The 56,918-nt window shown below is 61.5% G+C and carries 52 protein-coding genes (1 of these 52 running past the window's edge); 19 read left to right on the top strand and 33 right to left on the bottom strand.

What is annotated here, in order from left to right:
* The 3 genes from pyrH to rpsB all read right to left on the bottom strand — a co-directional run.
* A protein-coding gene (gene pyrH, locus PSFL_RS05150; RefSeq protein WP_003172271.1) for a UMP kinase crosses the window boundary here: on the bottom strand, nt 1–680 show its 5' portion. 64 nt of this gene lie to the left of the window's left edge; only the first 680 of its 744 coding nucleotides appear in the window; its start codon is at nt 678–680; the stop codon falls past the left edge of the window.
* A 211-nt stretch (nt 681–891) separates the two neighbouring features.
* Entirely contained in the window at nt 892–1,755 is an 864-nt protein-coding gene (tsf, locus tag PSFL_RS05145; RefSeq protein WP_003172264.1) for a translation elongation factor Ts, read from the bottom strand.
* A 193-nt stretch (nt 1,756–1,948) separates the two neighbouring features.
* Complete coding sequence (gene rpsB, locus PSFL_RS05140) at nt 1,949–2,689, bottom strand: 30S ribosomal protein S2 (RefSeq protein WP_029297291.1); 741 nt, start codon at nt 2,687–2,689, stop codon at nt 1,949–1,951.
* A 386-nt stretch (nt 2,690–3,075) separates the two neighbouring features.
* Between rpsB and map the strand changes: the two genes are divergently transcribed.
* The 3 genes from map to dapC all read left to right on the top strand — a co-directional run bounded on the left by map (nt 3,076) and on the right by dapC (nt 7,974).
* Nucleotides 3,076–3,858, top strand: coding sequence for a type I methionyl aminopeptidase (map, locus tag PSFL_RS05135; RefSeq protein WP_032858167.1), 783 nt, complete (start codon nt 3,076–3,078; stop codon nt 3,856–3,858).
* A gap of 67 nt (nt 3,859–3,925) precedes the next feature.
* Nucleotides 3,926–6,628, top strand: coding sequence for a [protein-PII] uridylyltransferase (locus PSFL_RS05130; protein ID WP_115127527.1), 2,703 nt, complete (start codon nt 3,926–3,928; stop codon nt 6,626–6,628).
* 146 nt (nt 6,629–6,774) lie between these two features.
* Entirely contained in the window at nt 6,775–7,974 is a 1,200-nt protein-coding gene (gene dapC, locus PSFL_RS05125) for a succinyldiaminopimelate transaminase (RefSeq protein ID WP_170059939.1), read from the top strand.
* Nucleotides 7,975–8,054: 80 nt separating this feature from the next.
* Here the strand turns inward: dapC and PSFL_RS05120 are convergent, their stop codons facing one another.
* The gene (locus PSFL_RS05120) at nt 8,055–9,698 is read right to left on the bottom strand and encodes a Na+/H+ antiporter (protein WP_057439913.1); all 1,644 of its coding nucleotides are present in this window, start codon (nt 9,696–9,698) and stop codon (nt 8,055–8,057) included.
* A gap of 264 nt (nt 9,699–9,962) precedes the next feature.
* On the opposite strand from PSFL_RS05120, the gene PSFL_RS05115 reads away from it, so the two are divergent.
* From PSFL_RS05115 to PSFL_RS05100, 4 genes are all read left to right on the top strand, one after another.
* Nucleotides 9,963–10,271, top strand: coding sequence for an arsenate reductase (locus tag PSFL_RS05115; RefSeq protein ID WP_232545463.1), 309 nt, complete (start codon nt 9,963–9,965; stop codon nt 10,269–10,271).
* Between the two features lie 32 nt (nt 10,272–10,303).
* Nucleotides 10,304–11,338, top strand: coding sequence for a 2,3,4,5-tetrahydropyridine-2,6-dicarboxylate N-succinyltransferase (dapD, locus tag PSFL_RS05110; RefSeq protein WP_057439915.1), 1,035 nt, complete (start codon nt 10,304–10,306; stop codon nt 11,336–11,338).
* Between the two features lie 69 nt (nt 11,339–11,407).
* Nucleotides 11,408–12,613 (top strand): aminotransferase class V-fold PLP-dependent enzyme, encoded by a 1,206-nt coding sequence (locus PSFL_RS05105; protein WP_057439916.1) that lies wholly within the window; start codon nt 11,408–11,410, stop codon nt 12,611–12,613.
* Entirely contained in the window at nt 12,610–13,023 is a 414-nt protein-coding gene (locus PSFL_RS05100; protein ID WP_397469782.1) for a SufE family protein, read from the top strand. The genes PSFL_RS05105 and PSFL_RS05100 overlap by 4 nt, the downstream gene beginning before the upstream one ends.
* Nucleotides 13,024–13,078: 55 nt before the next feature.
* Here the strand turns inward: PSFL_RS05100 and tcdA are convergent, their stop codons facing one another.
* On the bottom strand, nt 13,079–13,888 hold the full coding sequence (gene tcdA / locus PSFL_RS05095; protein ID WP_057441812.1) for a tRNA cyclic N6-threonylcarbamoyladenosine(37) synthase TcdA: 810 nt from the start codon (nt 13,886–13,888) through the stop codon (nt 13,079–13,081).
* 219 nt (nt 13,889–14,107) lie between these two features.
* On the opposite strand from tcdA, the gene PSFL_RS05090 reads away from it, so the two are divergent.
* The 4 genes from PSFL_RS05090 to PSFL_RS05075 all read left to right on the top strand — a co-directional run bounded on the left by PSFL_RS05090 (nt 14,108) and on the right by PSFL_RS05075 (nt 19,345).
* A complete protein-coding gene (locus tag PSFL_RS05090) occupies nt 14,108–16,699 on the top strand; it encodes a glycosyltransferase (RefSeq protein ID WP_057958688.1) in 2,592 nt (863 codons plus the stop codon).
* A 234-nt stretch (nt 16,700–16,933) separates the two neighbouring features.
* Complete coding sequence (gene dapE, locus PSFL_RS05085) at nt 16,934–18,085, top strand: succinyl-diaminopimelate desuccinylase (RefSeq protein WP_200656644.1); 1,152 nt, start codon at nt 16,934–16,936, stop codon at nt 18,083–18,085.
* On the top strand, nt 18,085–18,894 hold the full coding sequence (locus PSFL_RS05080; protein WP_057441753.1) for a putative RNA methyltransferase: 810 nt from the start codon (nt 18,085–18,087) through the stop codon (nt 18,892–18,894). The genes dapE and PSFL_RS05080 overlap by 1 nt, the downstream gene beginning before the upstream one ends.
* A 73-nt stretch (nt 18,895–18,967) precedes the next feature.
* Nucleotides 18,968–19,345: a hypothetical protein gene (locus tag PSFL_RS05075; protein ID WP_057445111.1), complete on the top strand. Its 378-nt coding sequence runs from the start codon at nt 18,968–18,970 to the stop codon at nt 19,343–19,345.
* Nucleotides 19,346–19,488: 143 nt separating this feature from the next.
* Here PSFL_RS05075 and PSFL_RS05070 read toward each other — a convergent pair whose 3' ends face one another.
* Nucleotides 19,489–19,698, bottom strand: a complete 210-nt coding sequence (locus PSFL_RS05070; RefSeq protein ID WP_057441757.1) for a cold-shock protein — start codon at nt 19,696–19,698, stop codon at nt 19,489–19,491.
* Nucleotides 19,699–19,877: 179 nt separating this feature from the next.
* Here PSFL_RS05070 and plsB point away from each other — a divergent pair, with 179 nt between their 5' ends.
* From plsB to PSFL_RS05055, 3 genes are read left to right on the top strand one after another with little or no spacing between them, the layout of a single operon-like run.
* The gene (gene plsB / locus PSFL_RS05065; RefSeq protein ID WP_120731793.1) at nt 19,878–22,382 is read left to right on the top strand and encodes a glycerol-3-phosphate 1-O-acyltransferase PlsB; all 2,505 of its coding nucleotides are present in this window, start codon (nt 19,878–19,880) and stop codon (nt 22,380–22,382) included.
* Nucleotides 22,383–22,433: 51 nt separating this feature from the next.
* A complete protein-coding gene (locus tag PSFL_RS05060) occupies nt 22,434–22,835 on the top strand; it encodes a YbaY family lipoprotein (RefSeq protein WP_397469781.1) in 402 nt (133 codons plus the stop codon).
* 25 nt (nt 22,836–22,860) lie between these two features.
* Nucleotides 22,861–23,547: a DUF4197 domain-containing protein gene (locus tag PSFL_RS05055; protein ID WP_057441761.1), complete on the top strand. Its 687-nt coding sequence runs from the start codon at nt 22,861–22,863 to the stop codon at nt 23,545–23,547.
* Nucleotides 23,548–23,630: 83 nt separating this feature from the next.
* On the opposite strand, the gene PSFL_RS05050 is transcribed toward PSFL_RS05055, so the two are convergent.
* From PSFL_RS05050 to PSFL_RS05040, 3 genes are all read right to left on the bottom strand, one after another.
* Nucleotides 23,631–23,810, bottom strand: coding sequence for a hypothetical protein (locus tag PSFL_RS05050; RefSeq protein WP_115127516.1), 180 nt, complete (start codon nt 23,808–23,810; stop codon nt 23,631–23,633).
* A gap of 138 nt (nt 23,811–23,948) precedes the next feature.
* Nucleotides 23,949–27,014, bottom strand: a complete 3,066-nt coding sequence (locus PSFL_RS05045) for an efflux RND transporter permease subunit (RefSeq protein ID WP_397469780.1) — start codon at nt 27,012–27,014, stop codon at nt 23,949–23,951.
* 6 nt (nt 27,015–27,020) lie between these two features.
* On the bottom strand, nt 27,021–28,124 hold the full coding sequence (locus PSFL_RS05040; protein WP_057958680.1) for an efflux RND transporter periplasmic adaptor subunit: 1,104 nt from the start codon (nt 28,122–28,124) through the stop codon (nt 27,021–27,023).
* A gap of 92 nt (nt 28,125–28,216) precedes the next feature.
* Between PSFL_RS05040 and PSFL_RS05035 the strand changes: the two genes are divergently transcribed.
* Nucleotides 28,217–28,852 carry a TetR/AcrR family transcriptional regulator gene (locus tag PSFL_RS05035; protein WP_057958679.1) on the top strand — a complete coding sequence of 212 codons (636 nt, stop codon included), beginning with the start codon at nt 28,217–28,219 and terminating at the stop codon, nt 28,850–28,852.
* Here PSFL_RS05035 and PSFL_RS05030 read toward each other — a convergent pair.
* A complete protein-coding gene (locus PSFL_RS05030) occupies nt 28,830–29,624 on the bottom strand; it encodes a class I SAM-dependent methyltransferase (protein ID WP_057958678.1) in 795 nt (264 codons plus the stop codon). The two genes, PSFL_RS05035 and PSFL_RS05030, sit on opposite strands and share 23 nt — an antisense overlap.
* Before the next feature lie 95 nt (nt 29,625–29,719).
* On the opposite strand from PSFL_RS05030, the gene PSFL_RS05025 reads away from it, so the two are divergent.
* Nucleotides 29,720–30,340, top strand: a complete 621-nt coding sequence (locus PSFL_RS05025; protein ID WP_057958677.1) for a hypothetical protein — start codon at nt 29,720–29,722, stop codon at nt 30,338–30,340.
* A gap of 3 nt (nt 30,341–30,343) precedes the next feature.
* On the opposite strand, the gene PSFL_RS05020 is transcribed toward PSFL_RS05025, so the two are convergent.
* The 7 genes from PSFL_RS05020 to ppc all read right to left on the bottom strand — a co-directional run bounded on the left by PSFL_RS05020 (nt 30,344) and on the right by ppc (nt 37,632).
* Nucleotides 30,344–31,042, bottom strand: coding sequence for an extensin family protein (locus PSFL_RS05020; protein WP_120731787.1), 699 nt, complete (start codon nt 31,040–31,042; stop codon nt 30,344–30,346).
* 3 nt (nt 31,043–31,045) lie between these two features.
* Nucleotides 31,046–31,873, bottom strand: a complete 828-nt coding sequence (locus PSFL_RS05015; protein ID WP_057441771.1) for an oxaloacetate decarboxylase — start codon at nt 31,871–31,873, stop codon at nt 31,046–31,048.
* 25 nt (nt 31,874–31,898) lie between these two features.
* Complete coding sequence (locus PSFL_RS05010; protein ID WP_057441772.1) at nt 31,899–32,759, bottom strand: DUF72 domain-containing protein; 861 nt, start codon at nt 32,757–32,759, stop codon at nt 31,899–31,901.
* On the bottom strand, nt 32,759–33,079 hold the full coding sequence (locus tag PSFL_RS05005) for a hypothetical protein (RefSeq protein ID WP_057441774.1): 321 nt from the start codon (nt 33,077–33,079) through the stop codon (nt 32,759–32,761). The genes PSFL_RS05010 and PSFL_RS05005 overlap by 1 nt, the downstream gene beginning before the upstream one ends.
* A 192-nt stretch (nt 33,080–33,271) precedes the next feature.
* The gene (gene tsaB / locus PSFL_RS05000) at nt 33,272–33,955 is read right to left on the bottom strand and encodes a tRNA (adenosine(37)-N6)-threonylcarbamoyltransferase complex dimerization subunit type 1 TsaB (RefSeq protein WP_057958675.1); all 684 of its coding nucleotides are present in this window, start codon (nt 33,953–33,955) and stop codon (nt 33,272–33,274) included.
* Between the two features lie 90 nt (nt 33,956–34,045).
* On the bottom strand, nt 34,046–34,693 hold the full coding sequence (adk, locus tag PSFL_RS04995) for an adenylate kinase (protein ID WP_057441778.1): 648 nt from the start codon (nt 34,691–34,693) through the stop codon (nt 34,046–34,048).
* Between the two features lie 293 nt (nt 34,694–34,986).
* The gene (gene ppc, locus PSFL_RS04990) at nt 34,987–37,632 is read right to left on the bottom strand and encodes a phosphoenolpyruvate carboxylase (protein WP_057441780.1); all 2,646 of its coding nucleotides are present in this window, start codon (nt 37,630–37,632) and stop codon (nt 34,987–34,989) included.
* 184 nt (nt 37,633–37,816) lie between these two features.
* Here ppc and PSFL_RS04985 point away from each other — a divergent pair, with 184 nt between their 5' ends.
* From PSFL_RS04985 to PSFL_RS04975, 3 genes are all read left to right on the top strand, one after another.
* On the top strand, nt 37,817–38,161 hold the full coding sequence (locus PSFL_RS04985; protein WP_057441782.1) for a hypothetical protein: 345 nt from the start codon (nt 37,817–37,819) through the stop codon (nt 38,159–38,161).
* Between the two features lie 292 nt (nt 38,162–38,453).
* Nucleotides 38,454–38,879, top strand: coding sequence for a DUF4398 domain-containing protein (locus PSFL_RS04980; protein ID WP_057441784.1), 426 nt, complete (start codon nt 38,454–38,456; stop codon nt 38,877–38,879).
* Between the two features lie 54 nt (nt 38,880–38,933).
* Nucleotides 38,934–39,716, top strand: a complete 783-nt coding sequence (locus tag PSFL_RS04975) for an OmpA family protein (protein WP_198849041.1) — start codon at nt 38,934–38,936, stop codon at nt 39,714–39,716.
* A gap of 85 nt (nt 39,717–39,801) precedes the next feature.
* Here the strand turns inward: PSFL_RS04975 and PSFL_RS04970 are convergent, their stop codons facing one another.
* The 16 genes from PSFL_RS04970 to PSFL_RS04895 all read right to left on the bottom strand — a co-directional run bounded on the left by PSFL_RS04970 (nt 39,802) and on the right by PSFL_RS04895 (nt 56,478).
* Entirely contained in the window at nt 39,802–40,116 is a 315-nt protein-coding gene (locus PSFL_RS04970) for a hypothetical protein (protein WP_057445117.1), read from the bottom strand.
* Between the two features lie 97 nt (nt 40,117–40,213).
* Nucleotides 40,214–40,540, bottom strand: a complete 327-nt coding sequence (locus PSFL_RS04965; protein ID WP_057441790.1) for a hypothetical protein — start codon at nt 40,538–40,540, stop codon at nt 40,214–40,216.
* A complete protein-coding gene (locus tag PSFL_RS04960; RefSeq protein WP_273872660.1) occupies nt 40,537–41,451 on the bottom strand; it encodes an alpha/beta hydrolase in 915 nt (304 codons plus the stop codon). The genes PSFL_RS04965 and PSFL_RS04960 overlap by 4 nt, the downstream gene beginning before the upstream one ends.
* A gap of 143 nt (nt 41,452–41,594) precedes the next feature.
* Nucleotides 41,595–42,872, bottom strand: coding sequence for a flavohemoglobin expression-modulating QEGLA motif protein (locus PSFL_RS04955; RefSeq protein ID WP_397469779.1), 1,278 nt, complete (start codon nt 42,870–42,872; stop codon nt 41,595–41,597).
* Nucleotides 42,873–42,893: 21 nt separating this feature from the next.
* Entirely contained in the window at nt 42,894–43,442 is a 549-nt protein-coding gene (locus tag PSFL_RS04950; RefSeq protein WP_397469778.1) for a hypothetical protein, read from the bottom strand.
* Between the two features lie 43 nt (nt 43,443–43,485).
* On the bottom strand, nt 43,486–44,202 hold the full coding sequence (locus PSFL_RS04945) for a TetR/AcrR family transcriptional regulator (protein WP_081044192.1): 717 nt from the start codon (nt 44,200–44,202) through the stop codon (nt 43,486–43,488).
* A gap of 109 nt (nt 44,203–44,311) precedes the next feature.
* The gene (gene lysS / locus PSFL_RS04940; RefSeq protein ID WP_057441798.1) at nt 44,312–45,811 is read right to left on the bottom strand and encodes a lysine--tRNA ligase; all 1,500 of its coding nucleotides are present in this window, start codon (nt 45,809–45,811) and stop codon (nt 44,312–44,314) included.
* Between the two features lie 83 nt (nt 45,812–45,894).
* Nucleotides 45,895–46,990 (bottom strand): peptide chain release factor 2 gene (gene prfB / locus PSFL_RS04935; RefSeq protein WP_115127508.1). Its coding sequence is split into 2 segments (ribosomal slippage): nt 45,895–46,917 and nt 46,919–46,990, totalling 1,095 coding nucleotides; the frame shifts between segments, so codons are not numbered across the junction.
* 169 nt (nt 46,991–47,159) lie between these two features.
* Complete coding sequence (locus PSFL_RS04930) at nt 47,160–48,161, bottom strand: diguanylate cyclase (RefSeq protein WP_057441800.1); 1,002 nt, start codon at nt 48,159–48,161, stop codon at nt 47,160–47,162.
* A 51-nt stretch (nt 48,162–48,212) separates the two neighbouring features.
* Nucleotides 48,213–49,223 carry a chemotaxis response regulator protein-glutamate methylesterase gene (locus PSFL_RS04925; RefSeq protein ID WP_057441802.1) on the bottom strand — a complete coding sequence of 337 codons (1,011 nt, stop codon included), beginning with the start codon at nt 49,221–49,223 and terminating at the stop codon, nt 48,213–48,215.
* Complete coding sequence (locus PSFL_RS04920; protein WP_200656641.1) at nt 49,220–51,517, bottom strand: hybrid sensor histidine kinase/response regulator; 2,298 nt, start codon at nt 51,515–51,517, stop codon at nt 49,220–49,222. Before PSFL_RS04920 ends, PSFL_RS04925 begins: the two co-directional genes overlap by 4 nt.
* Nucleotides 51,514–52,212 carry a chemotaxis protein CheW gene (locus tag PSFL_RS04915; protein ID WP_397469777.1) on the bottom strand — a complete coding sequence of 233 codons (699 nt, stop codon included), beginning with the start codon at nt 52,210–52,212 and terminating at the stop codon, nt 51,514–51,516. Before PSFL_RS04915 ends, PSFL_RS04920 begins: the two co-directional genes overlap by 4 nt.
* Nucleotides 52,209–53,477 carry a protein-glutamate O-methyltransferase CheR gene (locus PSFL_RS04910; RefSeq protein ID WP_057958667.1) on the bottom strand — a complete coding sequence of 423 codons (1,269 nt, stop codon included), beginning with the start codon at nt 53,475–53,477 and terminating at the stop codon, nt 52,209–52,211. Before PSFL_RS04910 ends, PSFL_RS04915 begins: the two co-directional genes overlap by 4 nt.
* Nucleotides 53,477–53,998, bottom strand: a complete 522-nt coding sequence (locus PSFL_RS04905) for a chemotaxis protein CheW (RefSeq protein ID WP_057441807.1) — start codon at nt 53,996–53,998, stop codon at nt 53,477–53,479. The genes PSFL_RS04910 and PSFL_RS04905 overlap by 1 nt, the downstream gene beginning before the upstream one ends.
* Nucleotides 53,998–55,620: a methyl-accepting chemotaxis protein gene (locus PSFL_RS04900; protein WP_169960732.1), complete on the bottom strand. Its 1,623-nt coding sequence runs from the start codon at nt 55,618–55,620 to the stop codon at nt 53,998–54,000. The genes PSFL_RS04905 and PSFL_RS04900 overlap by 1 nt, the downstream gene beginning before the upstream one ends.
* A 147-nt stretch (nt 55,621–55,767) precedes the next feature.
* Nucleotides 55,768–56,478: a tellurite resistance TerB family protein gene (locus tag PSFL_RS04895; protein ID WP_057441810.1), complete on the bottom strand. Its 711-nt coding sequence runs from the start codon at nt 56,476–56,478 to the stop codon at nt 55,768–55,770.
* Nucleotides 56,479–56,918 lie beyond the last annotated feature (440 nt).

Below are 56,918 nucleotides of genomic sequence, written 5' to 3'. Positions count from 1 at the left end.
CCGGGCTTGTTCATGTTAAATACGCGCAGCGGCATCTTATGGTCGCGGCACAGGCAGATTGCCGTCAGGTCCATCACACCCAGCTTGCGATCCAGCACTTCATCATAAGTCAGATGATCGAACTTCTCGGCATGCGGGTCTTTGAATGGATCGGCAGTGTAGACACCATCGACCTTGGTGGCCTTGAGCACTACGTCGGCATCAATTTCGATGGCACGCAGGCAGGCAGCCGAGTCGGTGGTGAAGAACGGGTTGCCGGTACCGGCGGCAAAAATCACCACCTCTTTGGCATTCAGGTGGCGCATGGCTTTGCGGCGATCATAATGATCGGTCACACCCACCATGGAAATGGCCGACATCACGATGGCCGAGATGTTGGCACGCTCCAGGGCGTCGCGCATGGCCAGGGCGTTCATCACAGTGGCCAGCATGCCCATGTGGTCGCCAGTGACCCGATCCATGCCAGCAGCACTGAGCGCGGCGCCACGGAACAGGTTGCCACCACCGATCACCAGGCCGACCTGGACGCCGATACCGACCAGTTGGCCGACTTCCAACGCCATGCGGTCAAGCACCTTGGGATCGATCCCGAACTCTTCCGAGCCCATCAGGGCCTCGCCGCTAAGCTTGAGTAGAATGCGTTTATAGCGAGCCTGATAACCACTGCCCTGCTGAGCCATTGCGAATCTCTCCTGCGGCGTATTTTTAAAAAATTCTTGGCGAGCCGTTTACGGCTTGCGTTCACTCTAGCTGGACGCTGTCACAGCGCCATCGGAACACGGCTTTGTAAGCCAGTTCCAAAGGGAAGCCAAATAAAATTGAGCATCCCATTTGAAAAGAGGCTGCGCGCGTGAGCGGGCAGCCTCTCTTGGGCGACAGTTGAAAACTGTCTTATTGCTTAGCGGCAGCCAGCTGGGCAGCAACTTCTTCAGCGAAGTTGTCGACCGGCTTCTCGATGCCGTCGCCTACTTTGAAGTAGGTGAAGGAAACGATTTCAGCACCGGCTTTCTTGGCCAGCTCGCCAACCTTGATTTCAGGGTTCTTGACGAACGCCTGCTCAACCAGGCTTGCTTCGGCCAGGAACTTGCTGATACGGCCTTTGACCATGTTCTCAACAATGTTTTCTGGCTTGCCTTTGATTTTTTCTTCGTTCAGCTGCAGGAACACAGCTTTTTCGCGCTCGATCGCTTCGGCAGAAACTTCCGAAGGCAGCAGGAACTCAGGGTTGCTGGCCGCTACGTGCATAGCGATGTCTTTGGCCAGTTCAACGTTGCCGCCCTTGAGGACAACTGCAACACCGATCTTGTTGCCGTGCAGGTAACCACCGACAACATCACCTTCAACGCGCACCAGACGACGGATGTTGACGTTTTCGCCAACCTTGCCGACCAGTACCAGACGATCAGCTTCTTGAGCGGCGATCAGCGGAGCGGCGTCAGTCAGTTTGTCGGCGAACGCTTTTTCAACGCTAGCAGCAACAAATGCCTTGAAGTCGTCCTGCAGAGCCAGGAAGTCGGTCTGCGAGTTCACTTCCAGCAGAACGGCAGATTTACCGTCTTCCTTCAGAGCGATAGCGCCTTCAGCAGCGACGTTGCCTGCTTTCTTGGCAGCCTTGATCGCGCCCGAAGCACGCATGTCATCAATGGCTTTTTCGATGTCGCCGTCAGCCTTTTCCAGGGCTTTCTTGCAATCCATCATGCCTTCGCCAGTACGCTCACGCAGTTCTTTAACCAACGCTGCAGTAATTGCTGCCATTTTCAAATTCCTCTTGGATAGGTTTTCAACCATTCCACCCGACTTGTACGGGCGTTCAATTCTTCCCGAACCACCCTTGTTAACCGCTGCACGTTACAGATGCTGTAGCTGTGCCGCTCACAAATGGTTTTCGAGGTGGCAAAAAGGGGGCCAAGCCCCCTTTTTGCTTACTGAGTCAACGCCAGGGCGTCAATTACTCAGCTGCAGCGACCGGTGCTTCTTCAGCAGCGAACTCTACGGTGCCGCCGCCAACATTGTTGCGGCCACGGATTACAGCGTCAGCCATCGAACCCATGTACAGCTGGATAGCGCGGATTGCGTCATCGTTGCCTGGGATGATGTAGTCAACGCCTTCCGGGCTGCTGTTGGTATCGACTACGCCGATAACCGGGATACCCAGCTTGTTGGCTTCGGTGATCGCGATGCGCTCGTGATCAACGTCGATAACGAACAGTGCGTCAGGCAGACCGCCCATGTCCTTGATACCACCCAGGGAACGATCGAGCTTTTCCAGGTCACGGGAGCGCATCAGCGCTTCTTTCTTGGTCAGCTTGGCGAAAGTACCGTCTTCGGCTTGCACTTCAAGGTCACGCAGACGCTTGATGGAAGCACGGATGGTTTTGAAGTTGGTCAGCATGCCGCCCAACCAGCGGTGATCGACGTACGGCGAACCGCAACGTGCTGCTTCTTCAGCAACGATCTTGCCAGCGGAACGCTTGGTGCCGACGAACAGAATCTTGTTTTTGCCCTGGGCCAGGCGCTCTACGAAAGTCAGAGCTTCGTTGAACATTGGCAGGGTTTTTTCAAGGTTGATAATGTGGATCTTGTTACGCGCGCCGAAAATGTATTTACCCATTTTCGGGTTCCAGTAACGGGTCTGGTGACCGAAGTGCACACCGGCCTTCAGCATATCGCGCATGTTGACTTGGGACATGATAGTTCCTTAATAAGTCGGGTTTGGCCTCCACGTATCCCAATGACCAACCAGCGGCTTCAAGGCCTCCGGCACCCAGGTCATCGTGTCGACACGTGTGTGGATTTAAGCTTTGCGGGGTATCCCCGGAAAGCGGCGCATTTTATACCACAGCATCGGCAAAAACGAAACCCGCAATCGCACTTGCTTGCCGCCAGCGCCACCCAAGCCATTGAATCGGGTGAAAATACCCACACCTTATAGAGAGAAGCGATAGCCAGACACTCATGGTTTACACCTTGCGTCTGTTAGAATCGCGTTTTTTGGGCTTGTGCGAACGCTGCACCTTTTTGTCGCACGCCCGTAAACCGTATTGATTTCAGCGCGTCGCGCTAGAGAGAGCCTGTATGACCGTTACCCTGAAAACCGCCGAAGACATCGCTGGTATGCGCGTTGCCGGCAAACTGGCGGCCGACGTACTGGAAATGATTGCCGAACACGTCAAGCCCGGCGTCACCACCGAAGCCCTGGACCGCATCTGCCATGACTATATTGTCGACGTGCAGAAAGCCATCCCCGCGCCGCTGAACTACAAAGGCTTCCCCAAGTCGATCTGCACCTCGATCAACCACGTGGTCTGCCACGGCATCCCTGGCGACAAGCCGCTCAAGGACGGTGACACGCTGAACATCGACGTCACCGTGATCAAGGACGGCTATCACGGCGACACCAGCCGTATGTTCCATGTCGGCAACGTGCCGGTGTGGGCTGAGCGTCTGTCCCAGGTCACCCAGGAATGCATGTACAAGGCCATTGAGCTGGTCAAGCCGGGCTGCCGCCTGGGCGACATCGGTGAAGTGATCCAGAAGCACGCGGAAAAGAACGGCTTCTCGGTAGTCCGTGAATTCTGCGGCCACGGCATCGGCAAAGTGTTCCACGAAGAGCCACAGATCCTGCACTACGGCCGTGCCGGCACCGGCATGGAGCTCAAGGCAGGCATGACGTTTACCATCGAACCGATGATCAACCAGGGCAAGGCCGACACCAAGGTGCTGGGCGACGGCTGGACGGCCATCACCAAGGACCGCAAGCTCTCGGCGCAGTGGGAACACACCCTGCTGGTCACCGAGACGGGCTATGAGATCTTCACCCTGCGCGCCGACGACACGATTCCCCGCGTTTCGGCCTGATGCTTGCAGCGGGCTTTCCAGATAGCAATGTTGTGACCTACACCTAGATAGAAAGGAAAGCCGATCAATGCCCCAGGTGGATCCCGAACTCTTCGACCGTGGCCAGTTCCAGGCGGAACTGGCGCTGAAGGCCAGCCCCATAGCAGCCTTCAAGAAGGCCATCCGCCAGGCCCGCGAGGTGCTCGACGAGCGCTTTCGCAGCGGCCGGGAGATTCGCCGGCTGATCGAGGATCGCGCCTGGTTCGTCGATAACATCCTGCAAAAGGCCTGGGAGCAGTTTGATTGGAGCGAGGACGCCGACATCGCCCTGGTGGCAGTCGGCGGCTACGGCCGTGGCGAACTGCACCCCTACTCCGATATCGACCTGCTGATCCTGCTGGACAGCGCCGACCATGAGATCTTTCGTGACTCCATCGAGCGTTTTCTGACGCTGTTGTGGGATATCGGCCTGGAGGTCGGCCAAAGCGTGCGTTCGGTGGCTGAATGCGCCGAAGAGGCCCGCGCCGACCTGACCGTGGTCACCAACCTGATGGAAAGCCGCACCATCTGCGGCCCCGAGCGTCTGCGCCAGCGCATGCTGGAAGTCACCAGCACCGCGCATATGTGGCCGAGCAAGGAGTTCTTCCTGGCCAAGCGCGCCGAGCAGAAAGCCCGGCATCACAAGTACAACGACACCGAATACAACCTGGAACCCAACGTCAAGGGCTCGCCCGGCGGGCTGCGGGATATCCAGACCATTTTGTGGGTCGCCCGTCGCCAGTACGGCACCCTGAACCTGCGGGCCCTGGCCGGCGAAGGTTTTTTGGTGGAGAGCGAAAACGCCCTTCTGGCCTCGTCCCAGGAGTTCTTGTGGAAGGTGCGCTACGCCCTGCACATGCTGGCCGGACGCTCCGAAGACCGCCTGCTGTTCGACCATCAGCGCTCCATCGCCACCCTGCTGGGCTTCGAGGGCGAAGACGCGAAGACCAGCATCGAAAGCTTCATGCAGCAGTACTACCGGGTGGTCATGAGCATCGCCCAGCTCAGCGACCTGATCATCCAGCACTTCGAAGAAGTAATCCTGGCCCCCGAAGACGAAGCGCCGCCGCAACCGATCAACGCCCGCTTCCAACTGCACGATGGCTATATCGAGGCACGTAACGACAACGTGTTCAAACGCACGCCGTTTGCCATGCTGGAAATCTTCGTGCTGATGGCCCAGCAACCGGAAATCAAGGGCGTGCGCGCCGATACCATCCGCTTGCTGCGGGAAAACCGTCACCTGATCGACGACGAATTCCGCCACGACATCCGCAACACCAGCCTGTTTATCGAGCTGTTCAAGTGCAAGGTCGGCATTCACCGCAACCTGCGGCGCATGAACCGCTACGGCATCCTCGGGCGCTATCTGCCGGAGTTCGGCTTTATTGTCGGGCAGATGCAACACGACCTGTTCCATATCTATACGGTCGACGCCCACACCCTGAACCTGATCAAACACCTGCGTAAGCTGCAATACACCCAGGTGTCAGAGAAATTCCCGCTGGCCAGTAAGCTAATGGCCAAGCTGCCCAAGCCTGAACTGATCTACCTGGCCGGCCTGTATCACGATATCGGCAAGGGCCGGCATGGTGACCACTCGGAAATCGGCGCAGTGGATGCCGAAGCCTTCTGCCAGCGCCACCAGTTGCCGCAGTGGGACAGCCGCCTGATCGTCTGGCTGGTGCAGAACCACCTGGTGATGTCCACCACCGCCCAGCGCAAGGACTTGTCCGACCCGCAGGTGATCCATGACTTTGCGCAGATCGTCGGCGACGAAACCCGTCTCGACTACCTGTACGTGCTGACCGTCTCCGACATCAACGCCACCAACCCGACCTTGTGGAACTCGTGGCGCGCCAGTCTGTTGCGCCAGCTCTACACCGAGACCAAGCGCGCCTTGCGCCGCGGCCTGGAGAACCCGGTGGACCGCGAAGAGCAGATCCGCCGCACCCAGAACGCAGCCCTGGATATCCTGGTGCGCGGCGGCAACGACCCGGACGATGTCGAGCAACTCTGGTCGCAGTTGGGGGATGATTACTTCCTGCGCCACACCGCAGGCGACGTGGCCTGGCATACCGACGCGATCCTGCAGCAGCCGGCCGACGGCGGCCCATTGGTGCTGATCAAGGAAACCACCCAGCGCGAATTCGAAGGCGGCACGCAGATCTTTATCTATGCGCCGGACCAGCATGACTTCTTCGCCGTGACCGTGGCCGCAATGGACCAGTTGAACCTGAACATCCATGACGCGCGGGTCATTACCTCCAGCAGCCAGTTCACCCTCGACACCTATATCGTGCTCGACACCGAAGGCGAGTCCATCGGCGACAACCCCGAACGCGTGAAGAAGATCCGCGAGGGCCTGACCGAGGCCCTGCGCAACCCGGACGACTACCCGACCATCATCCAGCGCCGGGTACCGCGCCAGCTCAAGCACTTTGCCTTTGCGCCTGAGGTGACGATCCACAACGATGCCCAGCGCCCGGTGACGGTACTCGAGCTCAGCGCCCCCGATCGCCCTGGCCTGCTGGCGCGGATCGGCGGGATTTTCCTGGAGTTTGACCTGTCGTTGCAGAACGCCAAGATTGCCACCCTGGGCGAGCGGGTCGAAGACGTGTTTTTTATTACCGATGCCGACAACCAGCCACTGTCCGACCCTGAACTGTGCCGCCGCTTGCAGGACGCCATCGTCGCGCAATTGAGCGTGAATCAGGAGCCTGGCGCGGAGCTGTCCAGAATAACCATTTGAGTTGAATTTAATTTCCCTGTGGACGCGGACCTTGTAGGGGCTGGCTTGCCTGCGATGCGGGCGGCGCGGTGTATCTGGTACACCGAGGCGATGCCATCGCAGGCAAGCCAGCTCCCACAGGGCCGCGCTCAACGATAGAGGCCCCGATGAACAACGCCCTGAACCAACTGCAACCCTACCCGTTCGAGAAATTGCGTGCCCTGCTGGGCAGCGTCACACCAAACCCGGACAAGCGCCCGATTGCCCTGTCCATTGGTGAACCCAAGCACAAGTCCCCGGATTTTGTTGCCCAGGCCCTGGCCAACAATCTGGATCAGATGGCGGTATACCCCACTACCCTGGGGATCCCCGCGTTGCGCGAGGCCATTGCCACCTGGTGCGAACGGCGTTTCGACGTGCCCAAGGGCTGGCTGGACCCGGCGCGCAATATCCTGCCGGTCAATGGCACCCGCGAAGCCCTGTTCGCCTTCACCCAGACCGTGGTCAACCGGGGTGACGATGCCCTGGTGGTCAGCCCAAACCCGTTCTACCAGATCTACGAAGGCGCAGCGTTCCTCGCCGGGGCCAAGCCGCACTACCTGCCGTGCCTGGATGAAAACGGCTTCAACCCGGATTTCGACGCGGTCTCAGCCGATATCTGGAAACGTTGCCAGATCCTGTTCCTGTGCTCCCCCGGCAACCCGACCGGCGCACTGATCCCGGTCGACACCCTGAAAAAACTGATTGCCCTGGCCGACCAGTACGACTTCGTGATCGCCGCCGACGAGTGCTACAGCGAGCTGTACTTCGACGAGCAAACTCCGCCGCCAGGCCTGCTCAGCGCCTGCGTCGAGCTGGGCCGCCAGGACTTCAAGCGCTGCGTGGTGTTCCATAGCCTGTCCAAGCGCTCCAACCTGCCGGGCCTGCGCTCGGGGTTTGTGGCCGGAGATGCGGAAATCCTCAAGGCCTTCCTGCTGTACCGCACCTACCACGGCTGCGCGATGCCGGTGCAAACCCAGCTGGCAAGCATCGCCGCATGGCAGGACGAGGCTCATGTACAGGCCAATCGTGACCTGTATCGGGAAAAATTCGACGCCGTACTGGCGATTCTCAAGCCGGTACTCGACGTGCAAAACCCCGATGGGGGCTTCTACCTATGGCCGAACGTCGAGGGCGACGATGCCGCGTTCTGCCGCGATTTGTTCGCGGAAGAACATGTGACCGTGGTGCCGGGCTCGTACCTGTCGCGGGAAGTGGATGGCTTCAATCCAGGGGCCGGACGGGTGCGCCTGGCATTGGTTGCGCCATTGACCGAATGCGTTGAAGCCGCCGAACGGATGCGCAACTTTATCCAGCGTCGTCGTTGATGACAGGGGCCGCTCCCGCCCGGGAGCGGCCTGCGCGTTGAGATCGCGCAAGGGCAACAGGGGTAAGTCAGCCCACTCGGCTATTTCTGGGTCCCCAGGTTGGCCTCACTCATATCCAGGTCAGCCAGCACTTCGCGCAGCACGTCATCGCCAATCTGGTGGTGACGGCTCAGGCTATACAGCTCCAATCGCTGCGCGCGCAGGGCCTTGAGCCGTAACTTGCGCTCCAGATGATCCATCTGCAGCGCCAGCGCCTGGGCTTCGGCCGAGTCATTGAACACCTCCAGTTGATGGCGATATTCCGACATGATCCGTGCCTTGAGCTCTGCCGCGAGTGCAGCCTGGGCCGCATCCAGGGGCGCCGCGTCGGCGGCCTCCTCTGCTTCGAGGGCATGAATCGCGGCTTCGGCGGTTTTCTTCCAGGCATCACGCACCTCGCCGCGCCGCTTGTCATCCGGGCTCTTCTCGATCCCCCGCAACAACAAGGGCAAGGCGATACAGGCGGCGACCAATGACAACAGGATTACCCCGGCGGCAATGAAGATCAGCAGGTCGCGCTCGGGAAACGCCTGGCCAGGCGCCATCAGCAACGGTACTGACATCACACCGGCCAGGGTCACCGCCCCGCGCACCCCGCCAACCGTCAACAGCCAGCAGGACCGCGCGGTGGGCACCAGTGTCAGCTCACTTTTACCGCGCAGGCGACGCAGCAGACCGGACAGACGCCAAATGCTCTGTACCCAGATAAACCGCAACACCAACAACACCAGGAAGATCGCGATCACGTCCAGGCAGCGATAGAACAAGGTCGGCCACAGCGTGGTTTCGTGACTGGTCACCGCCTTGATGATGTCCGGCAACTGCAGGCCCAGCAGCAGGAAGATCAAACCGTTGAAGGCAAACTCCAGCAACGACCAGACACTGCGATTGAGCAAGCGTGTACTGGTTTGGCGTGGCAGCAGGTCCAGCCAGCTCTGCATCATGCCCGCCGCCACGGCCGAGAGAATCCCCGAGGCGCCCAGGCGTTCAGCCAACACATACGCCGCAAACGGCAGCAGCAACATAAACACCACATGGGTCGCCGGATCATCCCAGCCCCGGGCAATCATCCAGGCCCGCAGGCGCCCCACCAGCCAGCTCAAGGCTACGCCAATGGCCAGGCCACCGACCGCCACCAGCACAAATGTCAGGCTGGCATCGGCCAGGGAAAATACCCCGGTCAACGCGGCCACCAGGGCGAACTTGAAGGTCACCAGGCCCGACGCATCATTCATCAAGGCCTCGCCCTGAAGCATGTGCATCAAAGGCGTGGGCAAGCGGTTCTGGGAAATCGCCGACACCGCCACCGCATCCGTCGGCGACAACACTGCCGCCAGGGCGAAAGCCACCGGCAAGGGAATGCTCGGCAACAACCAGTGGATAAAGTACCCGGCGCCCACCACGGTAAACAGCACCAGCCCCACGGCCAACGTCAGGATCGGCCCACGCAGGCGCCACAGCTCACGCTTGGGCATGCGCCAGCCATCGGAGAACAGCAACGGCGGCAGGAACAGAAACAGAAACAATTCAGGGTCCAACGCCACATGCAGCCCCAGGGTCGGCCACGCCAGCAAGGCACCAGCGCCAATCTGCACCAACGGCAACGGCAAAGGGATCACACGCCCGACCAGACGCGAAACGCTGACCAGCATCAGCAGGATAAGAACGGTGTAGGCGGTTTGCATAAAGCGGGGTTCCTGGACAATCGACTTGCAATGACACACTTGAGGCAACAACGCGCCTTTGAAGTGCCATATTAGCTGCCTATGCTGTTGCCGGGCTTTTGCACATAAGTCGCACCTCGTACCGTAAGGAGTGACGAGCGGCACCCAAACTGTTTTGTCGTGGCATAATCCGTGATCGTTTGTTTTCAACAGCCCAAAGGGGGCAGTTCCTTGACCGATTCAAGCAAAACATTGCACCTTTTTGGCATCAAAGCCTGCGACACCATGAAAAAGGCCCGTACCTGGCTCGATGAAAATGCCATCAGCTATGAGTTTCATGACTACAAGACGGCCGGTATCGACCGCGAACACTTGACCCAATGGTGCAATGAGCACGGTTGGCAGGTGGTTTTAAACCGTGCAGGCACGACCTTTCGCAAACTCGAAGACGAACGCAAAGCCGATCTCGACCAGGCGAAAGCCGTTGAACTGATGCTCGCACAACCCTCGATGATCAAGCGCCCAGTGCTCGATCTCGGTGACAGAACCCTGATTGGCTTCAAGCCAGATAGTTATTCGGCGGCCCTCAAGTAGGCCAGCCACTTCATTTTTGTAGAGGTAACAGCATGTCCAATTCCCTGTTCAGCCTGGGCTTCGGCGTCGGCACCCAGAACCGCCAAGGTGCTTGGCTGGAAGTGTTTTACGCGCAGCCATTGCTCAACCCTTCGGCCGAAATCGTCGCTGCCATCGCGCCGATCCTTGGCTACACCGAAGGCAACCAGGCGATCACCTTCACCATTGCCCAAGCCTCGCAACTGGCTGATGCACTGAAAAATGTAGATGCCACCCAGGCCGCCCTGCTGACCCGCCTGGCCGAAAGCCACAAGCCGCTGGTCGCCACGTTGTTGGCCGAAGATGCCGCACTGACCTCCACCCCTGAGGCCTACCTCAAGCTGCATCTGCTCTCCCACCGCCTGGTCAAGCCCCATGGCCTGAGCCTGGCGGGTGTGTTCCCGCAACTGCCGAACGTAGCCTGGACCAGCCAGGGTGCGATCGACATCGGCGAACTGGCCGAGCGCCAACTGGAAGCGCGCCTGCGTGGCGAGCTGCTGGAAGTGTTCTCGGTGGACAAGTTCCCGAAAATGACCGACTACGTGGTCCCGGCCGGCGTGCGTATCGCCGATGCCGCACGTCTGCGCCTGGGTGCCTATGTGGGCGAAGGCACCACCGTGATGCACGAAGGCTTCATCAACTTCAATGCGGGCACCGAAGGCCCGGGCATGATTGAAGGCCGTGTATCGGCTGGCGTCTTCGTCGGCAAAGGTTCGGACCTGGGCGGCGGTTGCTCCACCATGGGCACCCTGTCGGGCGGCGGCAACATCGTGATCAAGGTGGGCGAAGGCTGCCTGATCGGCGCCAACGCCGGTATCGGTATCCCATTGGGCGACCGCAACACCGTGGAATCGGGCCTGTACGTGACTGCCGGCACTAAAGTGGCGCTGCTCGATGAGCAGAACCAACTGGTCAAGGTGGTCAAGGCCCGTGAACTGGCTGGCCAGCCGGACCTGCTGTTCCGCCGTAACTCCGAGACCGGTGCCGTGGAGTGCAAAACCCACAAGTCGGCCATCGAACTGAACGCAGCGCTGCACGCTCACAACTAAGCAGCGACTCGATGCCACCGGAACCGGCCGTGCCTTGCAGCACGGCCGGTTCATATGAGTCTTGAACCCATGCTTGTGCCCTCGCCCTGGCGCGCCGATTTCCCGGCCATCGCCACCTTGCAACGGCAAGACCAGACCTATCTGGACAACGCCGCTACTACGCAAAAACCTCAAGCCCTGCTGGACGCCCTTGGCCATTACTACGCCAATGGCGCGGCCAATGTGCACCGTGCCCAGCATTTGCCAGGCGCCCATGCGACCCAGGCGTTCGAGGACAGTCGCAGCAAAGTGGCGCAATGGCTCAACGTCGGTGACAGCGGGCAGATTATCTTTACCCACGGCGCGACGTCTGCGCTGAACCTCCTGGCCTATGGCCTGGAGCACCTTTTCAACCCGGGCGATGAGCTTGTCATCAGCGCCCTGGAACATCACGCCAACCTGCTGCCCTGGCAGCAACTGGCCAAACGCCGCGAGCTCACGCTGGTGGTGCTGCCCCTCGACGATGAGGGTTTGATCGACCTGCAAGCCGCCGCCACGATGATCGGCCCACGCACCCGCCTGCTGGCGGTGAGCCAGTTGTCCAACGTGCTGGGCGTCTGGCAGCCGTTGCCGCAGTTGCTGGCACTGGCCAAGGCCCACGACGCCTTGACCGTGGTGGATGGCGCCCAGGGCATCGTCCACGGCCGCCATGACGTGCAGGCCCTGGGCTGCGACTTCTACGTATTTTCCAGCCACAAACTTTATGGTCCGGACGGCGTCGGCGTGCTTTACGGCCGCACCGAAGCCCTGCATCGGCTGCGCCACTGGCAGTTTGGCGGCGAGATGGTGCAGCAGGCGGACTACCACAGCGCCAGCTTCCGTCCGGCGCCCCTGGGCTTCGAGGCGGGTACACCACCGATTGCCGGGGTGATTGGCCTGGGGGCGACCCTGGATTACCTCAACTCCCTGGATCAACAGGCGGTGATCGCCCACGAAGCGGCACTGCACGACTACCTCTTGCGCGGTCTACAGGCACGCAAGGGCGTCCATCTGCTGGGCTCGCCGCAAGTCGCCCTGGCCAGCTTTGTGGTAGAGGGCGTGCACAACGCCGACCTCGCCCACCTGCTGACCGAGCAGGGCATCGCGGTACGCGCCGGTCATCACTGTGCGATGCCTTTGCTCAAGAGCCTGCATCTGTCAGGGGCGATCCGGGTTTCCCTGGCGTTGTACAACGACTCCGATGACCTGGAGCGTTTCTTTGAAGCGCTGGATCAGGCCCTGGACATGCTGCGATGAGCCTGCCCGCAGATGCACGTGTCGCGTTGCAGGCCTTTCAGGCCGTCGGCAGCTGGGAGCAACGCGCGCGCTTGCTGATGCAATGGGGCGAGCGGCTGCCGGCGTTGGCGGCTGAGGACAAGGTCGACGCCAACCTGGTGCAGGGCTGTGAAAGCCTGGTGTGGCTGGTGGGATGCTTGCGCGATGGCCATTGGCAGTTTGCCGCCAGCAGTGATGCACGCTTGATTCGCGGGTTGGTGGCGTTGCTGCTGGCGCGGGTCAATGGGCTGTCGGCGGAGGATTTACAGGCGGTCGACCTGCCCGACTGGTTCAACCAGTTGGGGCTTTCCCGCCAGTTGTCGCCATCGCGCAGTAATGGCCTGAATGCGGTCCTGCAGCGCATGCGCCAATTGAGCCAAGCACAAAACTGAATGTGGGAGCTGGCTTGCCTGCTCCCACACTTTGATGGATGTCCAGCCGTGAGATTCAGGCGGGCTTGACCCGCTCGGACGGCCTGCGCACCCCAGCCACAATCTTGTCCACCGCCTTGGTCGCCGCGACCATGCCAAAAGTCGCCGTCACCATCATCACCGCGCCAAACCCGCCGGCGCAGTCCAGCTTGACGCCATCACCGACAAAACTCTTTTGCAAACAGATGCTGCCATCGGGTTTGGGATAGCGCAGTTGTTCGGTGGAGAACACGCAAGGCACGCTGTAGTGCCGAGTCACGGTGCGCGAGAACCCGTAGTCGCGGCGCAGGGTGGAGCGCACTTTCGAGGCCAGCGGGTCGTTGAAGGTGCGGTTCAGGTCGCACACCTGGATCAGCGTCGGGTCAATTTGCCCGCCGGCGCCGCCGGTGGTGATGATCTGGATTTTGCGCCGCTTGCACCAGGCAATCAGCGCCGCCTTGGCGTTGACCGCGTCGATGCAGTCAATCACACAGTCGATGGTCGGCGTGATGTACTCGGCCATGGTGTCGCGGGTTACGAAGTCCGCCACCGCGTGTACCGTGCAAGCGGGGTTGATCGCACGCAGGCGTTCGGCCATCACTTCGACCTTGGGCTTGCCCACCGTGCTGTCCAGGGCGTGCAACTGACGGTTGCTGTTGCTGACGCACACGTCGTCCAGGTCAAACAGCGAAATCTCGCCCACCCCGCATCGGGCCATAGCTTCAGCGGCCCACGAGCCGACACCGCCCACGCCGACGATGGCCACATGGGCCGCTTTCAAGCGTTCCAGGCCTTCTATGCCATACAAGCGGGCGACGCCGGCAAACCGTGGATCTTCTGTACTCATGACCATTACCCCAAAAACCGGCGCGCATTATAGGGCTACGCAGCGATAAGTTCTAAGCTACAAGCTATAAGTAAAGAACTTACCGACGCTTTCGCTGCCCAATGCCCGGTTTTTCCTGGCTTGCTGTACGCAGAGTGCAGGGCCGATGGTAGGATGCGCGCCGTTCGGCGTACACCAACACGTCTATTCGTTCCACACCCTTTGGAACCCGAAACAGCTATGTCATCGCGTAAATTTGGACTCAACCTGGTGGTGGTGCTGGCAATTGCCGCGCTGTTCACCGGTTTCTGGGCGCTGATCAACCGCCCGGTCACTACCCCCAACTGGCCTCAGCAGATTTCCGGGTTTTCTTACTCGCCGTTCCAGCAGGGCCAGTACCCGCAAAAAGACCAGTACCCGACCGACGAACAAATGCGTCAGGACCTTGCGATCATGAGCAAGCTGACGGACAACATTCGGACCTATTCGGTCGACGGCCCTCTGGGGAATATCCCCAAGCTAGCGGAAGAGTTCGGCCTGCGTGTGACCCTGGGGATCTGGATCAGCCCGGACCTTGAGCGCAACGAGCGCGAAATCCAGCGGGCCATCGAGATCGCCAACAGCTCGCGCAGCGTGGTACGTGTGGTGGTCGGCAACGAGGCCATCTTCCGCAAGGAGATCACCCCCGAAGAGCTGATTGTCCTGCTGGACCGGGTGCGCGCCGCCGTCAAAGTGCCAGTGACTACCTCCGAGCAGTGGCATATCTGGGAACACAACCCGCAACTGGGCAAGCATGTCGACCTGATCGCCGCGCACGTTCTGCCGTACTGGGAACATGTGCCGATGGCCCAGGCCGGGCAATTCGTCCTCGACCGGGCCAAGGATCTGAAAAAGACCTTCCCGAAAAAGCCATTGCTGCTGTCGGAAGTCGGCTGGCCGAGCAATGGCCGCATGCGCGGTGGCGCGGACGCCTCCCCGGCTGACCAGGCCATTTACCTGCGCACTCTGGTCAACAAGCTGAACCGCCAGGGCTACAACTACTTCGTGATCGAAGCCTTCGACCAACCCTGGAAAGCCAGTGACGAAGGCTCGGTGGGCGCCTATTGGGGCGTGTTCAACGCCGCGCGCCAGCAGAAATTCAACTTTGAAGGGCCGGTCGTGGCGATTCCGCAATGGCGGGTGCTGGCCATCGGCTCGGTGGTGTTGGCACTGCTGTCGCTGACCTTGCTGATGATCGACGGCTCGTCCCTGCGCCAGCGTGGCCGCACCTTCCTGACCTTTATCGCGTTCCTGTGCGGCTCGGTGCTGGTCTGGATCGGCTACGACTACAGCCAGCAATACAGCACCTGGTTCAGCCTGACCGTGGGCTTCTTGCTCGCGCTGGGTGCCATGGGCGTGTTTATCGTGTTGCTGACCGAGGCCCATGAACTGGCGGAAGCGGTCTGGACGCACAAGCGCCGGCGTGAATTCCTGCCGGTTGAAGGGGATTCGGACTACCGCCCGAAAGTCTCCATCCATGTGCCGTGCTACAACGAGCCGCCGGAAATGGTCAAACAGACCCTCGACGCTCTGGCCGCCCTCGATTACCCGGACTACGAAGTCCTGATCATCGACAACAACACCAAGGACCCGGCGGTGTGGGAACCGGTACGCGACTACTGCCTGACCCTGGGCCCGCGCTTCAAGTTCTTCCACGTCGCGCCCCTGGCTGGCTTCAAGGGTGGCGCGCTGAACTACCTGATCCCGCACACCGCCAAGGATGCCGAAGTGATCGCGGTGATCGACTCGGACTACTGTGTGTCGCCCAACTGGCTCAAGCACATGGTGCCGCACTTCGCCGACCCGAAAATCGCCGTGGTGCAGTCGCCCCAGGATTACCGCGACCAGAACGAAAGCACCTTCAAGAAGCTCTGCTACGCCGAATATAAAGGCTTCTTCCATATCGGCATGGTCACCCGCAACGACCGCGACGCGATCATCCAGCACGGCACCATGACCATGACCCGCCGCTCGGTGCTCGAAGAACTGGGCTGGGCCGACTGGTGCATCTGTGAAGACGCCGAACTGGGCCTACGGGTATTCGAGAAAGGTCTGTCGGCTGCGTACTACCACACCAGCTACGGCAAGGGCCTGATGCCCGATACCTTTATCGACTTCAAGAAACAGCGGTTCCGCTGGGCCTATGGCGCGATCCAGATCATCAAGCGCCACACCGCCAGCCTGCTGCGCGGCAAGGACACTGAGCTGACCCGTGGCCAGCGCTACCACTTCCTCGCGGGCTGGTTGCCGTGGGTAGCGGACGGAATGAACATCTTCTTCACCGTCGGTGCCCTGTTGTGGTCGGCGGCGATGATCATTGTGCCGACCCGGGTCGACCCGCCGTTGCTGATCTTCGCAATCCCGCCGTTGGCGCTGTTTGTGTTCAAGGTCGGCAAGATCATCTTCCTCTACCGCCGCGCCGTTGGTGTGAACCTCAAGGATGCGTTCTGCGCAGCCCTGGCCGGGTTGGCGTTGTCCCACACCATCGCCAAGGCAGTGCTGTATGGCTTCTTCACCACCAGTATTCCGTTCTTTCGTACACCGAAAAACGCGGATAACCACGGCTTCTGGGTAGCGATTTCCGAAGCCCGCGAAGAGATGTTCATTATGTTGCTGCTGTGGGGCGCGGCGCTGGGGATCTACCTGGTGCAGGGCCTGCCAAGCAATGACATGCGCTTCTGGGTGGTGATGCTGCTGGTGCAATCACTGCCGTATGTGGCGGCGTTGATCATGGCGTTCCTGTCGTCACTGCCGAAACCGGCAGCGGTGGCGGAGCCCGCGACGGCCGCGTAAAAACTTGCGCAATGCACTAAACGGCGGCGTCTGGTCGCCGTTTTGCTATAAGATAACGGCCCTTTATGGATTCAGGCAGCCACTGCCCCCCCCTTGTGGGAGCGGGCTTGCCCGCGATGGCATCGCTGCGGTGCAACTGCTACACCGCGGCGCCTGCATCGCGGGCAAGCCCGCTCCCACATTGGATATATTTCACTCTCGTCTTGCGCCCTGACACACCTTCGGAGTTTTCCCATGACGGCCCACGCCGACCTTTCGCCGACCCTCCAACTCGCTATCGACTTGATCCGCCGCCCGTCGGTGACACCGATCGACGCCGATTGCCAGAAGCTGATGATGCAGCGCCTGGGCGACGCCGGCTTTGCGCTTGAGCCGATGCGCATCGAAGATGTGGACAACTTCTGGGCCACCCACGGCAAGCATGAAGGCCCGGTGCTGTGCTTCGCCGGCCACACCGACGTGGTCCCGACCGGCCCGGTGCAGGCCTGGCAGAATGACCCGTTCGACGCACTGATCGACGAACACGGCATGTTGTGCGGGCGTGGCGCGGCCGACATGAAGGGCAGCCTGGCCGCGATGCTGGTGGCCTCCGAGCGCTTTGTGAAGGACTATCCGGACCACAAGGGTTCGGTGGCGTTTCTGATCACCAGCGACGAAGAAGGCCCGGCGCACCACGGCACCAAGGCAGTGATCGAGCGCCTGGCAGCACGCAAGGAGCGCCTGGACTGGTGCATCGTCGGTGAACCGTCGAGCACCACCCTGGTGGGCGATGTGGTCAAGAACGGCCGTCGCGGCTCCCTCGGTGCGACCCTGACCGTGCGCGGTGTGCAAGGCCACGTGGCTTACCCGCACCTGGCAAAGAACCCGATCCACCTGGCCGCCCCGGCCCTGGCCGAACTGGCCGCCGAGCATTGGGACAACGGCAATACCTTCTTCCCGCCGACCAGCTTCCAGATTTCCAACCTCAATTCCGGCACCGGCGCCACCAACGTGATCCCGGGTGAGCTGACGGCGGTGTTCAACTTCCGTTTCTCCACCGAGTCCACCGTCGAAGGCCTGCAACAGCGGGTCGCGGCTATTCTCGACAAGCATGGCCTGGACTGGCATGTGGAGTGGGCGCTGTCGGGCCTGCCGTTCCTGACCGAGCCGGGCGCGCTGCTCGATGCGGTGTCCGCCAGCATCAAGGCCATTACCGGCCGCGAGACCCAGGCGTCCACCAGCGGCGGCACCTCCGACGGGCGCTTTATCGCGACCCTCGGCACCCAAGTGGTGGAACTGGGCCCGGTCAACGCGACGATCCATCAGGTCAACGAGCGCATTCTGGCCAGCGACCTCGATGTGCTGACCGAAATCTACTACCAGACCCTGATCAAGTTGCTCGCCTGATGCTTGCTTGCCCCATTTGCAGTGCGCCCCTCAATGAGGTGGATAGTGGCGTGGTATGCCCGGCCGGGCACCGGTTCGACCGGGCCCGCCAGGGTTACCTGAACCTGTTGCCGGTGCAGCACAAGAACAGCCGTGACCCAGGCGATAACCTGGCCATGGTGCAAGCGCGCCGCGACTTCCTCAATGCCGGGCACTACGCGCCTGTGGCCAGGCGCCTGGCCGCCCTGGCAGCCGAACGCAAACCCCAGCGCTGGCTGGATATCGGTTGCGGCGAAGGCTACTACACCGCGCAAATCGCCGATGCCCTGCTACGCGCCGATGGTTATGCCCTGGATATTTCCAAGGAAGCAGTCAAGCGCGCGTGCAAACGCAACCCGACGCTGACTTGGCTGATCGCCAGCATGGCCCGTGTGCCGCTGGCCGACGGCAGTTGCCAGTTCCTCGCCAGCGTGTTCAGCCCCCTGGACTGGCAGGAAGCCAAGCGCCTGCTCAGCCCCGGCGGCGGCCTGATGAAGGTCGGGCCGACCAGCGGCCACCTGATGGAACTGCGCGAACGCCTGTACGACGAAGTGCGCGAGTACACCGACGACAAGCACCTGGCCCTGGTGCCAGACGGCATGAGCCTGCAACACAGCGAAGTGCTGGAGTTCAAGCTCAGCCTGGCCGCCCCCGAGGACCGCGCCAATCTGCTGGCGATGACCCCCCATGGCTGGCGTGCCAGCGCCGAGCGCCGCGCCCAGGTGATCGAGCAGGCTGAACCGCTGCTGGTCACCGTGTCGATGCGCTACGACTATTTCGTGCTTCAATAACCGACTATTCCGGGCCTTTGCGCCCACCCTGAATCCGCGAATGGATTTTCGAATCCCGCAACGAGGAACATCCATGCGCCAACCCGATATCGAGATTTACCTCAAGGACGCCGACGTCGACTACAAGGCTATCGCCGCCTGGCTCGGCGCTGCCCTGGGGCCGTGCACCGACTGGGTACAGAAGGGCCAGACCTACAAGTGCAAGGCCGGCAATGTGCCAGTGACCTGGCTGCCCAAGGCCGTGGGCAAATGGAACAGCCTGTACCTGGAAAGCGACCAGACCCCGTGGGAAGACGACATCGCCTGCGCCCGTGCGGCCTTTGCCGCGCTGAACGTTGAAGTGCGCTGCGCGCCGGGGACGTGGGTCGAGGAAGAAGGTGAAGAAAGCGCCGACACCTGGATTCGGATCAGCACCGACGGTGAAGAGCAGATCACCTGGAAAACCACCTGATTCTGAACTGTGAACCCAATCAGATGTGGGAGCGGGCTTGCTCGCGAAAGCAGTCAATCAGTCAACCTCTACAGTGACTGATTCAGCGCTTTCGCGAGCAAACCCGCTCCCACATGGGTTCAGCGGCGTTGCAGAAATCTGCTTTAAAGACCGACTACATCCTCAGCCTGCAAGCCCTTGTCGCCGGTCACCACGGCGTATTCCACCTGCTGGCCCTCGGCCAGGGAGCGGTGGCCTTCACCGCGGATAGCGCGGTAGTGCACAAACACATCCTTGCCATCCTCCCGCTGGATAAAACCATAGCCCTTGGCGTCGTTGAACCACTTCACATTGCCGGTTTCGCGCGTTGTCATCTGTTTGCTCCCACTGGTTTTTATTGTTGAGTCAGTCGCATTGAACTGCCGAGTATAAGACAGGCTCAAAAACGATCAACTCAACTTTACATCGCTGCTTTTTTGCCGATTTTCGGCGAATACGGCACACTACCCGCCCGAGCGCCTGCTCGGTTTTTTCCACTCAAAGCAGCACGCCTATGACCCGCTCCCCGTTCCGCCGTCTGGTATTTGGCACCTTGCGCCGACTGTTGTACCTCTGGGTTCGCTCGGAGACGATCAACCAGTCGTCCCTCACCCTTAACCTGGACCGCAGCCGGCCGGTGTTCTACGTCCTGCAATCGCCCTCCCTGACCGAACTGGCCGTGGTGGATGCCGAGTGCACCAAGGCCGGCTTGCCGCGCCCAGTGCTGCCGGTGTCCGTTGGCCCGTTGATGGAACCGGCGGCGTTCTTCTACCTGACCCCGGACCCGGACTGGCTCGGCCGCCAGGACAAGCGCGGCGCGCCGCCGACCCTGACCCGCCTGGTCAACACCCTGACCGAGCATGCCGAAGAAAACGCCCAGATCATTCCGGTCAGCGTGTTCTGGGGCCAGTCGCCCGCCAGCGAGTCGAGCCCCTGGAAACTGCTGTTCGCCGACAGTTGGGCAGTCACCGGGCGCCTGCGCCGGCTGTTGAGCATCCTGATCCTGGGGCGCAAGACCCGAGTACAATTCTCTGCGCCAATCAACCTGCGTGAATTGATCGAGCACAATAAAGGTCACGAACGCACCGTACGAATGGCCCAACGCATCCTGCGGGTACACTTTCGCAACCTGAAGACTGCGGTGATCGGCCCCGACCTGTCCCACCGGCGCAACCTGGTCAAAGGCCTGGTGAACATGCCGCTGGTGCGCCAGGCGATCCTCGACGAGGCCGAGCGGGAAAAGATCACCCCGGAAAAAGCCAAGGCCCAGGCCCTGCGCTATGGCAACGAAATTGCCTCGGACTACACCTACACCGCCATCCGCTTCCTCGAAGTGGTGCTGAGCTGGTTCTGGAACAAGATCTACGACGGCATCAAGGTCAACAATATCGAAGGTGTGCAAAAGGTCGCCCAGGGCTACGAAGTGATCTACGTGCCCTGCCACCGCAGCCATATCGACTACCTGCTGCTGTCTTACCTCCTATTCAAGAACGGCCTGACCCCGCCGCACATTGCTGCCGGGATCAATCTCAATATGCCGGTGATCGGCAGCCTGTTGCGCCGCGGCGGGGCGTTTTTCATGCGCCGTACCTTCAAAGGCAACCCGCTGTACACCTCGGTGTTCAACGAATACCTGCATACCCTGTTCACCAAGGGCTTCCCGGTGGAGTACTTCGTCGAAGGCGGCCGCTCGCGCACCGGGCGCATGCTGCAACCCAAGACCGGGATGCTGGCGATCACCCTGCGCAGCTTCCTGCGCTCCTCGCGCATGCCCATCGTGTTTGTGCCGGTGTATATCGGCTATGAACGGGTGCTGGAAGGCCGCACCTACCTGGGCGAACTGCGCGGGGCGACGAAAAAGAAAGAGTCGATCTTCGATATCTTCAAGGTCATTGGCGCGCTGAAGCAGCGCTTTGGCCAGGTGGCGGTCAACTTCGGCGAGCCGATCAAGCTGGCGGAATTCCTTGACCAGGAGCAACCGGACTGGCGCGCCCAGGATCTGGCACCGAACTACAAGCCGGCCTGGTTGAATGAGACCACCAACCGCCTCGGCGAGCGCGTCGCCCAGCACCTCAACGAGGCCGCCGCGATCAACCCGGTGAACCTGGTGGCGTTGGCGCTACTGTCCACCAGCCGCCTGGCCCTGGACGACCAGGCCATGGCCCGGGTGCTGGACCTGTACCTGGCGCTGCTGCGCCGGGTGCCGTACTCGCCCCACACCACGCTGCCCGAAGGTGACGGCCAGGCCTTGATCAAGCACGTCAAGGACATGAACCTGCTGTCGGAACAGAGTGATGCCCTGGGCAAGATCCTCTATCTGGACGAGCAAAACGCCGTCCTGATGACCTATTACCGCAACAACGTGCTGCATATCTTCGCCCTGCCGGCGCTGTTGGCCAGCTTCTTCCAGAGCAGCTCGCGCATGAGCCGCGAACAGATCCTGCGCTACACCCGTGCGCTCTATCCGTACCTGCAATCGGAGTTGTTCATCCGCTGGACCCTGGACGAACTTGACGCAGTGGTCGACCAGTGGCTCGAAGCCTTGGTAGAACAAGGTCTGCTGCGCTTTGAAAACAACATCTACCTGCGCCCGGCGCCCAGCTCGCGCAACTTTGTGCTGCTGACCCTGCTGTCCAAGAGCATTGCCCAGACCCTGCAACGCTTCTACATGGCCATTTCCCTGCTGCTCAACAGTGGCCAGAACAGCATCAGCGCCGAAGAGCTGGAAGACTTGTGCACGGTCATGGCCCAGCGCCTGTCGATCCTGCATGGCCTGAATGCCCCGGAGTTCTTCGATAAGAGCCTTTTCCGACATTTTATTCAGACGTTGCTCGAGCAAGATGTGCTGCGTCGCGATGAAGCCGGCAAGTTGAGTTACCACGACCTGCTCGGCGAATTGGCCGAAGGCGCAGCCAAACGGGTGTTGCCGGCGGAGATTCGCCTGTCGATCCGCCAGGTCGCGTTGCACCGCAATGAAGAAGCGCCCGCACCGGACGCCGAGGCGGACGAAACCCGCTAGATTTACCAGGGCGCCAGGGTGTTTCTGGCGCCGTTGACAAGGAGCTGTACCATGAAAAAAATCATCCTCTTGGGCCTGACCGCCCTGCTGGGAGCCTGTCACTCGATGAATCCTGCGCCCAAAGCCAGCCTTGATGGCGAAGTGTTCTACCTGCAACGCATCGCCCTGCCGCCTGCCGCGACCTTGAGCGTCAGCCTGCAGGATGTGTCCCTGGCCGATGCGCCCGCCGTCACCCTGGCCGAGCAGAAAGGCCCGATCAACGGCCAGGTGCCGCTACCCTTCCACCTGAGCTACGACCCGGCCCAGGTCAAGCCTGGCCACAGCTATTCGGTCAGCGCTCGCATCGAGCTGGATGGCAAGCTAATGTTTATCACCACCGAGCGCCATTCGGTGCAGTTGAACGGCCAGGATTCCCAGCCGCTGCGCCTGCGCGTTGACGCCGTTGCCCACTGATCCAGTCGATTAAAAGGAAGCGCCCATGCTCCGTAACTCTCTTCGCCTCACCACCTTGTGTGCCGGCCTGCTGCTCGGTGCCAACGCCATGGCCCTGTCCCTCGGTGACCTGTCCCAGGGCGACGCTACCGGCGGCCTCAAGGACGCCCTGACCCAAGGCGCACAGATTGCCGTCAAGCAACTGGGGGCTCCCGGTGGCTTCAGCAACAACCCCGAGGTCAAGATCGGTTTGCCGGGCAAGCTGGAGAAAGCTGCCGGCGCCCTGAAAATGCTCGGCATGGGCGATCAGATCACCCAGCTTGAAGCCAGCATGAACAAGGCCGCCGAATCCGCCGTGACCCAGGCCCAGCCGATTCTGGTGAATGCCGTGAAAAACATGAGCGTGAACGACGCCAAGGGCATCCTCAGCGGTGGCCAGGATTCGGCGACCCAGTATCTGGACAAAAGCAGCCGTGAGCAGATCCGCGCCAAGTTCCTGCCGATCGTCAAGCAATCCACGGACAAGGTCGGTGTAGCCCAGCAGTACAACGCACTCGCCAAAAAGGCGCCCCTGGGTTTACTGGGTGGCAAGAGCGACAGCGTCGAAAACTACGTGACTGAGCAAGCGCTGGACGGTCTGTTCAAGATGATTGCCCAACAGGAAGAAAGCATTCGCCAGAACCCGGCAGCCGCCGCGACCAGCCTGGCGAAGAAAGTGTTCGGTGCCCTCTAGGTATACCGTCGGTAACAAACAACAACGCCCCGAATAATTGGGGCGTTGGTGTTATTGCCCAGCGGACATGCACCTTACTACCATCAGCTGTAGCTGATTTTTCCCTCGTACTTGATGGTACTGGAGAACTGCGGCGGTTGAGCGTGGTGGTGGTGGCAGGGCGGAGGCTTGCATTTGGATTTACCGCGCTTGCCCATTTTGAAGGCCATCATCGGCATCATGCCCAGACCTATACCTATACCACCCATTGCAAATAAACCCATAGGTAATTCCTCGCAGGTTGATAAAGCCTTGTTCTGTAACAACCCCGTTGCCAGAAGAAGGTACCTGTAACTCAGGTACCCCTAAGTGGCAAACACGCAGGAAAAGGTTCCTAAACCGCGTAGCCGATTCACGCAGGCTTATGCCGAGCGCGGCTTGACCCGGAACCACGCCGCATACAACGCCGGCAAAAACAGCAGCGTCAACGCCGTCGCCACAATCAACCCACCCATGATCGCCACCGCCATCGGCCCGAAAAACACACTGCGCGACAGCGGGATCATCGCCAACACCGCCGCCAGGGCCGTCAGCACAATCGGCCGGAAGCGCCGCACGGTGGCTTCGATAATCGCCTGCCAAGGCTCCAGGCCCGCCTTGATGTCCTGCTCGATCTGGTCCACCAGGATCACCGAGTTACGCATGATCATCCCCGACAACGCGATGGTCCCCAACATGGCCACGAAGCCAAACGGCTGGCGGAACACCAGCAGGAACAGCGTCACCCCGATCAGCCCCAGCGGCGCGGTCAGGAACACCATGGCCGTGCGCGAGAAGCTGCGCAGTTGCAGCATCAGCAAGGTCAGCACCACCACGATAAACAGCGGCACCCCGGCCTTCACCGAGTTCTGCCCTCGGGCGGAGTCTTCCACGGTGCCGCCCACGTCCAACAGGTAACCGTCCGGCAATTCGGCACGCACATCTGCCAGGGTCGGCAGGATCTGCTGGACCAGGGTCGCCGGTTGCTCCTTGCCGTAGATATCAGCACGTACAGTCACCGTTGGCAGGCGGTTGCGGTGCCAGATAATGCCTTCCTCGAAGCCATATTCCAGGGTGGCGATCTGCGACAGCGCCACGCTGGTGCCGTTGTCGGTCGGCACCGCCAGGCTCGGCAGCAGCGACAATTCGGTGCGCTCATGCACGGTGCCGCGCAGGAGGATTTCGATCAACTCGTTGTCTTCCCGGTATTGGCTGACGCTGGAGCCGGTCAGGGAGCTCTGGAGGAATTTCGACAGGTTGACGGTGCTCACGCCCAAGGCGCGGGCGCGGTCCTGGTCGACATTGAGGTAGACGATCTTGCTCGGCTCTTCCCAGTCCAGATGCACGTTGACCACGTGGCTGTTCTCACGCACTTTGGCCGCGACCTTGCGCGCCAGGGCACGTACTTCTTCGATGTGCTCGCCGGTCACGCGGAACTGCACCGGGTAACCAACCGGCGGGCCGTTCTCCAGGCGGGTGACCCGCGAACGCAGGTCGGGGAATTGCTCGTTGAGGGTTTCGATCAACCAGGTGCGCAGGGTTTCGCGCTCCTCGATGGTCTTGGCCAACACCACAAACTGGGCAAAGCTGGCCGCCGGCAGTTGCTGGTCCAGGGGCAGGTAGAAGCGCGGTGAGCCGGTGCCGACATAGGCCACGTAGTTTTCGATCCCCTCATGCGCCTTGAGCAAGCCTTCGAGACGCTTGACCTGCTCGGCGGTGCTGCTCAGGGAGGCGCCTTCCGCCAGTTTCAGGTCGACCATCAGTTCCAGGCGTCCGGACGCCGGGAAGAATTGTTGCGGGACAAAACGGAACAGCGCCACCGAGCCGATAAACAGCAGCACCGTCAGCACAATCACGGTTTTGCGGCGACGCACGCACCACTCCACCCAGCGGCGTACGCGCTGGTAGAACGGCGTACCGTACGGATCCGGCCCATCAGTACCGTGCTTGGCCGCATGAATTTTCGCCAGATCCGGCAGGAGCTTTTCCCCCAGATACGGCACAAACACCACAGCGGCGACCCACGAGGCCAGCAGCGCGATGGTCACCACCTGAAAGATCGAGCGGGTGTATTCGCCGGTACTCGATTGCGCGGTGGCAATCGGCAGGAAGCCGGCTGCGGTGATCAGCGTACCGGTGAGCATCGGAAACGCCGTACTGGTCCAGGCGAAACTGGCTGCCTTGAGACGGTCGTAGCCCTGCTCCATTTTGATCGCCATCATTTCCACGGCGATGATCGCGTCGTCCACCAACAGGCCCAGGGCCAGGACCAGCGCCCCCAGGGAAATCTTGTGCAGGCCGATGCCCAGGTAATACATGCAGGCAAACGTCATCGCCAGCACCAGCGGAATCGCCAGTGCCACCACCATGCCGGTGCGCACACCGAGGGAGAAGAAACTCACCAGCAATACAATCGCCAAGGCCTCGGCCAAGACCTGGACGAATTCGCCCACGCTGGTCTTCACCGCAGCCGGCTGGTCCGATACCTTGCGCAGTTCCATGCCTGCCGGAAGGTTCTTCTGCAGGCGTGCGAACTCGCCCTCCAGGGCCTTGCCCAGTACCAGGATATCGCCACCATCGCGCATGGCCACGGCCAGGCCGATTGCGTCGTCACCCATATAGCGCATACGTGGCGCCGGTGGGTCGTTGAAGCCCCGGTGAATCTCGGCCACATCGCCGATGCGGAAGGTGCGGTCGCCGACGCGGATCGGGAAATTGCGGATCTCTTCGACCGTCTTGAAGTTACCCGACACCCGCAGTTGCACGCGCTCGCTCGGGGTCTCAAAGAACCCGGCGGTGGACACCGCGTTCTGCTCCTGCAACGCCTGCTGCACCGCCGCCAGGGGCAGGCCGAGGGTGGCGAGCTTGAGGTTGGACAGCTCGATCCATATCTTCTCGTCCTGCAACCCCAGCAGATCGACCTTGCCCACATCCGGCACCCGTTGCAGCTGGATCTGGATGCGGTCGGCGTAGTCCTTGAGCACCGCGTAGTCAAAACCCTCGCCGGTCAGGGCGTAGATATTGCCAAAGGTGGTGCCGAATTCATCGTTGAAGAACGGGCCCTGGATGTCCGGTGGCAGGGTCTGGCGGATATCGCTGATCTTCTTGCGCACCTGGTACCACAGGTCGGGAATCTGCGCCGAGTGCATCGAGTCCCGCGCAATAAACGTGACCTGGGATTCGCCCGGGCGGGAGAACGAGACAATGCGCTCGTACTCGCCGGTTTCCATTAGCTTCTTTTCAATGCGCTCGGTGACCTGGCGCGAGACTTCCTGGGCCGTGGCCCCTGGCCAGTTGGTCTTGATGACCATGGCTTTGAAGGTGAACGGCGGGTCTTCACTTTGCCCCAGCTTGGTGTAGGACAACGTACCGACGACGGCCAGCAGCAGCATCAGGAACAGGACGATCTGGCGATTGCGCAACGCCCATTCGGAAAGATTGAAACCCATCGGGGACTACTCCTTGTTGGCCGCCAGATTCACCACCCGGTTGGAGCGATCCACCGGGCGTACTTGCTGGCCCTCATGGAGCACATGGACACCGGCGGCAATCACCCAGTCGGAGGGGCTCAGGCCTTCAAGCACCGGTACGCTTTTTTCGCCGAACGCGCCGATGCGCACCGCCGTGCGCTTGAGGGTGTTATCCGGCTTGACCAACCAGACGTAGGACGCGCCGTTCTCTGCGCTGAGGGCAGACAGCGGCACCGACAACGGAATCACGCCGTCGGCCTGGATAAAGACCCGCGCGCTCTGCCCCAGCTCCGCCGGGACTTTACCGGCGTTGAAGGCGACACGGGCGGCGAAGGTACGCGACTTGGGATCGGCCGCCGGCGACAGCTCGCGAATGCGCCCCTCGAAGCGTTGGTCGGGCTGGCTCCACAGCTCCACGGAGACCGGCTGGCCGACCTTGAAGCGACCGAAGCTCTGCTCCGGGAAGCTGATCAACACTTCACGCTCGCCATCGGTGGCCAGGGTGAACACGGTCTGCCCGGCCGACACTACTTGCCCGACTTCCACTGCACGCTTGGCGACCACGCCATCCTGGGGTGCGCGCAGCACGGCATAGCCGGCCTGGTTGTTGGCCACGTCGAATTCAGCCTTGATCTGCTGCAGGCGTGCGACACCAGAACGGTAGAGGTTTTCGGAATTGTCGTACTGGGAACGGCTGACCATCTGACGGTCCATCAGGGTCTTGTAGCGATCACGCTCGGCCCGCACCAGGCTCAGGTTGGCCTCGGCTGCCGTGACCTGGGCACGGGTGGCCTGCAGTTGCAGGCGTACATCCTGGGGATCGAGTTCTGCCAGCGGCTGGTTGGCCTTGACGCGCTCGCCCTCCTCCACCAGCCGGCGACTGACTTTGCCACCAATGCGAAAGGCCAGGTCCGGCTCATAACGGGCGCGAACCTCGCCTGGATAACTGTCCATTGCCAGCGCCGAGGGCTGTGGCTGCACCACCATGGCCGGGCGGACGGTGGTTTGGGCCGCTTCTTCATGGCCGCAGGCAGCCAATAAAAGAGCAAGGCTGGCAGGCAACGCGAGGTGCAGGAAAATGCTGCGCATGCTGAAGGACCTTTCGCAAATGGTGCTTGGAGTAATTATACTGGCCAGTATGTTATTAATACCAAACTCACCAGTCCAGTATTAAAGTGAAAATGTCCGACAATCCTGTAAACACCAATAGCCCCGGGCGTCCCAAGGACATGGCAAAACGCCAGGCAATCCTCGACGCGGCGAAAATCCTGTTTTTGAGCAACGGTTACGCGAGTACCAGCATGGATGCCGTGGCCGTTGAGGCTGGCGTGTCGAAACTGACGGTCTACAGCCACTTCACCGACAAGGAAACGCTGTTCACCGCCGCCGTCGAAGCCAAGTGCGAAGCACAACTGCCGGTGATGTATTTCGAGTTGCCCGACGACGTGCCAGTGGAGAAGGTGCTGCTGAACATCGCCCGAGGCTTTCACCTGCTGATCAACAGCGAGGAATCGGTGAACCTGCATCGCCTGATGATGACCTCAGGCAATCAGGATCCGAAGCTGTCGCAGATCTTCTTCGAAGCCGGCCCCATGCGGATGTTGCAGGGCATGGAGCGCCTGCTGGGCAAGATCAATCAAAGTGGCGCATTGCGCATCGACAAGCCGTTTACCGCAGCCGAGCACTTCTTTTGCCTGCTCAAGGGCACGGCAAACTTCTGCTTGCTGTATGGCTGCGGCGAACGCTTGAGCGAAGCGGCCGCCGAGGAGCATGTGCAGGAAGTGGTGGGATTGTTTATGCGGGCGTACCGGCCTTGAGCGCTTTCTTGGGATAAATATCGTACCGGCTGGATTTGCCATCCAGCGCATGGCTCGGCTTGGGCCCCTCAATGCACGGCGCCTTGCGTGGGCGCTTCACCACCACCCGGTGGCTGGCCAGGGCCAAGGCCGCCGCGAGCAATGCCGGGGCATCCGGATCGTCACCCACCAGCGGGCGGAACAGGCGCATTTCCTTCTTCACCAGGGCGGTTTTCTCCCGATGGGGAAACATTGGGTCGAGGTAGATCACCTGCGGCGGCTCACCTTCCCAATTACGCATCACCTCGATGGAATTGCCCTTGAGCAGGGTCATCCGCGCAACAATCGGCGCCACTTCAAAATCCTCCGCCCCACGCGCCAGACCATCTTCGAGCAAGGCACCGATCAACGGCTGACGTTCGATCAGGCTCATCTCGCAGCCCAGGCTGGCCAGCACGAAGGCATCCTTACCCAGGCCGGCCGTGGCATCCAGCACTCGCGGGCGCACGCCTTGGGACACCCCCACCGCCTTGGCAATCATCTGCCCGCTGCCACCCCCATAGAGCCGCCGATGGGCCGCACCGCCCTCGACAAAATCCACCCGCACCGGGCCAGGCGCATCCGGGCCCAGCTGTTGCAACTGCAGGCCATGCTCACCCACTTGCAGGGCAAAATCGGCGTCCGCCAGTTGCACAGGCAAACCGAGCTGCTCGGCCCAGTGCTGGGCACGGGCCTGAAAACCGTCGGCCAAGGCCTCGACCCGAATGCGGCTGGCCGCGGGTTGTTCGCTCATCGTTTACTACGCTCAAAAATATTAAGGATCGGCAAACAGCGGCCGATAAAAAAGGATCAGGCATTTTGCCAGACCCTGAGCGTCGACCGAGAGAAATGTCAGACATTCATTCCCTATTCACCGGTGTCCTGCCGACCCACAACCACTTCGGCCTGCGCAATACCCAAGCGCTGGCCGGCGTCAGTCATGTGTGGCAGGACTTCTTCGCCCGGGCGTTGGCCGAGCAGCTTGGCCAGGAGCCAGGTGCGCAGCTGGCCGCCGATCCGGTGCCGGTGGATGCCTCGGTCGAACCCAGCGCCGGCAGCGACCTGCTGACGCAAATCGTCACCCAGCGTCATTGCGATGTCCAAGACACCGAGATCGCCCCGCCTGAGCCACTGTTCCTGCCGATTGCCGAGTTCGAACTGGACCTGCTGCCACCGGCGGCCGTGCCGTTCCCGGAGGATGAAATCGTTGCCCAGCAACGCCAGCAGAACTTCGAGAGTGGCTGGGTACGGCCGATCGTCCTGACCGCCGGCCAGCCATTGCCCGAGCCAGGCCCGGCGCCGCAACCCAAGCCGCTGTTCCTGCCGATTGCCGAATTCGAACTGGACCTGCTGCCACCGGCGGCCGAGCCATACCCCGACGAGGAACTGGTGCAACAGCAAAAGGCCCTGGACTTCGATTGCGGCTGGGCCCGCCCATTGATCCTCAACAACCTGCGCCTGGCGGCCTGACCCTTAGCGGCACACCCACCAACGCCCCATATCCAAATGGAAATGGTTGCGATGGGCGGCGTTGTAATCCGGGCTCAAGACCACGTTGAAATCATTGCACGCACTGTCGCGCACCTGCCGCAAAAAACGCGCGCTGGCCCCCTCTCCTGGCCAATCCTTCAACACATTGATGCTGCGTCCATCCGCCAGGCGAAACCCGGCAATGTCCAGGGCATTGGCCGAGGCATGCTGGCTGAGTCGCCCTTCAGCCCGCCCATACATATTGCGGCAGGCAAAACTGCCGAGGTGATCGACCCGCGTCACCGCCTGGCCAAACACCGCCTGGGCAGCCGGCTGCAAGCTGTGGCGCTCGAACAGGGCAAACGCCACCGCCAAGGGGCAACTGGCGAGAAAACTGCTGCTCAACCCCACCTCCGCGCCCTGAACCCGCAACGTGTTGCGCAATGGGCAAGCCGCATCCGCCGGGCTGTCCGCTTGATGGCTGACCCGCAACCCGGAGGTTTTCAGCACCTGGTCGCACAGGGCGGGATCGTCCTGCAAGCGCCCCAGTTTGAAGCGGGTCAGCAGGTTAGGCGCAGCTTGCACATCCAAGGGCGCCCAGGGGTTCCACTCGGCGGGCAGCGGCACCCAGCCGCGCCAGATGCCTACGAGTAGGCCGCCGGCGAGGAGCAGCAACACACCCAACACTTTGAAAAAAGCCACGTCTCAACCCTTGCACAACTGATTTGCCTGGCTGAACGGCATCGAGCGCTCGGTAAAGGTGAAGGTTCCCAGCTCCTGAACCTCCCGCGCGGCCCTGAAGAACTCCCCATAGGCCGCCAGGGCCATGGCCGAGCCGACGCTGATGCGCTTGACGCCCATCTCGCTCAGTTGCGCCACCGAGAGCTTGAGGCCACCTGACATCAACACATTCACCGGTTTTGGCGCCACCGCCCGCACCACCGCCAATACTTCCTCAGCACTGCGCAGGCCCGGGGCATACAACACGTCGGCACCCGCTTCGGCGTAGGCCTGCAAACGGCGAATAGTGTCGGGAAAATCCAGGCGACCATGTAGGAGGTTTTCCGCACGGGCCGTCAGCATGAAGGGAAATGGCAAACTGCGTGCCGCAGCGACGGCAGCCTCGATGCGTTCAACAGACAGATCAAAGGGGTAGATCGGGTCGACCGCAATCCCGGTAGCGTCTTCGATAGAACCGCCGACGATGCCAGTAGCGGCTGCCCGCAACAGGCTTTGGGCACAACCTTGAGGCGTATCGCTGAAGCCGTTTTCCAGGTCCGCCGCCACCGGCAGCGCGGTGGCCTGAACGATCATCCCGGCGTTGCCCAGAGTATCCTCCAGCGACAGCGCGCCTTCAGCATCCGGGCGCCCCAGACTGAAGGCAAAACCCGCGCTGGTAGTGGCCAGGGCTTCAAAACCGAGGCTGGCGAGCATCTTGGCGGAACCGGCGTCCCACGGGTTGGGCATCACGAATGCACGATCACGCTCGTGCAGGGCTCGAAAGGATTCGGCGCGAAGGGTTTGGGCATCCATGACTGACTCCAGGCACAAAAAAACCCTAGAGTAACCCCAGTTGCTCCACCGCGGGTTCCCGATGCAACTGCGCCAGCGCCGGCAACCCCGGTAACCGCTCCATCAATTGCTGATGAAAGCGTATGGCCAGTTGGGCCGCCAGGCGGTTATCCGAAGTGTGCAGGAACACGTAAGGCGTGCGCCCCTCCTCAATCCAGCCAGCGACTTTCTCAAGCCACGGCACGAGGAACGGGTCGTTGGCTTCCAGGTCCGGGTGGCCGATAAAGCGTACCTGGGGAAACTGGGTCAACGCCGCTGGCCGGGGAGGTACCTTGGGCTTTTTAGATTGGGCGTGGAGCACCGCTGCCGAAGTCGACGTGCAACTGAACAAAGCTCGTGGATCCAGGCAGATACGCTCGACCCCGCGATCACGCAGCAGGCGGTTGAGGCTGCGCTCGGCGTCACCCTTGGCGAAGAACTCACGATGCCGCACCTCCACCGCCAACGGGCGCTCCAGGCCGTCGATAAACCCTGCCAGCTCCCCCAGCCGCTGCGGGGTGAAGCTGGCCGGCAGTTGCAGCCACAACGGCGACACCCGCTCGCCCAGCGGGCTCATCAACCCAAGAAAGCTTTCGGCGGCGGGCAACTGTTCGCGCAGGTCGGCACTGTGGCTGATATCACCGGGAAATTTGGCGGTAAACCGAAAGTGCGCGGGCATGATCTCGGCCCAGCGCTGCACGGTGGCCACCGAGGGCCGCGCGTAGAAGGTGGTGTTGCCTTCGCAGGCATTGAACACTTGGCAATACAGCCCGAGAAAATCCGTGGCGCGGGCGTCTTGCGGATACAGGTACTCGCGCCAGGCGTTTTCACTCCAGGACGGGCAACCGAGGAAATAAGGCAACAGCATCAGATGTGGATATCGAGACCCAGCACTTCCATATCCCATTCGACAAAGCCGGCAGTGGTCAGGTAGCTGGCCAGGGCCGTAGCGACGTTTTTGCTCATGGAGCGCGGGAAGATCATGTCTTGCTGGCGGGCCGGAACGCCGCCGATACGCGAACCGCTGGCACCTTGGGCACGGGCGGAAACTGCCGCGCCCTGGGAGGTTTCGGGCTGGACTTCAATAAAGTCGGGGGATTCTTCGACGGACTCGTCTACCGTCACGTTCGCCTTGCGTGGCTTGCGCTTGAGGGGGTAGGACTGGGTAGAAAAGCCGTCTATACGCATACATGCAGATCCGCTATCAATGATGGCAATTTAGCGGCACTTTCCTTGGCACGCAAATGCTCTGGTGATAACTAGAACACATAAACGGGCAAAGGTTTAAACCCAGGGACAAATTCTGACGATTGGCGCGAATTGCCTGCGATCAACGGTGGGACGCGACAGCTCCCACATTAGAGGCCGACCGCAATAAGCCTAGAGCCCGCGCTCGGCCTTGGTCTGCGCCACTTTATCGCGCAGGTACACCGGAGCGGCCTGATCAGCCGGGATCGCCTCGCCGCGCTCCCAGGCAAAACGCGCCAGGCTCAGCAGGTCTTCGGCATGGGGCAACATCCCGGCATCCTGGCCGGCCGTGGCCACGGCGATACGTTCGCCATAACCCCACCCCGTACCAGCGCCAAACCAGTCGCCACTGGCATCGGCCGGCAACGCGGCGGCCTCGGGCGGCTGCACGGCCTCGACGCCGACCAGGCGCATCTCACCAGCGGTTTCGCGGTAGCAGCCCCAATAGACCTCATCCATCCGCGCATCAATGGCGGCCGCGACCTGGCGTGCGCCATGTTCACGCAACGCGCGCTGGGCCAACACGGCCAGGTTGGACACCGGCAGTACCGGCCGCTCCAGGGCAAACGCCAGGCCCTGCACCACACCGATGGCGATGCGCACGCCGGTGAATGCACCCGGGCCGCGGCCAAAGGCGATGGCGTCTACCGCCGACAGGGTGGTGCCGGCATCGAGCAATAGCTGCTTGATCATCGGCAGCAGCTTTTGCGCGTGCAGGCGCGGGATCACCTCATAGTGGCTCGTGACCTTGCCGTTATGCAGCAGGGCAACGGAGCAAGCTTCAGTCGCGGTGTCCAGGGCCAGCAGGGTGCTCATCGGTATGGGTGTCCAAATCGAAAAAAAGTGCGCCAGTATAAACAACAACGGCCCGCAAGCGGGCCGTTGAACGTCAAGCCAATCGTCAGATCAGTTCAGCGCTTCCAGCACCTTGGCGGTGATGGCTTCCACCGAGCCAACGCCCGGGATGTGGCTGTATTTCGGCTTGCCCTGGGCAGCCGACAGCTTCTGGTAGAACTCTACCAGCGGCTTGGTCTGGGAGTGGTAGACCGACAGGCGATGACGCACGGTTTCTTCGGTGTCGTCTTTGCGCTGCACCAGGTCATCACCGGTTACATCATCCTTGCCAGCCACTTTTGGCGGGTTGTAGACAATGTGGTAGACGCGACCCGAGGCTTCGTGAACGCGGCGACCGGCGATACGCTGGACGATCTCTTCATCTTCAACGGCGATTTCAACCACAGCGTCCAGCTCGACGCCGGCTTTCACCAGGGCTTCGGCCTGGGGAATGGTGCGTGGGAAACCGTCGAACAGGAAACCGTTCTTGCAGTCGTCCTGGCTGATGCGTTCCTTGACCAGGTTGATGATCAGGTCGTCGGAGACCAGGCCACCGCTGTCCATCACGCTCTTGGCGATCAGGCCCAGCTCGGTGCCGGCCTTGACGGCAGCGCGCAGCATGTCGCCAGTGGAGATTTGTGGAATGCCGAACTTTTCAGTGATGAACTTTGCCTGAGTACCTTTACCGGCCCCGGGAGCTCCCAGCAGAATGACGCGCATCGATGTGCTCCTCAATTTTTTATAGAGATGACGCTCGGATTCGCCGCGTGGGGCCAATCTCGTAGAATATGCTCGTAAAAATACGAATCCAGGCCGCCCAACCGGCCAAAGGCTGATCAAGATACACAGCGAGCCCTAACCACACAAGCCGCCAAAAGTCGGAAGAACCCGCACCACACAAGCCTTTTGGTCGCGGTATCCCTTGGTGCAACCCGGACACAAAACCGCCGGCACAGCCCTTTCGGGTCAGCCGGCGGTTTTGTGTGCAAGCCCTTGAGAACACGCCAGAAATGTCAGCCGGTGTTACGCAGCCCGGCGGCAATACCGGCCACGGACACCAGCAGCGCCTGTTCCAGAGGGCTGTCCTGTGTCGCTTCCTGCTGGCGGGAGCGGGCCAGCAGTTCGGCCTGCAACAGGTGCAACGGGTCGAGGTAGGTGTTGCGCAGGCGGATGAACTCCAGGGTGTCGGGGCTATGGGCCAGCAGCTGCGACTGGCCGGTCAGGCCAAGCACCACGGCACAGGCCTGCGACAATAGGTCGCGTAAATGCGCACCCAATGGCAACAGGTCGGCTTGCACCAGACGCTGGTCATAGAGCCGGGCGATATCGGCGTCAGCCTTGGCCAGGACCATTTCCAGCATGTCGATACGGGTGCGGAAGAACGGCCATTGTTCGCGCATCTGCCCCAGCAATTCACCTTCGCCGCGCTCCAGGGCCTTGCTCAATGCCGCTTCCCAGCCGAGCCAGGCCGGCAGCATCAGGCGGGTCTGGGTCCAGCCGAAGATCCACGGGATTGCGCGCAGGCTCTCGATGCCGCCGGCACGGCGCTTGGCCGGGCGACTGCCCAGGGGCAAGCGGCCCAGTTCCTGCTCGGGGGTGGACTGGCGGAAGTACTCGACGAACTGCGGATTTTCCCGCACCACCGCGCGATAGGCGCTGACACCATCAGCCGCCAATTCATCCATCAAATGGCGCCAGGCCGGCTCCGGTGGTGGCGGTGGCAACAAGGTCGCCTCCAGCACTGCGGCCAGGTACAGATTGAGGTTCTGCTCAGCGATATCCGGCAAGCCGAACTTGAAACGAATCATCTCGCCCTGCTCGGTGGTGCGGAAACGCCCGGCTACCGAGCCCGGTGGCTGCGACAGAATCGCCGCATGGGCCGGGCCGCCGCCACGGCCCACGGTGCCGCCGCGACCATGGAACAACAACAGTTCCACCTGCTGCTCGCGACAGATATCCACCAGGCGTTCCTGCGCCCGGTATTGGGCCCAGGCCGCAGCCGTGGTGCCGGCGTCCTTGGCCGAGTCCGAATAGCCGATCATCACTTCCTGCGGGCCTTGCAAGCGCGCGCGATAACCGGGCAGCAGCAACAGGCGCTCGATTACCGGGCCGGCGTTGTCCAGGTCGGCCAGGGTCTCGAACAACGGCACCACACGCATCGGCCGCTGCACCCCGGACTCCTTGAGCAGCAACTGCACTGCCAGCACATCGGATGCCGCGCCCGCCATGGAGATGACGTAGGAACCGAGGGAAGCCGCCGGCGCAGCGGCGATTTCCTTACAGGTATTGAGCACTTCGGCGGTATCGGCCGAAGGCTTGAAATACCCCGGCAACAACGGGCGACGATTGGCCAACTCCTTCATCAGGAAGGTGATGCGCGCGTCTTCGTCCCAGTCCTCATAGCGACCCAGACCCAGGTAATCGGTGATTTCGGTCATCGCCGCCGAATGCCGGCTGGAATCCTGGCGTACATCCAGGCGTACCAGGAACAGGCCGAATGTCACTGCACGGCGCAGGCAATCGAGGAGCGGGCCGTCGGCAATCACGCCCATGCCGCAGGCGTGCAGGGACTGGTAGCACAGCTCCAGCGGCTCCAGCAGGTCACGATTGTTTTGCAGCACATCGGCCGGCGCCGGGAGGCTGCCGGTCAACGCCGCGTGCGCCCAATTGCGGGTGGCGCGCAGGCGTTCGCGCAGTTGTTTGAGCAAGGCCCGATAAGGTTCGACGCTATCGCCGACCTTGGCCTGCAACTCAGGGCTGGCCTGCTGCATGGACAGTTCCGAGGCCAGGTGGTCGATATCCCGTAAATACAGATCTGCCGCCATCCAGCGCGCCAGCAGCAGCACTTCACGGGTCACCGGCGCTGTCACATTGGGGTTGCCGTCACGGTCGCCGCCCATCCACGAGGCGAAGCGGATCGGCGCCGCCTCCAGGGGCAGGCGCAGGCCGGTGGCAGCGTGCAAGGCTTGATCGGCCTTGCGCAGGTAGTTGGGGATCGCGTGCCACAGCGAATGCTCGATCACCGCAAAGCCCCACTTGGCCTCGTCCACCGGGGTGGGCCGGGTACGGCGGATTTCTTCGGTGTGCCAGGCTTCGGCGATCAGCCGTTGCAGGCGTTGGCGAATCTGCTCGCGCTCGGCGCTGGTCAGGTCACGGTGATCCTGCAAGGCCAGTTGTGCGGCGATGGCGTCGTATTTCTGGATCAGGGTGCGGCGCGCGACTTCGGTCGGGTGGGCAGTGAGTACCAGCTCGATCTCCAGCCGCGCCAACTGCCGGGCCAGGGATTCGCTGCTGTGGCCCTCACTCTGCAGCCGCGCCAGCAACTCGGGCAGCACCCGCGATTCGAACGGGGCCGGCTGGGACTCATCGCGCCGATGAATCAGTTGGTACTGCTCGGCGATATTGGCCAGGTTGAGGAACTGGTTGAACGCCCGTGCTACCGGCAGCAGCTCGTCTTCCTGCAACTGGTTGAGGCTGGCGCTGAGTTCTTCACCGGCCGCTGCATCCGTGGTCCCGCCCCGGCGATCGGCCTTGGCGCCCTTGCGAATCTGCTCGATCTTGGCGAGGAACTCATCACCGTACTGTTCTCGAATCGTGTTGCCCAGCAATTCACCCAACAGGTGAACATCTTCACGCAAACGTGCATCGATATCGCTCATCAGCCAATCTCCAGCCAGGAATCCGTGATGCTTTGATCTTTAAGAGTGCCGATCAAGCCTTGGTCTGACAAGGAACTTTAAACCTTGGCGGTTGCAGCTAGTCTCAAGGGTACGTCGTCGCGTTATCCACGCTACGACTGGTCACTCATCACCGCCCGCTACCCCGGGCATCACTGAGGTTGCCATGAAAATCCGAGAATTGGCCCAGCAATGGGAAGAAACCGCCAAGGGTCGCCTGACCAAGACCGAATATGCCATCCACCTGGATGTCGAGGCCGCTGCCCGGCTGGCGGCCATCCGCGAGATGTACCCCAAGCGCAGCACCGAGGAATTGCTCGGCGAGCTGATCGGCGCCGCCCTGGAAGAGCTGGAAGCCAGCTTTCCGTATATCCGGGGCCAGCATGTGGTTGCCACCGATGAAGAGGGTGACCCGTTGTATGAAGACGTCGGCCCCACGCCGCGTTTCCTGTCGCTGTCACGGCGCTACCTGCACGATATGTCAGCCACGCCTGACGATCAGAAACACTGATCCACATTCGCTGATAAAAACCATCCCCCTGCGTACCGGGCCTTTCATAGGCCCGGCATACCGCTGCAGCTGGCAAAAGTTCCGATTTTTTATCGCTGACCCCTCAGTCAGATTTGTTCAGATTTTTTTTCGGGCAAATCGCCATCTTTGGCTGAACTATTCAAAAAAGCCTCGGGTCACAGCCAGTAAGCCATCACTTGGAACAGGCGTTTGAAAAGGCACACTGAGCTTCACCGCCAAACGCAGACGCTGAACACCGTAGATGGATTTGATGTTTTTCAGGAGTTATCTAATGGAGTTGAAGACGATGAAGACCAGCACTGCCAAATCCTCGTTTAACCACCTGCGCGGGCTCAAATTGGCCGCGTTGGCAATCGGCACCAGCTTCGTCCTCGCGGGCTGCGCCGGCAACCCGCCGACCGAACAGTACGCAGTGACCCAATCGGCCGTGAACAGCGCTGTAAGCGCTGGCGGTACCGAATACGCTGCCGTGGAAATGAAAGCTGCACAGGACAAGCTCAAGCAAGCCGAGCTGGCCATGCATGACAAGAAATACGACGAAGCCCGTCGTCTGGCCGAGCAGGCTGAGTGGGACGCTCGCGTGGCAGAGCGCAAGGCCCAGGCTGCCAAGGCCGATCTGGCGCTGAAGGATTCTCAGAAGGCTATTGAGGAGCTGCGTAACGAAGGCATGCGCCCTGCTGTGATCCAGCAGAAGTAAGCACCGCCATTGTTTGCATCGCACCCGAAATCGAATTGAAAGGACGAAACCACTATGCGTAAACAATTGATGATCCCTGCCCTGCTGGCGATGAGCGTTGCACTGGCGGCTTGCTCCACCCCGCCTAACGCGAACCTGGAAAACGCACGGACCAACTTCTCGGCCCTGCAAGCCAACCCGCAAGCGACCAAAATCGCCGCCCTGGAAACCAAGGACGCCAGCGAATGGCTGGACAAGGCTGACAAGGCGTACCGCGACAAGGAAGACGAGAAGAAGGTCGACCAACTGGCCTACCTGACCAACCAGCGCGTTGAAGTGGCCAAGGACACCATCGCCCTGCGCGAGTCCGAAGCCAAGCTGAAAAACGCTGGCGACCAACGTGCCCGCGCCCTGCTCGAAGCCCGTGACGCGCAGATCAAGCAACTGCAAAACAGCTTGAACGCCAAGCAGACTGAACGCGGGACCCTGGTGACCTTTGGTGATGTGCTGTTCGCTACCAGCAAGGCTGATCTGAAATCCAGCGGCCTGGTGAACATCAACAAACTGGCGCAATTCCTCCAGGAAAACCCGGATCGTAAAGTCATTATCGAAGGCTACACCGACAGCACCGGCAGCGATGCCTACAACCAGACCTTGTCCGAGCGCCGCGCTACTTCGGTGCAGGTTGCACTGATCAAGATGGGCGTTAACCCAAGCCGCATCGTGACTGCTGGCTACGGCAAGGCATACCCGGTTGCCGATAACGCCAGCGTTTCGGGCCGTGCCATGAACCGCCGCGTTGAAGTGACCATCTCTAACGACAACCAGCCGGTCAAGCCACGTTCTTCGGTTCAATAACCGACTGACAGCTACTGGTCTGAAAGCCCTGCCTGTGTTCCAGGCAGGGCTTTTTTGCATAAGAACTGCGGGCAGACTCTGCGGATCAGCCGAAATTGATTTGGCTGTTGTTCTCTTGAGGCATCTGCATGCCTTGCTGCTGATCGCCACTCATCTGCTTGCGCAGCGGGTCCTCTTCCTCGTTACCACCGCCACTGCCGCCACTGCCCTGGGAGCCGCCTGCACCTCCCGCACCGCCCAACAGTTGCGCCAGGAGTTTCTTCAGCGCTTCAGGGTCCATACCGCCCTGCTGCTGACCGCCTTCGACGCCCTTGCCAACCATATTGCCGGAATCCCCCATGCCGGCGCTGCCGAAGTTGCCGAACCCGCTGCCACCACCGCCTACTCCATTAATACTCATAGTGATACTCCACGTAATTAAGGGTTACTCGTCAGCGCTGCTGACGACCCAATCAGTGGTGTCATACGGAATATGGTTCCAAAAACTACCGGTAGGCTCACTCCTGCAGTTGAGGGGTTTCCTGGCCCATGCAACGCACCGCCTGCTTCTTGCTGTTCACCAGCACGCCCGTCAGCCCCTTTTGCTCGGTATCGAACAGCACCAGCACACCGTCGACGCATTGCGCCACTTGGGGAGCCGGGGTCAGGGAAACTTTGTAGTCCTCGCCGGGCACGGTCTTGAGCATGGTGTAGTCGCTGAGCAGCAACGCATCCTCAGGCTTGGCGAAGTGCAGGTAGCCGTAGTACCACAGGCAGCCAACGGTACCGATGATGGTGCCGATGCCGGTGAGGATCAGGGGGATCATGTTGCGTTCTTCGCTCATTGCGGGCTCTCTGATGATTCGGTTTTAGGATTGGCAGCCGCCGGATAATTGGGAATTTCCCCCAGGCGGCGCAAACCGTTGAAATGCTGCGGATCGTCAAGATAGCGCAGCATTACGGTTTGCCAGGTCTTGTCGGCAAAGGTCTGCACATGCCCGCCCCGGGTCAGTTGCAACACCCTTGGCGGCGGCGCAGCTTGATACAGACGGATGCCGTTGGAAAGCGGCACGATCGGATCATCCAGGCTATGGAACAGCAGTTTCGGCACGCCAGTCAGCTGTGGCATGCCATGGATCGCACTGTCGGCGTCTGGCACCAGCCACGACAACGGCACCTGGAACGGCCATGTTAGCCAGGAAGTGCTCAGGGCGAATTGCCCTACATCACGATAACTGGCAGGCACGCCATCGAGCACCAGCGCCTTGAGCCGGGGCTGTCGCTCGGGGTGCGCGGCCAGGTAATGCACGGCCAACGCCCCGCCCAGGCTCTGGCCGAGGACCACCAGCGGCTGCCCTTGGGTTTCAGGGGCCTGGTCGAGCCACTGGAAGGCGGCATCCAGATCCTTGTAAATGGCCGGCAACGAAGGTTTGCCTTCTGACACGCCATAGCCGCGATAGTCCAGCATCAGCACTTGATAGCCCTGGGCCGGCAACCACCAACTGCCGCCCAGGTGCCCGGAGAGGTTGCCCCCATTACCGTGCAGGTGCAGCACCGTGCCCTTGAGCGGCACGCCCGCCTTGGCTGGCAGCCACCAGGCCCGCAACTTCAGGCCATCGGCGGTGGTCAGGGTGACGTCACGGTATTCCAGGCGCGCCTGCTGTGGACTGAACGGCAGGCCGGGCTCGGGGTAGAACAGCAGCGAGCTGCAGCCATTGAGGGTGAGGAGCAGGCATAGAATGCCGAGGAGTCTCATCCGTTGAAACCTCGCAAATGGGTGGGGACACAACCCTGATAATCAATGAAGACTAACTGTGGGAGCTGGCTGTCAGTTACTCCACCGGTGGCTGACAGACCGCGATCGCAGGCAAGCCTGCTCCCACAGTTGATGGGGTTTGGTCAGAGGATATTGGAGTAATCCGCCTCGATCCGGTCCAGGCTCAGGTGGTTGAGGAAGTTGGAGAAGCACATCCATGCCGACAGCGCGTTCATGTCCCGGAACTGATCCGGCAGGTATTTGGGCGGCACCACCAGGCCTTCGTCCACCAACTGGCGCAAAGTACGCATGTCTTCCAGGGTGGTCTTGCCGCAGAACAACAGCGGCACCTGCTCCAGCTTGCCCTTGCGCACGGCCAGCTGGATATAGTTGTAGACCATGATAAAGCCCTTGAGGTACGACAGATCCTTGGTAAACGGCAGCCCCGTCGGCGTCGAGCCGCGGAACACCCGGCTGGCATTGCCGTAGCTCTCGGCCATTTCAAAGCCTTGCTCGCGGAAGAACTCGAACACCTGCAGGAAATCGGCGCCCTCTTCCACCATATGGATCGCGCGGGTGCGGTTGGTCAGCTTGCGCAGGCGGCTGGGGTAAGAGGCAAAGGTGATGATCTCCATCAAGATTGCCAGGCCTTCCTGGGTCACGGTCGACGACGGTGGGCCCTTGGACAGGAAGGTGCAGATCGGCTGGTTCTGGCCATTGAGGGTGGTGCCCACATGGACCAGCCCTTCGTGCACTTCCAGGGCCCGCACATCCCGCTCGTTGAACATCGCATCGGCGCGGATCTTGATGTAGTCGGCGCCCGCCGCCGCGTCGGCAACGATGCCGTCGGATTCAAACACGCGAATGGTTTCTTCGGCTTCGCCAAACACTTTGTTCAGGCGGCTTTGCAGCAGGCCCACAGCGTCCTTGGCGGTCAGGGTCTTGGCTTCGTCCTTGAGGTCGCCACGACCGTCGATGTTATTCAGGTAGTCGGAAAGCATCAGGCCCAGGTCGGCCAGGGTCGGGTCGCCGGCATGGAATGCATCGGAGGCGGCGCCGTAAAGCTCTTGGGAAATCAGGCCGAAATCCTCGGTGCCACGGGCTTCGAGCATGCGCACCACCATGCGGTACTCCTTGCACATGCGCCGCATGATCTGCCCGACCGGGTTGAACTGGCCCAGTTGGCGGGTGATATCGCGCTCGATGTTCTGGAACTCCAGCTTCACCTTGCTGGAATCGAACGACAGTGGCCGGCTCAGGTAATAGTCGCGGTCCACGGCCGGCATGTGCTTGCCCTTGCCCTGGAGGAAACCCTTGCGAATGTTGTCGTCCCACTTCACGGCGTCGAGGACGCGAATCGGTGTCTGCGCCAGCACAATGCGATCGGACAAGGTGCGTATCGTCTGCTGGTAATCGTCCACCCGGTGCTCCCTCTTTAAACGTTATTTGCCCACACGCTTATAGCGTACGGCTTCGACAAACACATCGGCGTTGGCCGGATCATCCAGGTAAGCCAGGATCTGGCTCATGGGGCTGTCGATCAATATGCCGTCACCTTCGACAGTTTCCACTTGGCTGCCAATCAGGATTTTCTGCGCGATGGCCTGGTTGATTGCCTCGGGGTCGAGGTTGTAGACCACCAGTTCGCGAGCCTCATTCAATTCAAAGCCGGCGAGGATAAAATGCCCACCCAGCTTGTCCGGCAGCGGCGCCGACAGGTACCAGCGGTTGCCGTGGCGGGACACGCTGAACAAATATTCGTCGCGCTTGACCGGTTTGGTTTGCGAAGTGCTCACCGCCTTGTAGCGATGCTGTCCAGCGCGACTGATCTGCAGGTCGAGCGGTTCGCCCCAGGCGTTCCTGCTGGCCCACTTGCCCAGCAGCGCGTCAGGTGCGGCCTCGCTGGCCGGCAGGGGCTCCTTGAAGGTCACCAGGCAGCCGCTCAGGAGCAGCATCACCATTGCGGTCACAACCACACGCCAGGTTTTCATCCATCACTCCACAGCTGTTTTGGGTGGCCCGGCTCCTACACGACTAGACCGAGGCCAGTACCAGGTGCATGTAACGCTTGAGAATCTCGAGCATTTCTTCGCCAGTCAGGGCCTCGGGCTCGAACAGCAGGCCCTGATATTCCATCCGACTGATAATCGCCGTCAACACTTTGGCATCTTGCTGGGGTTCGCGGGAGCCCAATACCTGGAAAAACTGGCAAGTGCCCTGCAACAGAATCTGCTGATGGGAGCGCACCAGGTCGGCCAGGCGCGGGTTCAACAAGGCCTCCTGGCGAAACGCCTGCTCGGCCATCAGGTACTCGCGACGGTTAAGCAGTTGGCGCAGGACGTAATCGGCGGTCAGCCGCGCAATATCATCGGCCAGTTGCGAGCGCGACTCGGCGCTGCCATCACCATAAGCCACCATCTCGCGCAGCAAGCCCTCATTGCGCACCCACAACTTGCCCATGAACGCCGCACTGCGCTCCACGTACTGGGCAAAGGTGTCGGTGAGCAGGTCGTCGATATCCTTGAAGTAGTAGGTGGTCGCCGACAACGGCACACCCGCCTCCGCCGCCACCGCCCGATGGCGCACGGCGCGCACGCCGTCGCGCACGACAATGCGCATCGCCGCATCGAGGATGTCTTGCCGACGCTGCTCGCTGCCCTGGCGACTGGCCTTGCGCCCTTGGTACTGAACACTTTCAGCCACGGCGGCAGCAATGCCAGCGGCGCCTTCTTGAGCCATTACGCGCTTCACGAAAGATCGTCCTCTCCTATCAACAGAAGCCTGGCGCCGTTTGCTTGACGTTAGTTCAGGCCCCACAAAAAAGCCGCCTTATAAAAGGCGGCTTGATGATTTGCTGCGGTTACGCTTGCGGCCGCATATGCGGGAACAAGATGACATCGCGGATCGACGGTGAGTTGGTGAGCAACATCACCAGACGGTCGATACCGATACCCTCACCGGCCGTTGGCGGCATGCCGTACTCCAGCGCGCGCACGAAGTCGGCGTCGTAGTGCATGGCTTCGTCGTCACCGGCGTCCTTGTCGGCCACCTGGGCCATGAAACGCTCGGCCTGGTCTTCCGCGTCGTTAAGCTCGGAGTAGGCGTTGGCGATTTCGCGACCACCGATAAACAGCTCGAAACGGTCGGTGACGTTCGGGTTGTCGTCGTTGCGACGGGCCAGCGGCGACACTTCGAACGGGTACTGAGTGATGAAGTGCGGCTGCTCCAGCTTGTGCTCCACCAGCTCTTCGAAAATCATCACCTGCAGCTTGCCCAGGCCTTCGAAGCCCAGGACCTTGGCCCCGGCTTTCTTGGCGATGGCGCGAGCCTTGTCGATGTCGTTCAGGTCGTCAGCGGTCAGCTCAGGGTTGTACTTGAGGATCGAGTCGAACACCGACAGACGCACGAACGGCTCGCCGAAATGGAACACCTTGTCGCCGTAAGGCACGTCGGTGCTGCCCAGGACCAGTTGCGCCAGCTCGCGGAACAGTTCTTCGGTCAGGTCCATGTTGTCTTCGTAGTCGGCGTAGGCCTGGTAGAACTCCAACATGGTGAATTCCGGGTTGTGACGGGTCGAGACACCTTCGTTACGGAAGTTGCGGTTGATCTCGAACACCTTCTCAAAACCACCCACCACCAGGCGCTTGAGGTACAGCTCCGGCGCGATACGCAGGAACATTTCCAGGTCCAGGGCATTGTGGTGGGTTTCGAACGGCTTGGCTGCGGCGCCGCCCGGGATGGTCTGCAGCATCGGCGTCTCGACTTCGAGGAAGTCACGCGCCATCAGGAAGCTGCGGATGTGCGCGATTACTTGCGAACGCACGCGGAAGGTCTGGCGCACTTCTTCGTTGACGATCAGGTCAACATAGCGCTGGCGATAGCGCTGCTCGGTGTCGGTCAGGCCGTGGTGCTTGTCCGGCAGCGGGCGCAGCGACTTGGTCAGCAGGCGCACGTTGGTCATTTCGACGTACAGGTCGCCCTTGCCGGAACGGGCCAGGGTGCCTTCGGCGGCAATGATGTCGCCCATGTCCCAGGTTTTCACCGAGGCCAGGGTTTCTTCCGGGAGGGTCTTGCGGTTGACGTAGACCTGGATGCGCCCGGTCATGTCCTGGATCACCATGAACGAGCCACGGTTGAGCATGATGCGACCTGCCACCTTGACCGGGATCGCCGCTTCAGCCAGCTCTTCCTTGGTCTTGTCCGCGTACTGCTTCTGCAAGGCATCGCAGTAGTTTTCGCGGCGGAAGTCGTTGGGGAAGGCATTGCCCTTGGCGCGCTCGGCAGCAAGCTTTTCCTTGCGCAGGGCGATCAGGGAGTTTTCTTCCTGTTGCAGGGCCTGGTCGAGTTGTTGGTCGCTCATGTCTTTAAATTTTCCATCACAGGTTCGTTGCCCCCAGGCCTTCGGCCTGGGGATCGCGGGCAAGCCCGCTCCCACAGAGGGTGTTACAGGCCGGACTTCAGGCTCGCTTCCAGGTATTCGTCGATATCGCCGTCGAGTACCTTGTCGCAGTCGCTGCGTTCGATGTTAGTGCGCAGATCCTTGATCCGCGAAGCATCAAGCACATACGAACGGATCTGGTGACCCCAGCCGATATCCGACTTGGTGTCTTCCAGCGCCTGGGAAGCGGCGTTGCGCTTCTGCATTTCCTGCTCGTACAACTTGGCCCGCAGCATTTTCATGGCGGTGTCCTTGTTGGCGTGCTGGGAACGTTCGTTCTGGCAGCTGACCACGGTATTGGTCGGTACGTGGGTGATACGTACGGCCGAGTCAGTGGTGTTTACGTGCTGACCGCCGGCACCGGAGGAACGGTAGGTGTCGATCCGCAGGTCGGCCGGGTTGATCTCGATTTCCACCTTGTCGTCGATCTCTGGGGAGACGAAAACGGCGGAGAACGAAGTGTGGCGACGGTTGCCGGAGTCGAACGGGCTCTTGCGCACCAGGCGGTGTACGCCGATCTCGGTCCGCAGCCAGCCAAAGGCGTATTCACCCTTGATATGCACGGTCGCGCCCTTGATACCGGCGACTTCACCGGCGGACAGCTCCATGATGGTCGCTTCGAAACCGCGTTTGTCGGCCCAGCGCAGGTACATGCGCAGCAGGATGTTGGCCCAGTCCTGGGCTTCGGTGCCACCGGAACCGGCCTGGATATCCAGGTAGGCGTTGTTCGGGTCCATTTCGTGGCTGAACATGCGGCGGAATTCAAGCTTGGCGAGGTTTTCCTCGAGACGGGCCAGCTCGGCGACGACATCGCCCACTGCGCCTTCGTCGTTTTCTTCGACGGCCATGTCCAGCAGGTCGCGGCAATCGCCCAGACCGGTGTTCAACTCGTCGAGGGTGTCGACGATCTGCGCCAGCGCAGCGCGCTCGCGGCCCAGTTCCTGGGCGTATTCAGGTTTGTTCCAGACAGCCGGATCTTCAAGCTCGCGATTGACTTCGGTCAGACGCTCATGCTTTTGATCGTAGTCAAAGATACCCCCGAATAGTTTCGGAGCGCTCGGACAGGTCCTTGATGGTGTTCAGGATCGGGTTGATTTCCATGGCGGGCAGCACTCGTTGGCGAACTTTTGAAAGCCGGCGAGTATAACGGCAAAAGGCTGGAAACGGCAGTCCGCTTGGCCGAAAAGGCCGGGTTTGTGTGATATCTACAGGACGATAACGATCAAAGGTGGGAGCGGGCTCCCACATTGGGTTGGCGGTGTCCTGCAGGCTATTCGATCCCCACCTGGTTGCGCCCATTATGCTTGGCCAGATACAACCCCTTGTCCGCCGCCGAGATCAATTGCCGGCAATCAGTCCCCAGCAACGGCGTCATGGTCGCCAGGCCAATGCTGATGGTCAGGCTCGCCCCTTCAGAGGGTGCGATATGCGGGATTTTCAACGCGGCAACAGCCTGGCGCAGTTTCTCCGCCACCAACCGCGCACCGCCCGGCGAGGTGTTCGGCAACACCAGGGCAAACTCCTCGCCCCCGTAGCGCGCCGGCAGGTCCGAAGGACGGCTGCTGGCGTCACGGATGCTCGCCGCCACCTTACGCAGCGCCTCGTCTCCTTCCAGGTGGCCAAAGCTGTCGTTGTAGGTCTTGAAGAAGTCCACGTCGATCATCAACAACGACAACTGGGTCTGGTCCCGCATGGCGCGCCGCCATTCCAGCTCCAGGTATTCGTCGAAATGCCGGCGGTTGGACAGTCCGGTCAAACCGTCGGAGTTCATCAACCGCTGCAGCACCAGGTTGGTGTCCAGCAGTTGTTGCTGGCTGACCCGCAATGCACGGTAGGCCGCATCCCGCTGCAACAGGGTCATGTAGGAGCGCGAGTGGTAGCGGATACGCGCCACCAGTTCGATGTTGTCCGGCAGTTTCACCAGGTAATCATTGGCCCCGGCGGCAAACGCGGCGCTCTTGATCAGCGGGTCTTCCTTGGTCGAGAGCACGATGATCGGGATGTTCTGCGTCGCCGGGTGGTTGCGGTATTCGCGCACCAGGGTCAGGCCGTCCAGCCCGGGCATGACCAGGTCCTGGAGAATCACCGTCGGCTTGATGCGGATCGCCTGGGAGATGGCCTGGTGGGGGTCGGCACAGAAGTGGAAGTCGATATTCTCCTCATGGGCCAGACCGCGTCGCACGGCTTCGCCGATCATCGCCTGGTCGTCCACCAGCAACACCATGGCGGCGTTCTCGTCGGTCTTGAAGTCGTCGAGCTGTAAATCATTCATTTGCGGTCACCTGAATTACTACGTGCAGGCCAGGACAGCGAGTTATATCGGTCATTTTGCGAATACCTCCAGCAATCGTGGCGCAATTCTGTCCAACGGGCGAATCTCAACAGCGGCATCAATCGCCGCCGCCGCTTTGGGCATGCCGTAAACCGCACAGCTCTGCTGATCCTGAGCGATGGTCAGATAGCCTTGCTGACGCATCAATTTGAGTCCCTGGGCTCCGTCGCGTCCCATGCCGGTCAGTAATACGCCGACGGCATCGCCGTTCCAATGGCTGGCGACGCTCTCGAAAAACACGTCGATGGACGGCCGATAAATCTCGTTCACGGGTTCCGCCGTGTAGGCCAACGTGCCGTTTTTCAGCAGCCGGATATGATGATTGGTGCCGGCCAGCAATACCACGCCGCTTTGCGGTGGCTCACCTTCGCGTGCCAGGCGCACCGGCAGGCCCGAGGCGCTGCTCAGCCACTCGGCCATGCCGGCGGCGAATACCTGGTCCACATGCTGCACCAGCACAATGGCTGCCGCAAAGTCCCGAGGCAAGCCCTTGAGCAGGGTTTCCAGCGCCGCCGGGCCGCCCGCCGAAGAGCCGATCGCGACCAGGCTCTGGCGCTTGCCCGTCCCCCGCGGATGCACAGGTTCGGCCCGCACCCGGCTGCCGCGCTGGCCGATCAGCCAGCCAATATTAAGGATCTTGCGCAACAGGGGCGCGGCCGCCTCCTTGGCATCGCCAACCCCCAATGCCGGGGTGTCCACCACATCCAGGGCACCATGGCCCATGGCTTCAAACACGCGGCTGACATTCTGCTGGCGATCCACGGTAACGATAACGATAGCGCATGGCGTCTCGGCCATGATCTGCCGGGTGGCCTCGACGCCGTCCATCACCGGCATGATCAGGTCCATCAGGATCAGGTCCGGGGTCAGCTCGGCACAGCGCTGCACCGCTTCCAGGCCATTGGTGGCAACCCACACTACTTGATGGGCCGGTTCGAAGCTCAAGGCCCGGCGCAAGGCCTCGACCGCCAGGGGCATGTCATTGACGATGGCGATCTTCATGCCCGGGCGCCTCCAATCAGTTCCACCACCGCATCGAGCAGGGCGTCATCATGGAAACTGGCCTTGGCCAGGTAATAGTCGGCGCCGGCATCCAGGCCGCGCCGCCGGTCTTCTTCACGATCCTTGTAGGACACCACCATCACCGGCAGCGACTGCAGGCGAGTGTCACGGCGTAAAAGTGTGACCAATTCGATACCGTCCATGCGTGGCATATCAATGTCAGTAATCAGCAGGTCGAAGTCTTCGGAACGCAGAGCATTCCAGCCATCCATGCCATCAACGGCGACCGCCACCTCATATCCACGATTAAGTAATAGCTTGCGCTGCAGTTCACGCACGGTAAGCGAGTCATCCACCACCAGGATGCGCTTGCGCGTGGCCTCGACGGTTTGCTGCGCGCGGCGGGCAATGCGTTCCAGGCGGCCGGTGTTGAGCAGCTTGTCCACCGAGCGCAGCATGTCTTCGACATCGACGATCAACACCACCGAGCCGTCATCCAGCAGCGCACCGGCAGAAATGTCCTGCACCTTGCCCAGGCGATCGTCCAGCGGCAGCACCACCAGGGTGCGCTCGCCGATAAAACGCTCTACGGCAATCCCGTACACCGCATCGCGCTCGCGGATTACCACGACCTTGAGGGTATCCTGGCTGGTCTGCCCGGGCGGGCGCTGCAACAACTGGCTGGCCGCGACCAGGCCGACATGCCGGCCTTCGTGCCAGAAATGCTGGCGGCCTTCCAGTTGCACGATTTCGTCGGGTTCCAGGTCGCACATGCGCTCGATATGGGCCAGGGGGAAGGCGTAGGCTTCTTCGCCAACCTCCACCACCAGGCTACGCACCACCGACAAGGTCAGCGGCACTTCCAGATGGAAGCGGCTGCCCTGCCCTGCCGTCTGCTCCAGTACCACCGCACCGCGCAGTTGGCGGACCATGTGTTGCACCGCATCCAGGCCGACACCGCGCCCGGAGACTTCGGTCACCTTGTCGCGCAGGCTGAAGCCCGGCAGGAACAGGAAGGTCAGCAATTCCTCTTCGCTCAGGCGCAAGGCGGTTTCCAGTGGCGACAGATTGCGCTCGACAATACTGTCGCGCAGGCGCGCAAGGTCCACGCCGTTACCGTCATCACTCAATTCCAGTACCAACAGGCCAGCCTGGTGCGAGGCACGCAGGCGGATCAGGCCTTCGGCCGGCTTGCCCGCCAGCAGGCGCTGCTCGGGCATCTCAATGCCGTGATCGACGGCATTGCGCAACAAATGGGTCAGCGGCGCTTCGAGTTTTTCCAGGACATCACGGTCAACCTGAGTCTTCTCGCCTTCGATTTCCAGGCGCACCTGCTTGCCCAGGCTGCGGCCCAGGTCGCGCACCATGCGCGCCTGTCCCGCCAGCACATCGGCAAACGGGCGCATGCGGCACGCCAGCGCGGTGTCATACAACACCTGGGCGCGCTGCCCGGCCTGCCAGCCGAACTCATCCAGTTCGGCGGTCTTTTCCGCCAGCAGCAACTGCGCTTCGCTCAACAGGCGGCGGGCATCGGCCAGGGCTTCCTGGGCTTCGAGGTTCAGGTCGACGGTCTTGAGCTGGCCATCCAGGTTGTCCAGGGCCCGGGCGCTATTGCTTTGGATGCGCTTGAGGCGTTGCAGGCTGGACAGGTAAGGCTTGAGCCGCTGGGTTTCCACCAGGGATTTGCTGGACAGGTCCAACAGGCTGTTCAAGCGCTCGGCGGTGACCCGCAACACCCGCTCGCCGCCTTCGGTCATACGTTTGTTGTGGCGCGGCGCATCACTGCTGACCGGCGGCGCGGCCTCCGGCTCCGGGGGCAATAGCAGCGATTCTTCAAGGGACGGCAGCGGCTGCGCGAGCGGCGCAGCCACGGGCGGCGGTGCAACCACCTGGGCCATGGGTTGCGACGGGTCCAGCAAGCGTTCCATCAGCGCCACATACGCCTGGATATCGGCCGGGCCCACGGTGTTACCCGGTGTGGCGATGCGCATCAGCAGGTCGGTGCCCTGCAACAACGCGTCGATATGTTCGGGTTGCAGAAACAGCCGGCTTTCCTGGGCGCTGACCAGGCAGTCTTCCATCACGTGAGCCACGCTGACGCCAGCATCGACCCCGACAATCCGCGCCGCGCCTTTGAGCGAATGCGCCGCGCGCATGCACGCCTCAAGTTGGTCGGCCTGGGTCGGGTTGCGTTCCAGGGCCAGCAGGCCGGCACTCAGGACCTGGGTCTGGGCATCGGCTTCCAGGCTGAACAGTTCCAGCAGCGAGGCGTCGCGCATCTGGTCGGGGGTCATGACAGGCTCCGGGTCACGGCAGACAGCAGTTGCGTCTCGTCCAGCCAGCGCAGGCTCCGGCCCTTGAACGGCAACACACCCTGGGTGTAGCGCGCACTGGCCTGGGTGCCGGAGGCAGACGCGGCTTTCAGGGTGCGCTCATCAATGGCATGGATGCCATCCACTTCATCCACCGGCACCACTACCGGGCCATCCTGCGCGGCGATGATCAGCATGCGCGGCATGATCCGCCCGCCACTGGCGCCGCCGCCGCTGCTGTCGAGCCCGAGCAACTCCACCAGAGACAGGCAGGCCACCAGCGCACCGCGCACATTGGCGACCCCGAGCAAGGCCCGCGAGCGCTGGTGGGGCAAGGAATGGATCGGCTGCAGGGGCGCCACTTCCACCAGGCAGCGGGTGGCGATGCCCAGCCATTCCTCGCCCAGGCGGAACATCAGCAAGGACCGGGCGGCCACCTCGTCGTCCGCCTGTGTCGCAGCGCCAGGGTGACGGTCCTCTTGCTGCAATGCATAGCGATCCAGCAGGCGGGTGGCCGCTGCCGAATACACCGCACAATTGCGGCAGTGGATATGCTCGGCCAGCAACGGGCAGGATTTATCGCCGTGGATCCCGATGCGGTTCCAGCAATCGTCAATGGCCTGGGTATCGGCGACCGTCAGGTTCAGGCCGGTGTCCGGGGATGCGGAGCTACTCATCGTTTACGCTCACTGTCAGCGGCTCGCTCGCTACGGGCAGCACGGGCTTGCAAGCGCCGCGCCCCCGCCGTATCGCCCTGGGATTCCAGCAGTGCGGCCAGGTGCATCAAGGCCTGCGGATGCTGGGGTTCCAGGTACAAGGCTTTTCGATAATACCCCTGGGCTTCCAGGGCGCTACCCGCCACATCGCTGAGCAGGCCCAGCCAGTAAAACACCTGGGCCGCCGGCGGATGAGTTTGCAGGTACAGCTCACAGGCAGCACGGGCCTCAAGGCTCTTGCCTTCATTGGCCAGGGTTGCGATCTGCCCGAGCAGATCGGCAGCATCCGAATGCACCGGCGCAGGCTTGATCGGCGCCACCGGCGCTGCGAATGCACTGAATGCTCGCGGTTTACTCGCAATCGGCGCTGCGCTGCGTTGCGGCAGCGGCGCCGGCATGGGGGTAAAGACCGGCTCAGGCGGCGCGGCTTCGGCGTGGCGACTGAAGGCAAACGACTGCGGCACACCAATCGAGCGCATGCCCAGGCGTCCCAGCAGGCTGCCTTCGGCCGGGCCGATAAACAGCACGCCGTCGACATGGGTCAGGCCCTTGAGCACTTCAAAGACCTGCTTCTGGGTCGGCTGGTCGAAGTAGATCAGCAGGTTGCGGCAGAACACAAAGTCATAAGTCGGCTCATTGGCCAGCAACTGCGGGTCCAGCAGGTTGCCCACTTGCAGGCGCACTTGCTCACGCACCCGGTCGGCGACGCGATAGCCGTCGCTCTCGGCGCTGAAATGCCGCTCACGAAACTCGAGGTCCTGGCCACGGAAGGAGTTCTTGCCATACACCCCGCGCCGCGCCCGCTCCACCGACAATGGGCTGACGTCCATGCCTTGCACCTTGAACTGGTGGGGCGAAAGGCCCGCATCGAGCAGGGCCATGGCGATGGAATAGGGTTCCTCGCCGGTGGAACACGGCAAGCTGAGAATGCGCAGGGCGCGCATATGCTTGATTTCGCCCAGCCGTGTCACCGCCAGCCGCGCCAGGGTGGCAAAGGATTCGGGATAACGGAAAAACCAGGTTTCGGGAACGATGACCGCTTCGATCAGCGCCTGTTGTTCCTCGCTGCTGGTTTGCAGGCGTTGCCAGTACTGATCGGCACTCAGCCCCTGCAACGCCTGGCTGCGCTGGCGCACGGCGCGCTCGATGATGGCTTCGCCCACCGAGGCGACATCCAGGCCGATGCGCTCCTTGAGGAAGTCGAAGAAGCGTTGATCATTGCTCATCACGCCTCCCCAACGGTCAGGTCGGGGGCAAACAGCAAAGCGCAGACCTCGGGGGTCAGCAGGTCGGCGACGCCGATCCACTGCATCAGCCCCCGCTCGTCTTCGCGCACCGGCCCCAGGTAGGGCGCCTGGCGATTGTCCAGGCCGTAGGGCTGGAAGTCCGCCGGGTCGCAGCGCAGGGTGTCAGTGGCCTGCTCGAGGATCAGCCCCAGCCAGCGCGGCTCCAGCCAGGTTTCTGGCCGATAGTTGACCAATACCAGACGCGTACTGGTGCGGGCCTGGGCCGATGTACCAAAGGTCAGGGCGCTGAGGTCGATCACCGGCACCATGTTGCCGCGATGGGCAAAGATCCCGGCGACCCACACCGGCGCATGGGCGATCGGCTTGAGCGGCAGGCGCGGCAGCACCTCGGCCACTTCCGTGGCCTTGAGGGCGTAGCGCTCGCTGCCGATATGAAACACCAGGAACAAGGCTTTTTTGGCTGCCGTCACCGCGCCGCGTTTCGCCGCTGGATCGCTCATCAGACTTTAAAACGCGACACGCCGCTGCGCAGACCCACCGCAACCTGGCTCAGTTCATCAATGGCAAAACTGGCCTGGCGCAGGGACTCCACGGTCTGGCTGCTGGCATCGCCCAATTGCACCAAGGCATGGTTGATCTGCTCGGCCCCCGTGGCCTGGGCCTGCATGCCCTCGTTGACCATCAGCACCCGCGGCGCCAGGGCCTGGACCTGATGGATGATCTGCGACAGTTGCTCGCCGACCTGCTGCACCTCGAACATCCCGCGACGGACCTCTTCGGAGAACTTGTCCATGCCCATCACGCCGGCCGATACCGCCGATTGGATCTCGCGCACCATCTGCTCGATATCGTAGGTGGCCACGGCGGTCTGGTCGGCCAGGCGCCTTACTTCGGTGGCGACCACGGCAAAGCCGCGCCCGTACTCACCGGCCTTTTCGGCCTCGATGGCGGCGTTGAGGGACAGCAGGTTGGTCTGGTCGGCTACCTTGACGATGGTCACGACCACCTGGTTGATGTTGCCGGCCTTCTCGTTGAGGATCGCCAGCTTGGCGTTGACCAGATCGGCGGCACCCATCACCGAGTGCATGGTTTCTTCCATTCGGGCCAGGCCTTGCTGGCCGGAACCGGCGGCCACCGAGGCCTGGTCGGCGGCGGTAGACACTTCGGTCATGGTGCGCACCAGGTCCTTGGACGTGGCAGCAATTTCCCGCGAGGTGGCGCCGATTTCGGTGGTAGTAGCGGCCGTTTCGGTAGCCGTGGCCTGTTGCTGCTTGGAGGTGGCGGCAATCTCGGTCACCGAGGTGGTGACCTGCACCGACGAACGCTGGGCCTGGGATACCAGGGCGGTCAGCTCGGTCATCATGTCATTGAAGCCGGTTTCCACTGCACCGAACTCGTCCTTGCGGTCCAGGTTCAGGCGCTTGCTCAGATCGCCGGTGCGCATGGTTTCGAGGATATCGACGATGCGCTTCATCGGCGCCATGATCGCGCGCATCAGCAGCAGCCCGCACAGGCCGGCGGCGAGGATCGCCAGGAGCAGCGACACGCCCATACTGATTTTCGCGGCAGCCACAGCATCATCAATGGCCGCGGTGGCGTTGTCCGCGACTGTTTTGTTCTCGTTGATGATGTCATTGAGCTTCATGCGCCCTGCGGTCCAGGCCGGGGTCAATTGCTCGTCGAACATTTTGACCGCTTCGGCTTCCTTGTTGGCCGCATGCAGCTCCAGGACGTGGGCAAGTACTTGGTTGTACTTCAGGTGCAGGGCTTCAAAGGTGTCGAACTCGGTACGATCCTGGTCGATATTGATCGTCTTGGCGTAACTGGCCATATGCTGCTCCAGCCGCGCCTCGAACGCCTTGTAATCCTGCTTATCCGCGTCGGAAATGCCCAGGTGCTCGCGCAACCCGATCAACTCCTGGGTCTGCAGGTAGCTGTCGACCCAGGCGCTACGGATCATCGAGCTGAAAAACACCCCCGGTACGGCATCGTCGCGTACCACGTTTTCGCTCGCTTCGATCTTCAGCAACCGTGAATACGAGACCACAACCATCAGCAGCATGATGGCGATAATCACCGCAAAGCTCGCCAAGATGCGTTGGCGCAAGGTCCAGTTCTTCACAGTAATTCCTCGAAGGCCGATCAAATGCCGAGGAGTATAGCTGAGGCCGTGCCATCATTTATCAATGGGTTGTGGGCCAAGTCTCACGAAATATAAAAACACCCCGCAACCTGGACGGTGACGGGGTGGTTTTCTGTACGGGGCGGGTCAGAGCGTGGCTTGGCGTACCTGTTTTTCCAGTTCGATCTTGAGGCCCGGCTCCAGCTTCAGCTGGCGGGCCAATTCGTCGAGGTAGGACTTCTCCATGAAGTTCTCCTCGTCCACCAGCATGACGCTGGCGATGTACATTTCGGCGGCCATTTCCGGGGTGCTGGCAGCGCGGGCGACATCGGTGGGATCCAGGGGTTTGTTGAGTTCGGCATGCAGCCAGCGTTGCAGTTCCTGGTCGTTGTCCAGCTTGACGAATTCGCCTTCGATCAACGCACGCTCGCGCTCGTCCACATGGCCGTCGGCCTTGGCGGCGGCCACCAGGGCCTTGAGGATGGCCTGGCTATGCAGTTCGACCTGGGCCGGTGGCAGGCGGTCGAGGGTCTGCGGTTCGCCTTTGGGCGCGCCGGCCTGTTGTGCCTGCCAGTTGCCGTAGGCCTTGTAGGCAATCACGCCTAATGCGGCAAGACCACCATAGGTGAGGGCTTTACCGCCAAAGTTGCGGGCCTTTTTGTTGCCCAATAGCAGGCCCATGGCCCCGGCGGCCAATGCCCCGCCACCTGCGCCACCGAGCAGGCTGCCGAGCCCGCCACCGCCGAGCAGGCCGCCCAAGGCACCTTTGTCATCGCCTTTGCGTTGACCGCCAGTTTTGTTTTGCAGCATGTCCTGGCCGGACTTGAGCAACTGATCAAGCAATCCACGGGTATTCATTCATAGCCTCCAGAGACTTGGGTTCATAGGGTTGATAGGCCTTCAGCGTAAAACTAAGTGCCAATAATCCTGGATATAGAGTGCTTCCAGATGTAACTCAGTTTTTTTGGAGTGGGGGCGGTGGAGTACATATCCGTTGCTGCGGTCACGGCCACTTAGGGTTCCGCCCTTACGGCGGGTCACTTTTGGAAAAGAGCCCCAAAAGTAACCAAAAGGGCTCTTGCCCCACCACTCGGCACCTCGCCCAGGCTCGGTGTGCCCGTCATCCGACATTGATTTGGGGGGCCGCCGCGATGGGCCATCCATGGCCCAGCGCGGCTAACCCGGCGTCCTGCCGGGTTACCCCCCAAATCAATATCGGATGACGGCCAGCGTGGTTTAACGGGGCGCCTCAGATCAAAAGCAAAGCGAGGCGGCCTGACAGCCGACCTGATCGTCGA

Source organism: Pseudomonas sp. DD1 (genome assembly GCF_044510355.1).
GTDB lineage: Bacteria > Pseudomonadota > Gammaproteobacteria > Pseudomonadales > Pseudomonadaceae > Aquipseudomonas > Aquipseudomonas shahriarae.
This window is presented reverse-complemented; position numbering and strand designations above follow the sequence as displayed.

Coding starts and splice junctions, on each gene's coding strand:
- tsf (WP_003172264.1), bottom strand. CDS start 1,755: ATGGCAGCAATTACTGCAGCGTTGGTTAAAGAACTGCGTGAGCGTACT.
- rpsB (WP_029297291.1), bottom strand. CDS start 2,689: ATGTCCCAAGTCAACATGCGCGATATGCTGAAGGCCGGTGTGCACTTC.
- map (WP_032858167.1), top strand. CDS start 3,076: ATGACCGTTACCCTGAAAACCGCCGAAGACATCGCTGGTATGCGCGTT.
- PSFL_RS05130 (WP_115127527.1), top strand. CDS start 3,926: ATGCCCCAGGTGGATCCCGAACTCTTCGACCGTGGCCAGTTCCAGGCG.
- dapC (WP_170059939.1), top strand. CDS start 6,775: ATGAACAACGCCCTGAACCAACTGCAACCCTACCCGTTCGAGAAATTG.
- PSFL_RS05120 (WP_057439913.1), bottom strand. CDS start 9,698: ATGCAAACCGCCTACACCGTTCTTATCCTGCTGATGCTGGTCAGCGTT.
- PSFL_RS05115 (WP_232545463.1), top strand. CDS start 9,963: ATGAAAAAGGCCCGTACCTGGCTCGATGAAAATGCCATCAGCTATGAG.
- dapD (WP_057439915.1), top strand. CDS start 10,304: ATGTCCAATTCCCTGTTCAGCCTGGGCTTCGGCGTCGGCACCCAGAAC.
- PSFL_RS05105 (WP_057439916.1), top strand. CDS start 11,408: ATGCTTGTGCCCTCGCCCTGGCGCGCCGATTTCCCGGCCATCGCCACC.
- PSFL_RS05100 (WP_397469782.1), top strand. CDS start 12,610: ATGAGCCTGCCCGCAGATGCACGTGTCGCGTTGCAGGCCTTTCAGGCC.
- tcdA (WP_057441812.1), bottom strand. CDS start 13,888: ATGAGTACAGAAGATCCACGGTTTGCCGGCGTCGCCCGCTTGTATGGC.
- PSFL_RS05090 (WP_057958688.1), top strand. CDS start 14,108: ATGTCATCGCGTAAATTTGGACTCAACCTGGTGGTGGTGCTGGCAATT.
- dapE (WP_200656644.1), top strand. CDS start 16,934: ATGACGGCCCACGCCGACCTTTCGCCGACCCTCCAACTCGCTATCGAC.
- PSFL_RS05080 (WP_057441753.1), top strand. CDS start 18,085: ATGCTTGCTTGCCCCATTTGCAGTGCGCCCCTCAATGAGGTGGATAGT.
- PSFL_RS05075 (WP_057445111.1), top strand. CDS start 18,968: ATGCGCCAACCCGATATCGAGATTTACCTCAAGGACGCCGACGTCGAC.
- PSFL_RS05070 (WP_057441757.1), bottom strand. CDS start 19,698: ATGACAACGCGCGAAACCGGCAATGTGAAGTGGTTCAACGACGCCAAG.
- plsB (WP_120731793.1), top strand. CDS start 19,878: ATGACCCGCTCCCCGTTCCGCCGTCTGGTATTTGGCACCTTGCGCCGA.
- PSFL_RS05060 (WP_397469781.1), top strand. CDS start 22,434: ATGAAAAAAATCATCCTCTTGGGCCTGACCGCCCTGCTGGGAGCCTGT.
- PSFL_RS05055 (WP_057441761.1), top strand. CDS start 22,861: ATGCTCCGTAACTCTCTTCGCCTCACCACCTTGTGTGCCGGCCTGCTG.
- PSFL_RS05050 (WP_115127516.1), bottom strand. CDS start 23,810: ATGGGTTTATTTGCAATGGGTGGTATAGGTATAGGTCTGGGCATGATG.
- PSFL_RS05045 (WP_397469780.1), bottom strand. CDS start 27,014: ATGGGTTTCAATCTTTCCGAATGGGCGTTGCGCAATCGCCAGATCGTC.
- PSFL_RS05040 (WP_057958680.1), bottom strand. CDS start 28,124: ATGCGCAGCATTTTCCTGCACCTCGCGTTGCCTGCCAGCCTTGCTCTT.
- PSFL_RS05035 (WP_057958679.1), top strand. CDS start 28,217: ATGTCCGACAATCCTGTAAACACCAATAGCCCCGGGCGTCCCAAGGAC.
- PSFL_RS05030 (WP_057958678.1), bottom strand. CDS start 29,624: ATGAGCGAACAACCCGCGGCCAGCCGCATTCGGGTCGAGGCCTTGGCC.
- PSFL_RS05025 (WP_057958677.1), top strand. CDS start 29,720: ATGTCAGACATTCATTCCCTATTCACCGGTGTCCTGCCGACCCACAAC.
- PSFL_RS05015 (WP_057441771.1), bottom strand. CDS start 31,873: ATGGATGCCCAAACCCTTCGCGCCGAATCCTTTCGAGCCCTGCACGAG.
- PSFL_RS05010 (WP_057441772.1), bottom strand. CDS start 32,759: ATGCTGTTGCCTTATTTCCTCGGTTGCCCGTCCTGGAGTGAAAACGCC.
- PSFL_RS05005 (WP_057441774.1), bottom strand. CDS start 33,079: ATGCGTATAGACGGCTTTTCTACCCAGTCCTACCCCCTCAAGCGCAAG.
- tsaB (WP_057958675.1), bottom strand. CDS start 33,955: ATGAGCACCCTGCTGGCCCTGGACACCGCGACTGAAGCTTGCTCCGTT.
- adk (WP_057441778.1), bottom strand. CDS start 34,693: ATGCGCGTCATTCTGCTGGGAGCTCCCGGGGCCGGTAAAGGTACTCAG.
- ppc (WP_057441780.1), bottom strand. CDS start 37,632: ATGAGCGATATCGATGCACGTTTGCGTGAAGATGTTCACCTGTTGGGT.
- PSFL_RS04985 (WP_057441782.1), top strand. CDS start 37,817: ATGAAAATCCGAGAATTGGCCCAGCAATGGGAAGAAACCGCCAAGGGT.
- PSFL_RS04980 (WP_057441784.1), top strand. CDS start 38,454: ATGGAGTTGAAGACGATGAAGACCAGCACTGCCAAATCCTCGTTTAAC.
- PSFL_RS04975 (WP_198849041.1), top strand. CDS start 38,934: ATGCGTAAACAATTGATGATCCCTGCCCTGCTGGCGATGAGCGTTGCA.
- PSFL_RS04970 (WP_057445117.1), bottom strand. CDS start 40,116: ATGAGTATTAATGGAGTAGGCGGTGGTGGCAGCGGGTTCGGCAACTTC.
- PSFL_RS04965 (WP_057441790.1), bottom strand. CDS start 40,540: ATGAGCGAAGAACGCAACATGATCCCCCTGATCCTCACCGGCATCGGC.
- PSFL_RS04960 (WP_273872660.1), bottom strand. CDS start 41,451: ATGAGACTCCTCGGCATTCTATGCCTGCTCCTCACCCTCAATGGCTGC.
- PSFL_RS04950 (WP_397469778.1), bottom strand. CDS start 43,442: ATGAAAACCTGGCGTGTGGTTGTGACCGCAATGGTGATGCTGCTCCTG.
- lysS (WP_057441798.1), bottom strand. CDS start 45,811: ATGAGCGACCAACAACTCGACCAGGCCCTGCAACAGGAAGAAAACTCC.
- PSFL_RS04930 (WP_057441800.1), bottom strand. CDS start 48,161: ATGAATGATTTACAGCTCGACGACTTCAAGACCGACGAGAACGCCGCC.
- PSFL_RS04925 (WP_057441802.1), bottom strand. CDS start 49,223: ATGAAGATCGCCATCGTCAATGACATGCCCCTGGCGGTCGAGGCCTTG.
- PSFL_RS04920 (WP_200656641.1), bottom strand. CDS start 51,517: ATGACCCCCGACCAGATGCGCGACGCCTCGCTGCTGGAACTGTTCAGC.
- PSFL_RS04915 (WP_397469777.1), bottom strand. CDS start 52,212: ATGAGTAGCTCCGCATCCCCGGACACCGGCCTGAACCTGACGGTCGCC.
- PSFL_RS04910 (WP_057958667.1), bottom strand. CDS start 53,477: ATGAGCAATGATCAACGCTTCTTCGACTTCCTCAAGGAGCGCATCGGC.
- PSFL_RS04905 (WP_057441807.1), bottom strand. CDS start 53,998: ATGAGCGATCCAGCGGCGAAACGCGGCGCGGTGACGGCAGCCAAAAAA.
- PSFL_RS04895 (WP_057441810.1), bottom strand. CDS start 56,478: ATGAATACCCGTGGATTGCTTGATCAGTTGCTCAAGTCCGGCCAGGAC.